At 72.4% G+C, this 52,605-nt stretch carries 59 protein-coding genes, 1 tRNA gene, 1 other RNA gene and 2 pseudogenes (1 of these 63 cut by a window edge); 27 read left to right on the forward strand and 36 right to left on the reverse strand.

Annotated elements, in window-relative coordinates; genetic code table 11:
- From ACGFQ9_RS01270 to ACGFQ9_RS01285, 4 genes are all read left to right on the forward strand, one after another.
- Positions 1-195 carry the final stretch of an ArsR family transcriptional regulator gene (locus ACGFQ9_RS01270; RefSeq protein WP_393570776.1) on the forward strand. The gene continues 765 nt to the left of window position 1, outside the view, so 195 of the gene's 960 nt are visible here — the last part of the coding sequence; its start codon lies beyond the left edge, outside the window; its stop codon occupies positions 193-195.
- 10 nt (positions 196-205) lie between these two features.
- Positions 206-1,033 carry a class I SAM-dependent methyltransferase gene (locus tag ACGFQ9_RS01275; RefSeq protein ID WP_393569932.1) on the forward strand — a complete coding sequence of 276 codons (828 nt, stop codon included), beginning with the start codon at positions 206-208 and terminating at the stop codon, positions 1,031-1,033.
- Positions 1,009-1,461 carry a hypothetical protein gene (locus ACGFQ9_RS01280; protein ID WP_393569934.1) on the forward strand — a complete coding sequence of 151 codons (453 nt, stop codon included), beginning with the start codon at positions 1,009-1,011 and terminating at the stop codon, positions 1,459-1,461. Before ACGFQ9_RS01275 ends, ACGFQ9_RS01280 begins: the two co-directional genes overlap by 25 nt.
- A gap of 97 nt (positions 1,462-1,558) precedes the next feature.
- Positions 1,559-1,687 carry a hypothetical protein gene (locus ACGFQ9_RS01285; protein WP_393570832.1) on the forward strand — a complete coding sequence of 43 codons (129 nt, stop codon included), beginning with the start codon at positions 1,559-1,561 and terminating at the stop codon, positions 1,685-1,687.
- A gap of 128 nt (positions 1,688-1,815) precedes the next feature.
- Here the strand turns inward: ACGFQ9_RS01285 and ACGFQ9_RS01290 are convergent, their stop codons facing one another.
- The 3 genes from ACGFQ9_RS01290 to ACGFQ9_RS01300 all read right to left on the reverse strand — a co-directional run bounded on the left by ACGFQ9_RS01290 (position 1,816) and on the right by ACGFQ9_RS01300 (position 4,019).
- Positions 1,816-2,556, reverse strand: coding sequence for a class I SAM-dependent DNA methyltransferase (locus ACGFQ9_RS01290; RefSeq protein ID WP_393569936.1), 741 nt, complete (start codon positions 2,554-2,556; stop codon positions 1,816-1,818).
- A 69-nt stretch (positions 2,557-2,625) separates the two neighbouring features.
- A complete protein-coding gene (locus tag ACGFQ9_RS01295) occupies positions 2,626-3,183 on the reverse strand; it encodes a DUF3291 domain-containing protein (protein ID WP_393569938.1) in 558 nt (185 codons plus the stop codon).
- A 272-nt stretch (positions 3,184-3,455) separates the two neighbouring features.
- Positions 3,456-4,019 (reverse strand): dihydrofolate reductase family protein, encoded by a 564-nt coding sequence (locus ACGFQ9_RS01300; protein ID WP_393569940.1) that lies wholly within the window; start codon positions 4,017-4,019, stop codon positions 3,456-3,458.
- A gap of 257 nt (positions 4,020-4,276) precedes the next feature.
- On the opposite strand from ACGFQ9_RS01300, the gene ACGFQ9_RS01305 reads away from it, so the two are divergent.
- On the forward strand, positions 4,277-4,774 hold the full coding sequence (locus tag ACGFQ9_RS01305) for a hypothetical protein (RefSeq protein ID WP_393570778.1): 498 nt from the start codon (positions 4,277-4,279) through the stop codon (positions 4,772-4,774).
- A 66-nt stretch (positions 4,775-4,840) separates the two neighbouring features.
- Here ACGFQ9_RS01305 and ACGFQ9_RS01310 read toward each other — a convergent pair whose 3' ends face one another.
- On the reverse strand, positions 4,841-5,632 hold the full coding sequence (locus ACGFQ9_RS01310; protein WP_393569942.1) for an alpha/beta fold hydrolase: 792 nt from the start codon (positions 5,630-5,632) through the stop codon (positions 4,841-4,843).
- A gap of 102 nt (positions 5,633-5,734) precedes the next feature.
- On the opposite strand from ACGFQ9_RS01310, the gene ACGFQ9_RS01315 reads away from it, so the two are divergent.
- The 4 genes from ACGFQ9_RS01315 to ACGFQ9_RS01330 all read left to right on the forward strand — a co-directional run bounded on the left by ACGFQ9_RS01315 (position 5,735) and on the right by ACGFQ9_RS01330 (position 9,827).
- The gene (locus ACGFQ9_RS01315; RefSeq protein WP_393569944.1) at positions 5,735-6,799 is read left to right on the forward strand and encodes a MerR family transcriptional regulator; all 1,065 of its coding nucleotides are present in this window, start codon (positions 5,735-5,737) and stop codon (positions 6,797-6,799) included.
- A gap of 678 nt (positions 6,800-7,477) precedes the next feature.
- Positions 7,478-8,149: an HPP family protein gene (locus ACGFQ9_RS01320; RefSeq protein ID WP_393569946.1), complete on the forward strand. Its 672-nt coding sequence runs from the start codon at positions 7,478-7,480 to the stop codon at positions 8,147-8,149.
- Between the two features lie 59 nt (positions 8,150-8,208).
- Positions 8,209-8,526 (forward strand): hypothetical protein, encoded by a 318-nt coding sequence (locus tag ACGFQ9_RS01325; protein ID WP_393569948.1) that lies wholly within the window; start codon positions 8,209-8,211, stop codon positions 8,524-8,526.
- A gap of 92 nt (positions 8,527-8,618) precedes the next feature.
- Positions 8,619-9,827, forward strand: a complete 1,209-nt coding sequence (locus ACGFQ9_RS01330; protein ID WP_393569950.1) for an aromatic acid exporter family protein — start codon at positions 8,619-8,621, stop codon at positions 9,825-9,827.
- A gap of 79 nt (positions 9,828-9,906) precedes the next feature.
- Here ACGFQ9_RS01330 and ACGFQ9_RS01335 read toward each other — a convergent pair whose 3' ends face one another.
- Positions 9,907-11,190: an Nramp family divalent metal transporter gene (locus tag ACGFQ9_RS01335; RefSeq protein ID WP_393569952.1), complete on the reverse strand. Its 1,284-nt coding sequence runs from the start codon at positions 11,188-11,190 to the stop codon at positions 9,907-9,909.
- Between the two features lie 87 nt (positions 11,191-11,277).
- Between ACGFQ9_RS01335 and ACGFQ9_RS01340 the strand changes: the two genes are divergently transcribed.
- A complete protein-coding gene (locus tag ACGFQ9_RS01340) occupies positions 11,278-11,871 on the forward strand; it encodes a GNAT family N-acetyltransferase (protein WP_393569953.1) in 594 nt (197 codons plus the stop codon).
- A gap of 47 nt (positions 11,872-11,918) precedes the next feature.
- On the opposite strand, the gene ACGFQ9_RS01345 is transcribed toward ACGFQ9_RS01340, so the two are convergent.
- Positions 11,919-12,422: a hypothetical protein gene (locus ACGFQ9_RS01345; RefSeq protein ID WP_393569955.1), complete on the reverse strand. Its 504-nt coding sequence runs from the start codon at positions 12,420-12,422 to the stop codon at positions 11,919-11,921.
- A 632-nt stretch (positions 12,423-13,054) separates the two neighbouring features.
- On the opposite strand from ACGFQ9_RS01345, the gene ACGFQ9_RS01350 reads away from it, so the two are divergent.
- From ACGFQ9_RS01350 to ACGFQ9_RS01365, 4 genes are all read left to right on the forward strand, one after another.
- Positions 13,055-13,921: a hypothetical protein gene (locus tag ACGFQ9_RS01350; protein WP_393569957.1), complete on the forward strand. Its 867-nt coding sequence runs from the start codon at positions 13,055-13,057 to the stop codon at positions 13,919-13,921.
- A gap of 206 nt (positions 13,922-14,127) precedes the next feature.
- Entirely contained in the window at positions 14,128-16,191 is a 2,064-nt protein-coding gene (locus tag ACGFQ9_RS01355; RefSeq protein WP_393569959.1) for a discoidin domain-containing protein, read from the forward strand.
- An 88-nt stretch (positions 16,192-16,279) separates the two neighbouring features.
- On the forward strand, positions 16,280-16,939 hold the full coding sequence (locus ACGFQ9_RS01360; RefSeq protein WP_393569961.1) for a TetR/AcrR family transcriptional regulator: 660 nt from the start codon (positions 16,280-16,282) through the stop codon (positions 16,937-16,939).
- A gap of 242 nt (positions 16,940-17,181) precedes the next feature.
- Complete coding sequence (locus ACGFQ9_RS01365; RefSeq protein ID WP_393569963.1) at positions 17,182-18,021, forward strand: DUF4436 family protein; 840 nt, start codon at positions 17,182-17,184, stop codon at positions 18,019-18,021.
- Positions 18,022-18,061: 40 nt separating this feature from the next.
- On the opposite strand, the pseudogene ACGFQ9_RS01370 reads toward ACGFQ9_RS01365, so the two are convergent.
- The 3 genes and pseudogenes from ACGFQ9_RS01370 to ACGFQ9_RS01380 form a co-directional block, all read right to left on the reverse strand.
- A pseudogene (locus ACGFQ9_RS01370) lies at positions 18,062-18,353 on the reverse strand (hypothetical protein); the annotation flags it as partial.
- A 16-nt stretch (positions 18,354-18,369) separates the two neighbouring features.
- On the reverse strand, positions 18,370-19,332 hold the full coding sequence (locus ACGFQ9_RS01375) for an STM4015 family protein (protein WP_393569964.1): 963 nt from the start codon (positions 19,330-19,332) through the stop codon (positions 18,370-18,372).
- A gap of 434 nt (positions 19,333-19,766) precedes the next feature.
- Positions 19,767-20,066, reverse strand: coding sequence for a DUF6506 family protein (locus ACGFQ9_RS01380; protein WP_033220913.1), 300 nt, complete (start codon positions 20,064-20,066; stop codon positions 19,767-19,769).
- A gap of 373 nt (positions 20,067-20,439) precedes the next feature.
- Between ACGFQ9_RS01380 and ACGFQ9_RS01385 the strand changes: the two genes are divergently transcribed.
- The 4 genes from ACGFQ9_RS01385 (at position 20,440) to ACGFQ9_RS01400 (ending at position 22,773) form a co-directional block, all read left to right on the forward strand.
- Entirely contained in the window at positions 20,440-20,943 is a 504-nt protein-coding gene (locus ACGFQ9_RS01385; RefSeq protein ID WP_393569965.1) for a hypothetical protein, read from the forward strand.
- Positions 20,944-21,447: 504 nt separating this feature from the next.
- Positions 21,448-21,879 carry a hypothetical protein gene (locus ACGFQ9_RS01390; RefSeq protein WP_393569967.1) on the forward strand — a complete coding sequence of 144 codons (432 nt, stop codon included), beginning with the start codon at positions 21,448-21,450 and terminating at the stop codon, positions 21,877-21,879.
- Between the two features lie 244 nt (positions 21,880-22,123).
- Positions 22,124-22,408, forward strand: coding sequence for a hypothetical protein (locus tag ACGFQ9_RS01395; RefSeq protein ID WP_393569969.1), 285 nt, complete (start codon positions 22,124-22,126; stop codon positions 22,406-22,408).
- 119 nt (positions 22,409-22,527) lie between these two features.
- Positions 22,528-22,773, forward strand: coding sequence for a hypothetical protein (locus tag ACGFQ9_RS01400; RefSeq protein ID WP_393569971.1), 246 nt, complete (start codon positions 22,528-22,530; stop codon positions 22,771-22,773).
- A gap of 245 nt (positions 22,774-23,018) precedes the next feature.
- Here the strand turns inward: ACGFQ9_RS01400 and ACGFQ9_RS01405 are convergent, their stop codons facing one another.
- Entirely contained in the window at positions 23,019-24,491 is a 1,473-nt protein-coding gene (locus ACGFQ9_RS01405) for a purine-cytosine permease family protein (protein WP_393569973.1), read from the reverse strand.
- A gap of 80 nt (positions 24,492-24,571) precedes the next feature.
- Between ACGFQ9_RS01405 and ACGFQ9_RS01410 the strand changes: the two genes are divergently transcribed.
- Both ACGFQ9_RS01410 and ACGFQ9_RS01415 read left to right on the forward strand, forming a co-directional pair.
- Positions 24,572-25,219: a TetR/AcrR family transcriptional regulator gene (locus tag ACGFQ9_RS01410; protein WP_393569975.1), complete on the forward strand. Its 648-nt coding sequence runs from the start codon at positions 24,572-24,574 to the stop codon at positions 25,217-25,219.
- A gap of 68 nt (positions 25,220-25,287) precedes the next feature.
- Entirely contained in the window at positions 25,288-26,913 is a 1,626-nt protein-coding gene (locus ACGFQ9_RS01415; RefSeq protein WP_393569976.1) for an amidohydrolase, read from the forward strand.
- A 4-nt stretch (positions 26,914-26,917) separates the two neighbouring features.
- Here ACGFQ9_RS01415 and ACGFQ9_RS01420 read toward each other — a convergent pair whose 3' ends face one another.
- From ACGFQ9_RS01420 to ACGFQ9_RS01440, 5 genes are all read right to left on the reverse strand, one after another.
- Complete coding sequence (locus ACGFQ9_RS01420) at positions 26,918-27,316, reverse strand: DUF1992 domain-containing protein (protein WP_393569978.1); 399 nt, start codon at positions 27,314-27,316, stop codon at positions 26,918-26,920.
- Between the two features lie 39 nt (positions 27,317-27,355).
- Positions 27,356-31,147, reverse strand: coding sequence for an H-X9-DG-CTERM domain-containing protein (locus tag ACGFQ9_RS01425; protein ID WP_393569980.1), 3,792 nt, complete (start codon positions 31,145-31,147; stop codon positions 27,356-27,358).
- 420 nt (positions 31,148-31,567) lie between these two features.
- Positions 31,568-32,821 carry an FAD-dependent monooxygenase gene (locus tag ACGFQ9_RS01430; RefSeq protein WP_393570780.1) on the reverse strand — a complete coding sequence of 418 codons (1,254 nt, stop codon included), beginning with the start codon at positions 32,819-32,821 and terminating at the stop codon, positions 31,568-31,570.
- Between the two features lie 143 nt (positions 32,822-32,964).
- A complete protein-coding gene (locus tag ACGFQ9_RS01435) occupies positions 32,965-34,443 on the reverse strand; it encodes a sensor histidine kinase (protein ID WP_393569982.1) in 1,479 nt (492 codons plus the stop codon).
- Between the two features lie 67 nt (positions 34,444-34,510).
- Positions 34,511-35,209 carry a response regulator transcription factor gene (locus ACGFQ9_RS01440; RefSeq protein WP_393569984.1) on the reverse strand — a complete coding sequence of 233 codons (699 nt, stop codon included), beginning with the start codon at positions 35,207-35,209 and terminating at the stop codon, positions 34,511-34,513.
- Positions 35,210-35,468: 259 nt separating this feature from the next.
- On the opposite strand from ACGFQ9_RS01440, the gene ACGFQ9_RS01445 reads away from it, so the two are divergent.
- On the forward strand, positions 35,469-37,790 hold the full coding sequence (locus ACGFQ9_RS01445) for an MMPL family transporter (protein ID WP_393569986.1): 2,322 nt from the start codon (positions 35,469-35,471) through the stop codon (positions 37,788-37,790).
- Positions 37,791-37,810: 20 nt separating this feature from the next.
- Positions 37,811-38,497, forward strand: a complete 687-nt coding sequence (locus ACGFQ9_RS01450) for a hypothetical protein (protein WP_393569987.1) — start codon at positions 37,811-37,813, stop codon at positions 38,495-38,497.
- 29 nt (positions 38,498-38,526) lie between these two features.
- Here the strand turns inward: ACGFQ9_RS01450 and ACGFQ9_RS01455 are convergent, their stop codons facing one another.
- The 3 genes from ACGFQ9_RS01455 to ACGFQ9_RS01465 form a co-directional block, all read right to left on the reverse strand.
- A complete protein-coding gene (locus ACGFQ9_RS01455) occupies positions 38,527-39,141 on the reverse strand; it encodes a dihydrofolate reductase family protein (protein ID WP_393569989.1) in 615 nt (204 codons plus the stop codon).
- Positions 39,142-39,225: 84 nt separating this feature from the next.
- The gene (locus ACGFQ9_RS01460) at positions 39,226-39,750 is read right to left on the reverse strand and encodes an HIT family protein (RefSeq protein WP_393569991.1); all 525 of its coding nucleotides are present in this window, start codon (positions 39,748-39,750) and stop codon (positions 39,226-39,228) included.
- Positions 39,751-39,787: 37 nt separating this feature from the next.
- Positions 39,788-41,080 carry a cytochrome P450 gene (locus tag ACGFQ9_RS01465; RefSeq protein WP_393569993.1) on the reverse strand — a complete coding sequence of 431 codons (1,293 nt, stop codon included), beginning with the start codon at positions 41,078-41,080 and terminating at the stop codon, positions 39,788-39,790.
- Between the two features lie 133 nt (positions 41,081-41,213).
- On the opposite strand from ACGFQ9_RS01465, the gene ACGFQ9_RS01470 reads away from it, so the two are divergent.
- Entirely contained in the window at positions 41,214-41,786 is a 573-nt protein-coding gene (locus ACGFQ9_RS01470; protein WP_393569995.1) for a hypothetical protein, read from the forward strand.
- 37 nt (positions 41,787-41,823) lie between these two features.
- On the opposite strand, the gene ACGFQ9_RS01475 is transcribed toward ACGFQ9_RS01470, so the two are convergent.
- The 7 genes and pseudogenes from ACGFQ9_RS01475 to ACGFQ9_RS01505 form a co-directional block, all read right to left on the reverse strand.
- The gene (locus ACGFQ9_RS01475) at positions 41,824-42,678 is read right to left on the reverse strand and encodes a hypothetical protein (RefSeq protein WP_393569997.1); all 855 of its coding nucleotides are present in this window, start codon (positions 42,676-42,678) and stop codon (positions 41,824-41,826) included.
- Positions 42,679-42,777: 99 nt separating this feature from the next.
- Entirely contained in the window at positions 42,778-43,017 is a 240-nt protein-coding gene (locus ACGFQ9_RS01480; RefSeq protein ID WP_393569999.1) for a hypothetical protein, read from the reverse strand.
- The gene (locus tag ACGFQ9_RS01485; protein WP_393570001.1) at positions 43,014-43,769 is read right to left on the reverse strand and encodes a TNT domain-containing protein; all 756 of its coding nucleotides are present in this window, start codon (positions 43,767-43,769) and stop codon (positions 43,014-43,016) included. The genes ACGFQ9_RS01480 and ACGFQ9_RS01485 overlap by 4 nt, the downstream gene beginning before the upstream one ends.
- Before the next feature lie 161 nt (positions 43,770-43,930).
- Positions 43,931-44,851: pseudogene (locus ACGFQ9_RS01490) on the reverse strand (AMP-binding protein); the annotation flags it as partial.
- Between the two features lie 92 nt (positions 44,852-44,943).
- The gene (locus ACGFQ9_RS01495; RefSeq protein WP_393570003.1) at positions 44,944-45,420 is read right to left on the reverse strand and encodes a hypothetical protein; all 477 of its coding nucleotides are present in this window, start codon (positions 45,418-45,420) and stop codon (positions 44,944-44,946) included.
- 267 nt (positions 45,421-45,687) lie between these two features.
- Positions 45,688-45,780 (reverse strand) — tRNA-OTHER (locus ACGFQ9_RS01500).
- 83 nt (positions 45,781-45,863) lie between these two features.
- Positions 45,864-46,043 (reverse strand): hypothetical protein, encoded by a 180-nt coding sequence (locus ACGFQ9_RS01505; protein WP_393570005.1) that lies wholly within the window; start codon positions 46,041-46,043, stop codon positions 45,864-45,866.
- A gap of 372 nt (positions 46,044-46,415) precedes the next feature.
- On the opposite strand from ACGFQ9_RS01505, the gene ACGFQ9_RS01510 reads away from it, so the two are divergent.
- From ACGFQ9_RS01510 to ACGFQ9_RS01525, 4 genes are all read left to right on the forward strand, one after another.
- Entirely contained in the window at positions 46,416-47,276 is an 861-nt protein-coding gene (locus ACGFQ9_RS01510) for a helix-turn-helix domain-containing protein (protein WP_393570007.1), read from the forward strand.
- A complete protein-coding gene (locus ACGFQ9_RS01515; protein ID WP_393570009.1) occupies positions 47,273-47,485 on the forward strand; it encodes a DUF397 domain-containing protein in 213 nt (70 codons plus the stop codon). Before ACGFQ9_RS01510 ends, ACGFQ9_RS01515 begins: the two co-directional genes overlap by 4 nt.
- 72 nt (positions 47,486-47,557) lie before the next feature.
- Positions 47,558-48,013 carry a hypothetical protein gene (locus ACGFQ9_RS01520; protein ID WP_393570011.1) on the forward strand — a complete coding sequence of 152 codons (456 nt, stop codon included), beginning with the start codon at positions 47,558-47,560 and terminating at the stop codon, positions 48,011-48,013.
- A gap of 17 nt (positions 48,014-48,030) precedes the next feature.
- Positions 48,031-48,513 carry a hypothetical protein gene (locus tag ACGFQ9_RS01525; RefSeq protein ID WP_393570013.1) on the forward strand — a complete coding sequence of 161 codons (483 nt, stop codon included), beginning with the start codon at positions 48,031-48,033 and terminating at the stop codon, positions 48,511-48,513.
- Here ACGFQ9_RS01525 and ACGFQ9_RS01530 read toward each other — a convergent pair.
- The 11 genes from ACGFQ9_RS01530 to ACGFQ9_RS01580 form a co-directional block, all read right to left on the reverse strand.
- Entirely contained in the window at positions 48,504-48,722 is a 219-nt protein-coding gene (locus ACGFQ9_RS01530) for a hypothetical protein (protein WP_393570015.1), read from the reverse strand. The two genes, ACGFQ9_RS01525 and ACGFQ9_RS01530, sit on opposite strands and share 10 nt — an antisense overlap.
- A gap of 113 nt (positions 48,723-48,835) precedes the next feature.
- Positions 48,836-49,141 carry a hypothetical protein gene (locus tag ACGFQ9_RS01535; protein ID WP_393570016.1) on the reverse strand — a complete coding sequence of 102 codons (306 nt, stop codon included), beginning with the start codon at positions 49,139-49,141 and terminating at the stop codon, positions 48,836-48,838.
- 78 nt (positions 49,142-49,219) lie between these two features.
- Positions 49,220-49,903 carry a DUF2637 domain-containing protein gene (locus ACGFQ9_RS01540; protein WP_393570018.1) on the reverse strand — a complete coding sequence of 228 codons (684 nt, stop codon included), beginning with the start codon at positions 49,901-49,903 and terminating at the stop codon, positions 49,220-49,222.
- A 68-nt stretch (positions 49,904-49,971) separates the two neighbouring features.
- Positions 49,972-50,316: a hypothetical protein gene (locus ACGFQ9_RS01545; protein ID WP_393570020.1), complete on the reverse strand. Its 345-nt coding sequence runs from the start codon at positions 50,314-50,316 to the stop codon at positions 49,972-49,974.
- Positions 50,313-50,762, reverse strand: a complete 450-nt coding sequence (locus tag ACGFQ9_RS01550; RefSeq protein ID WP_393570022.1) for a hypothetical protein — start codon at positions 50,760-50,762, stop codon at positions 50,313-50,315. Before ACGFQ9_RS01550 ends, ACGFQ9_RS01545 begins: the two co-directional genes overlap by 4 nt.
- Before the next feature lie 477 nt (positions 50,763-51,239).
- The gene (locus tag ACGFQ9_RS01555) at positions 51,240-51,509 is read right to left on the reverse strand and encodes a hypothetical protein (RefSeq protein ID WP_393570024.1); all 270 of its coding nucleotides are present in this window, start codon (positions 51,507-51,509) and stop codon (positions 51,240-51,242) included.
- A complete protein-coding gene (locus ACGFQ9_RS01560; protein WP_393570025.1) occupies positions 51,506-51,709 on the reverse strand; it encodes a hypothetical protein in 204 nt (67 codons plus the stop codon). The genes ACGFQ9_RS01555 and ACGFQ9_RS01560 overlap by 4 nt, the downstream gene beginning before the upstream one ends.
- Positions 51,706-51,909, reverse strand: coding sequence for a hypothetical protein (locus tag ACGFQ9_RS01565; RefSeq protein ID WP_393570027.1), 204 nt, complete (start codon positions 51,907-51,909; stop codon positions 51,706-51,708). The genes ACGFQ9_RS01560 and ACGFQ9_RS01565 overlap by 4 nt, the downstream gene beginning before the upstream one ends.
- Before the next feature lie 101 nt (positions 51,910-52,010).
- Positions 52,011-52,229, reverse strand: a complete 219-nt coding sequence (locus ACGFQ9_RS01570; protein ID WP_393570029.1) for a hypothetical protein — start codon at positions 52,227-52,229, stop codon at positions 52,011-52,013.
- A 9-nt stretch (positions 52,230-52,238) separates the two neighbouring features.
- Positions 52,239-52,304: hammerhead ribozyme type II (locus tag ACGFQ9_RS01575), an RNA gene on the reverse strand.
- On the reverse strand, positions 52,303-52,581 hold the full coding sequence (locus ACGFQ9_RS01580; RefSeq protein WP_393570031.1) for a hypothetical protein: 279 nt from the start codon (positions 52,579-52,581) through the stop codon (positions 52,303-52,305). Before ACGFQ9_RS01580 ends, ACGFQ9_RS01575 begins: the two co-directional genes overlap by 2 nt.
- Positions 52,582-52,605 lie beyond the last annotated feature (24 nt).

The following is a 52,605-nucleotide window of genomic DNA, read 5'->3' on the forward strand; positions in this document are numbered from 1 at the left end:
GCAGAGCTGGAGGTGCCGGCCTCGACGACCGAACTGGCCCGCCGTACGGGGCTGTCGGCGCCCGGGGTCTCGCAGTACCTGCGTGCGCTGCGCGGTGCCGGCCTGGTCAGCGCCCACCGGGCGGGCCGCTCCGTGCTCTACGCCCGGACGGCGGCCGCCGAAAACCTGATCGCGGCGCCGACGGGTCCCGCGTAGCGTCCGGCGCATGGCCGACGAAAGCTTCCGGGATCCACGGCTCGCCGCGATCCACGACGCCCTGGACCCGGACCGCGGTGACCTCGACGTCTACGCCGGGCTGGCGGCGGAGACCGGGGCGCGCCGGGTGCTGGACATCGGATGCGGGACGGGGGTGTTCGCGCTCCTGCTCGCCGAGCGGGGCATCGAGGTCACCGGGGTCGATCCGGCGCGGGCGTCCGTGGACGTGGCCCGGGCCAAACCGGGCGGCGAGCGGGTGCGGTGGATCTGCGCTGACGCCACGGCCCTGCCGCCGATGCACGTCGACCTGGTGACGATGACCGCGAACGTCGCCCAGGCCATCACCGGGCCGCAGGCGTGGCTCGGGACGCTGCGGGGTGCGTACGGGGCACTGCGGCCGGGCGGCCTGCTGGTGTTCGAGACCCGGGATCCGGCCGCCCGCGCCTGGGAACGGTGGCACCGCGGGGCCACGTACCGGGTGACGGCGGTCCCGGGTGTCGGCTCGGTGGAGAGCTGGGCGGAGGTGACGGAGGTGGACGGACCGCTGGTGACGTTCCGCGAGACGCGGGTGTTCGCCGCCGAGGGGCGGGTGCTGACCTCGGAGTCGACGCTCCGGTTCCGCGAACGGGAGGAGGTGGAGGCCGATCTGACGGCCTGCGGATTCGTGCTGGAGGAGGTGCGCGGCGCCCCCGACCGCCCGGGCCTGCAACTAGTCTTCCTGGCCCGCCGCCCGCCCACGGCCCACACGGCCCACACGGCGGTGAATAAAGAAACTCGTTTCCGGTCCACTGCCCGTGTAGGCAGGATGCCCGTATGTCGACCGAAGTCAGCGGGTTGATCGAATGCCGACCAGGTGCCCGCCTCTGGGGCCCCGACGATGAGGACTCCGTGTGGCACTCCGCCATCGACCTCTTCCTGCTCAACAACGGCAATGCCTACGCCGGGTTGGCATGCCTCTTCGGCATCCGCAACTACTTCGGCTTCCGTCCGTTGGCCGAGGGCCGCGGCCTTCCGGGCGACGCCTCCGAGGATCTGCGGACCGAATACGCCTCGTACGGCGGACCTCCTGACGTCCACGGCACGACATGGATCACGTGGGCCGAAGTGGCCGCCGCCGACTGGAAGGAAACCGACAGCTCGGGCTCGCGGAGCCGGGCGTCGGTCGCTGGAGACGAAACCAACTGGGGACCGGTCTGGAGCGTGATGCGGATACTCGGCGAACTCCACGGAGCCGACCACGTGCGACTTGTCGTCTGGTTCCACTGACCCGGGTTCCACGGCATTGCTCTTCCTACGTCACCACTGCGTCCCGGCTCACGCCACCAGGGAGGTCGCGCGGACCTGCGCACCGGCGTGCCCGAGGATGACCGGGTCACCGAGGGAGGGCAGTGGGGCGCTCCCCCAGCGACTGGCCTACCTACTGGTCGCCTTCGGCTGGGTGCTGACGACTGCCGTCGTCGCGGGCGTCACCCGCACCCTGCAGAAAGGCTGAGAACTTCCGACGGGAATGGGCGCGTCAAGGTGGTTGGATCGCTCCGGGACTGACGATCCGGGGGGGGTGGACGGCTCGGCCGAAGGTGCGGGAAGTCGCCGATCGCCCGTCGGGGCACCGAGCACGGCTCAGGTCGGCTTGCGCCACACGGAAATGTGCTTCGTGGAGTCCTGGGCGAACGGAGCCCCGTCCCAGTCCGCGACGCGACGTTCCAGCTCGAGCCCGGCGATCCGTGCCATCAGGTCGAGCTCTGCCGGCCAGGCGTACCGGTGCCGGGAGTTGTCGCGGCGGTAGCGGCCGTCGTCACCGTCGCGGGTGAAGTGGTGCGAGACGAGAATCTGCTCGACCAGGTCGAAGGTGTCGAAGCCGAGATGCTGCTCGGAGACGTCGAACGGCACGGCGACCTGGCCGGGCGGCAGGAACCGCAGCGGTGGCACGCCCAGCTCGATGACGAATCGGCCGCCGGGCCCCAGATGACGTGCGGCGTTGCGGAAGCACTCGACCTGCTCGTCCTGCGTGAGCAGGTTCGTGATGGTGTTGTAGACGAGGTAGACCAGGGTGAACTCTCCGGGGACGACGGTGGCGGCCATGTCCCCGATGACCACCGGGAGAGTGCTCTCGTCGACCTTGCGCCGCAGCACCGCTGCCATGTGCTCGGACAGTTCGATGCCCACCACCTGCACGCCGCGTTCCCGGAGCGGGACACCCACTCGTCCGGTACCGATGGCGAACTCCAAGGCCCGGCCGTCTCCGGCGAGCTCGGCGAGGAAGGCGAGAGCCGGTCCGAGAACGGCAGCCGAGGACGCTTCGGCCTCCTCGGCGTCGTAACGGTCGGCGGTCGCACGGGTCCACAGCTCACTGCTCGTCACGGACGGCCACTTTGCCGGGTGCCGAAGGGGCTGTCGACGCATTTTGTTCTCCTCGGCGCGGCTTCCTTGTCAGCGGACCTGGTCGCTCTTCGGCCCGATGCCGCTGATCCTGGCCGGAGTTCCGTCCTGGGCGAACGAGTGGCGGAAGGTGAAGGCGTGCGGCGCGGAGCCGTGGTCGTGGAGGTGTTCCAGCCTGGAGACCCCGTCCTGCCAGGTGGGTATCACGCCGTCGGCGACCCACCAGAACACGTGGTTCGGGTGTCCTGTCCGCTCGAACCAGTCGTAACGCCTGTTCAGCGCCTCACGGTGCAGACCGGTGTAGACGGCGTCGAAGGCGGGACGCAGGTCGGTCCAGAGCGAGAGGGTCGTGGCCAGGGCGGTGGTTTCCACCGTACGGCCCTTGCCGTACCAGGTCGGTACGGCGAACTCTCCCCATGCGCCCCAGTCCGCGTCGAAGAGCATGCCCCGGTCACCGCCCGCCACTTCAGCACGCGCGAGGTATCCGGGATGCCGGCTGATCTTCCGGTAGACGGCCTCACCCATGTCGTAGAACTCGCTCGTGAGAGGTGCGGGATCGACGAGAGGTAACTTCAGGACGCCGAACGTGTACAGCGCAAGACGGGGCATGTGTCTCTCCGTGGTCGGGGGTGCCTGGTGCGGACCCACGGGTGGCTCAGCCAGAAGGAACTCCTGTGCGGCCGTGGGCAATCGCCGAAGACCAGGTGAAGGTAGCTGCCTCTGCGACCCCTGTCGAAGTTGCGTTTTCCCTGCCCAAGTGGCCTCTTGTACCGCTCGTTGCGGGGGCTGGGGCGATGACGGGCGGGGCCGGCTGCGGAGCCCCGAACGCCGCCGGACGCGTGCGGTCGAAGATGCCGCCGCCGCCCTGTGGGTCGATACGCCTAGCGCGCCACGCGGTAGCGGAGGTAGACGACCTTTGAGCTGAAGGTGCGGGTCTCGACGAGGTCGAGGTCCACCCGGTGCTCATGCCGGGGAAAGAACGGAGTGCCACCGCCGACCAGCACCGGGTAGAGCCTGGTCCGGTACTCGTCGATCAGACCCGACGCGGCCGCCGCGGCGGCGAGGGTCGCGCCGCCGATCGCGATGTCGCCCGTTCCCGGCTCGGCTCGCAACCGCTCGATCTCCTCCGCCAGGCCACCGGAGGCCAGGCGGGCATTGCCCTGCACCGCCGACAGCGTGGTGGAGAACACCACCTTGGGGAGCGAATTCCAGATTCCGGCCCATTCGAGCCTCGAGTCGTCGAGCGATGGATCCTGGTCGGCGGTCTCCCAGTACAGCATCGTCTCGTACAGCCGTCGCCCCAGCAGGTGGACGCCGACGTGCCGGATCTCGTCGATCCAGGAACGGAAGACGTCCTCGTCGGGCTCCGTCCAGTTGAAACCGCCGTCCGGCCCGGCGATGTAGCCGTCGAGCGAGACGTTCATCGAATAGGTCACGCTGCGCATCGGGGCTCCTCCTCGGTGACGGGCACGGCGGTACGACCACCGGACGCCGCCGGACTCATCGTGACGCGCGGGACCCCTCAGTGCCCCGGGACCCTCGGGCGTTCACACGTCAGGACGAGAAAGGTGTTATTTCAGGATTCGGGGTTATGTCTGCTTTTGGTTGATATGGCATGGGCGGGTGTCCGGGTTGCGGATCCGAGAGGCGGATCCGGGAACCGGATCCGGGATCCGAGAGGCGAGGCACGGTGGGCGTGGACATGGTGAGGCGCGGACTGGCCGGTGCGGTGCTGGTGGCGATGGCGGCGCTGGGCGCGGCGGGCTGTTCCGATGTGCAGGACAAGGCGTCCGACGCCGCGTCAAAGGCGGCTTCGGCGGCGGAGTCCGCGGGCGGGGAGGTCTCGGCCGCGGCGTCCAAGGCCGCGGGCGCCGCATCGTCGGCGGCAGCGGTGGCCGGCAACAAGCTGGACGAGATCAAGAACGGGGTGGACGCGAAGGACGAGGTGGCGCTCGGCGAGCCGTCGGCCGACAGCGAGGGGTACCTGAAGGTCCCGGTGACGGTGAAGAACACCGACGCCGCGAAGAAGTCCTTCGCCGTCCAGGTGGACTTCAAGGACGAGGGCGGCAACCGGGTGGACACGGTGGTCGTGACCGTCACGGACGTGCCGGGCAACGCGACCGGGCGCGGGACCGCGCGCAGCACGCACCGCCTGCCGGGCACGGTGGTCGCGGAGACGGAGCGGGCGGTGCGGTACTGACGCGGCGTACGTTCCGCAGCGGGGCTGACCGGCGGCGGCCGCTCCGGCGCGGGCCCGTGCCGGGTGTCAGGTGCCGCCGAGGCGGCGGCCACGGCCCTCGGCCGCGTCCGCGAGGATCCCGGCCAGCTCCGCCGGCGTCGAGAGCATCGGGTAGTGGCCGGTGGCCAGCTCGAAGAGGGTGACCGGCGCGTCGGCGCGGCCGGCGAGGTCGGCGAGCCGGGGGTCGCCGGAGGCGTGGAGCGCCTCGATCATCGCGAGGTCCACCCCGTTGTCCGTGCAGAAGATCCCGCTGCTCGGCACCGGCCGGCCCGCGCCGGTCAGTCGGACCGGCTCGGTGAAACATCCGTACGGATGCGGCGCCGCCAGCCTGCGCATCCTGGCCAGCGCCCGCTCGTCCAGGCCGGACAGGCTCCCCCATTCCGCCAGCCGTGCGGCCGGGGGCAGCGGGAAGCACCACCCCTCCCCCGCCCCGGCGACCAGCTCGCGGACAGCCTCCCGTCGGGCCTCGTCCATGAAGGTCCCGGCGACCGTGTCCCCGTCCCGCGGTACGCCCGTGTCCAGGTAGACGACCCGGCCGACGGCACCGGGCCGCCGGTCCGCCGCTCCCACGACCGGGAAGATCCCGTAGCTGTGGCCGACGAGGACGGCCCCGGCGAGCTCCTCGTGGTCCAGGACCTGCACCAGGTCGTCCACATGGGTCGACAGGCCGGTCGCCGGTGTGGCGAGGTGGCGCCGGTCCCCGAGACCGGTGAGGGTGACCGGTACGGCCCGGTGTCCCCTCGCGCCGAGCTCCCGTACGACGTCACGCCAGGCCCAGCCGCCCAGCCAGCCGCCCGCCACCAGTACGAACTCCGCCATCTGACCTTCCTTCCGCCGGTCCCGGCCGCCCTGATCCGTGCGGCCACGGACGTACCGTAGAAACTGACGCAGGGGCAGATTCAACGGCGGCGGGGGCCGGGCATGGACGGACACGCGGGCGGCGGCCCCTGGAGCATCGGCGAGACGGCCGCGCGGGCCGGGGTCACGGTGCGCACCGTGCGCTACTACACCGAGCGGGGGCTGCTCCCCGGGGTCACCCGGAGCAGCGGCGGCCACCGGCGCTACGGCGAGGCGGCCCTGGAGCGGCTGCGGACCCTTCGGGCGCTGCGCGCACTGGGCCTGTCGCTGCCCGTGGCGGGCGAGGCCGCCGCGGGGACGCTGCCGCTGGCGGACGCGGTCCACGGGCGGCTCGCGGCGCTGGAGTCCGATCTGCTGAGGATGCGGTGGCGGCGGGCCGCACTGCTGGCCGTGCGGGAGAGCGGGCCGGACGAGATCGCGGTGCGGCTGGTGGCGGCGGTGCCGGAGCCGCCCCGGCAGGCGGAGGCGATCGAGCGGTTCTGGCGGCGGGTGCTGCCGGCCCGGCTGCCCGCCCCGGTGGCGGAGGCCGTCGCACGGGCCGCGACACCCGTGGCCCCCGCCGATCCGACGCCCCGGCAGGTGCTGCTCTACGCCCGGCTGCACGCGCTGGTCGACGACCGGGCCTTCGCGGCCGGGGTCCGCCGCCGCGAGCGCGAGGCGGCGCGGGCGGCCGGCCTCGACGCGGACTGCCCGGACCCCTCGGCCCTGTACGAGCTGCTGGGCGAGGCGTACGGGCTGGCCGCCCAGGAGATCTCCCTCGGCCGGCAGCCCGGGGCCGGCGCCGCGCTGGACGCGTTCGTGACCGCCTACGCCCGTTCCCACCGGACGGACGACTCCCCCGCCTTCCGCGGCGCACTGCTGCGCCGGCTGGCCACGGCGAGCGACCCCCGAATGGGTGACTACTGGACCTGGGTGGCGGAGCTGGCCGCTGCCGCGACGCCTGCGCACGGAACCGCACCCGGTCCCGACCTCGGGTCCGGTCCCGGCCTCGCATCCGGTCCCGGCCTCGCATCCGGGCCCGCTCCCGGACCGGTCCCCGACCGGCTCCCGGGGCCCACGCTCGGCGCCGCGCACGTCTGGCTGCTCGCCGCGCTCGGCGGCCAGGACGGCCGCGACCGGCCCCGCTGATCCACGGCGAGCGCCGCCAAACCGCCCCGGGGCAGGAACCACGGCAGGAAACGCGGCAGGCGCGGGGATCCCGCAGCACCCCCGCGTCACCGCCCACCCGGACCACGGCAGACGGCCGCAGCCGGTCCCGTTGATCCATGTCGAGCCGCCAAACCGCCCGGGGCAGGAACCACGGCAGGAGGGGCAGGGGCAGGAACCACGGCAGGGCGGGGATCCCGCGTCACCGCCCACGCGGACCACGGCGGGCGGCCGCGTCCGTATTCGGGCGGAGGCCGGCCGGGCGCTGCCCGCCGTTGCCGGTCTGCCGTGAGGCGGCCTTCCCCGGGCGGGCCGGGGGGTGACCGTACGGTACGGCTGTGGCCGGGAGCGATGCAGTACGTCCTGCGGCCTGGCCCGTCCCGGCCCGCCCATGCGCGCTCCGCCCTGTCCTCTCGGGCCTCTCCGCTCCGCCCCGTCCGCTCCTGCGTGTCCGCTCGGGCCGACGAGGGCGACCCGGGTGCGGGGCGAATCGGGTCATTCCATATCATCGGTGGAACGCTCTGTCCGCCCCGACCGGGTCCGGAGGGCGATACCGGCGTCCCCGCCGACCACCCGCGTCGGCCTGCGTCGCCGGCCCCCGACGCTCCCGCCCGCGTACGCCGCCCACCGGCCGGCCCCGCCCGAACAGAACGACGCCCCGTGCCCTCCGAAGACACCCTGACCGAATCCTCCGCCGCCCGTTCCGCCGTCCCAACGGCGACGGCGACGGCGACGGCGACCGCGACGGCGACGGCGCCCCAGGCTGCGACAGCGACCGCGACCGCGGCCGGCGATGGCCGCCGCGTCCGTCTCCGCCCGGGGCGGGCCGCCCGGCTGCTGCGTCCGCTCGCCGGGCGGGCGCCCGCTCCCCCGACGCCGGCCGCCGCCCTGCACAACGTGAGTGCCGCCACGGCCGTCCTCCTGACCCTCGTCGGCATCGGCACGCTGATCCACGAGCCCGTGCTGATACCCCCGCTCGCCGCCAGCGCCGCGCTCGTGCACAGCGTCCCCGGCCTGCCGCTCGCCCAGCCCCGCAGCCTCGTCGCCGGACACCTGCTGTGCGCGGGCCTCGGGTACGCGGCCCTGCACCTGCTGGGGAGCTCCCCGTGGACGGCCGCCCTCGCCGCCGGCGTGTCGCTGGCCGTCATGGCCCTGGCCCGCACCCCGCACTCCCCGGCCGCCGCCACCACCGTGGTCGTCGTCCTGCAGTCCCCCGACCCCGCCCGGTTCCTCCCGCTGCTGGGCGGCTCGACCGTGCTGCTGGTGCTGGCCGGCTGGGCCGCCTCGCGGGCACGCCGTACGGCCCCCCGGTACCCCGTCTACTGGTGGTGACACCAGCCGGGGAGCGTGGAACGGGCCCGATCCGGAGCAAATGGCTCTAGCCTCGGCACATGACCGAGAACGAGATCAAGCTCAAGGCCATCGCAGCGCTGACCGCCCTGCGCGCCGGAGTCGACGAGCGACTCGTCTCGGACCTGCTGGGCGAGGTGATCCCCACCGAGTTCACGGTGCCCGTCAACGCCGGCCCCGAGCAGGCCGGTCTGGCAGTGCTGGACCAGTTGTCGGACCCGCTGAGCGCGCTGGTCGACGGATTCATCCTCGCCTTCCAGGCCGTCGCGGACGCGCACGACGACGGCGGCGCCGAACCGCCGGTCGAGTCGATCCTGCAGGACCTGGCGCTGCAGCTGGCCCGGGACAACTTCGAGTGAGGCCGTACCCCTCACTGCGGGCGTACCGGCATCCGGAGGAGTGAACTCCGCGCGGTGGTGTCACCTGCGCCACCGCGGGCAGACGATCACTCATGGCAAGAGTGATCGACATCCTCGTCCGATGGGGCCGCCGCCGGCGCGAGCCCGCGGTCGTCCAGGCCCTCCGCTCCACTACCGCGGCGGTCCTCTCCTACGTCGTCGCGCTCCGCCTCAGCAGCGAGCCGGTGCCGCTCACCGCCCCGCTGACGGCGCTGCTCGTCGTCCAGGTCACCCTCTACTCGACGCTGACCACCGGCATCCGGAGGATGAACTCGGTGGTCGCGGGGGTGCTGATCGCCATCGGCTTCAGCGCGCTCGTCGGGCTGAGCTGGTGGAGCCTGGGCTTGCTGATCCTGGCCTCGCTCGTGGTGGGGCACCTGGTCCGGGTCGACGAGTTCGTGCCCGAGGTGGCCATCAGCGCCATGCTGGTCCTCGGCGTCACACAGGTCGCCGACACCGCCTGGGACCGGATCCTGGAGACCCTCATCGGCGCCGCCGTGGGTCTGCTCGTCAACCTGGTCGTCGCTCCCCCGGTGTGGGTCGGTCCGGCGGGTGCCGCCATCACCGGTCTCGCCGACCGGATGAGCCGGCTGCTGACCCACCTCGGCGAGGCTCCCCTGGGGCACACCGACGTGGCCCGGGCCGCGGAGCGCCTGCACGAGGCTCGCCGCCTCGACAACGACATCGCGCACGTCGACGCGGCGCTCCGGCAGGCCGAGGACAGCCTCCGGCTCAATCCGCGGGTCAAGGAAGCGGTGCTGTTCCGCCTGGTGCTGCGCACCGGTCTGGACACCCTCGAGATCTGCGCCGTGGTGCTCCGGGTCGCCTGCCGGACCACCACCGACCTGGCCAAGGCGTGGGCCGACGGCCCGGAGCCAGCCGCCCCGGACCCCGGCATCACGGCGGCCCTCCGGCAGGTACTGGACCACACGGCACTGGCGGTCGAGAGCTTCGCCCAGCTGATCACGGCGCAGGTGAGCGCCAACGCCGAGGAGGCCGAGGCCCGGCTGGCCGGCGAACTGGCCGTCGCGGGGAGCAGCCGCGACCGGTTCGCCGACCTGCTGCTCGCCCGGATCCGCCGGACCCCGGCCCAGTGGCAGCTCTACGGCGCCCTGCTGGCGGAGATCGACCGGGTACTGGACGAACTGAGCGTGGACAAGCGGACCGAGCGACTCATGGAGGAACTCGACCGGCACGCCCGTACCCGCCGCCCGCGCTCCCTGCGCGGCATGCTGCGGCCCCGGACGGCCTCACCGGGGTGACGGCGGCCCCGGCCCGGGCGGCCTCGGGTCCCTTCCGTCCGGGCGGCCGAAGGGTGGTCGAAGAGCGGCCGGAAGGTGGTCACCAGGGCAGCTCCCGCAGCTGCTGGACGCAGAGCACCACGAACAGCAGGCCCGCGGCGCCGAGCATCACGTTGCTGAGCAGCCCGTTGCGCCACTCGGCCGGTGTGCGCGCCGAGTTGAGCAGCCACAGCAGGGTGAGGGCCAGGAACGGCATGAAGAGCGCGCCGATCACCCCGTACCCGACCACGAGCCCGAAGGGCTGGTCCAGGAAGAGCAGACTCATCGGCGGGAAGGTGAGCCAGAGCAGGTAGGCCCGGAAGGGCCGGGACCGCTCGGGGCGGGGCGCCCCGGCGGTGAGGGACGGCCGGAACTTGCCCACGAAGTCGGCGAACATCAGGCTCACCCCGTGCCAGACCCCGATCAGCGAGGTGTACGAGGTGGCGAAGAAGCCGATCAGGAAGAGCTTGGCCGTCGCCGCTCCGTAGCGTTCCTCCAGGACGGTGCTCAGGTCGAGCAGCCCCTTGTCGCCCTTCGTCAGTGCCACCCCGGAGGAGTGCAGCAGTTCGGCCCCGACGGCGAGCATGGCCACCACGAAGATGCCGGTGGTGATGTAGGCGACGCGGTTGTCGAGCCGCATCACCTTCATCCAGCCGGTGTCCGTCCACCCCTTGGCGTTGACCCAGTAGCCGTAGGCGGCGAGGGTGATCGTGCCGCCCACGCCGCCGATCAGGCCGAGGGTGTAGAGGAGCGAGCCGTCCGGCAGGACGGGCGCCAGCCCGGCGAGGGCGGAGCCGAGGTTGGGCGTGACCCGGACCGCGAGGTAGACGGTGACCACGAACATCACGCCGACCAGTACGGTCATGACCTTCTCGAAGACGGCGTACTGGTTGAACCAGACGAAGACCAGGCCGACGAGGCCGCACAGCACGGCCCACACCTTCAGGTCCAGCGTGTCCGGGAAGAGCGCGGCGAGCGGCAGCGCGCTGGAGGACATCGCGGCGGCGCCGTACACGAAGCCCCAGACGACGACGTACCCGGCGAAGTAGGCGCTGGTCCAGGATCCGAGGCTGCGCCAGCCGTCGAAGAGGGTGCGGCCGGTGGCGAGGTGCCAGCGGCCGGCGGCCTCGGCGAGCGAGATCTTCACCAGGCAGCCGAGCACGGCGGCCCAGAGCAGGGTGTAACCGAACTTGCTGCCCGCGATCAGGGTGGCGACCAGGTCACCGGCGCCGACGCCGGTCGCCGCGACGACGATCCCCGGGCCGATGGACCGCCAACTCGCCCTGCGGGGTGCGGGGGTGTCCTGTCCGCTCCCCGCGGTTCCGGTCTGGGTGCTGTCCGCCATCGGTGGCCGCCTTCCCGTTCGCCCCTGAGGTGACGTGATCACCAAAACGGCTCGGCAGGCGTGGCGCAAGAGCGCAAGAATGGTCGAATGACCACCCCTGCCACTGATGCCACCCATACCGGCCACGCCACCCGTGCCGATCTGACGTTCCGCCGACCCGCCGAGGCCGACCACGCCCGGGTCCTGGCCGTACTGGACAGCTGGTGGGGCGGGTTCAAGGGCGCGGAGGGGGCGCGGGAGCGGGCCCTGCTGCTGCCCCGGCTGTACTTCCAGCACTTCACCTCCACCAGCACCCTGGCGGAGTACGGCGACGGCCGGCTCGCCGCCTTCCTGATCGGTTTCGTCTCCCAGACCGACCCCCGGACGGCGTACGTCCATTTCGTCGGGGTGGATCCCGCCCTGCAGGGGCAGGGGGTGGGGCGGCTGCTGTACCAGGGGTTCTTCTCGCACGTGCGCACGCTCGGCGTGCGGCGCGCCGGCTGCATCACCAGCCCCGGCAACGCCGGGTCCCGCGCCTTCCACACCCGGCTCGGGTTCACGGCCTCGGAGCCCCTGCCCGACTACGACGGGCCGGGTCTCGACCGGGTCGCCTTCCACATCGACCTGGCCGCGGAGACCACCGGGGCCGGCAGGACTGCGGAGGCAGCGGAGACCGGGGAGGCAGCCGGGGCGGCCGGCTGAGCCGGCCCGCGGGTGGGGGGTGCCCGCGGACCGGCCGTACGGCCGGGTCAGCGGAAGAGCATGCTCGCGCCGCCCGCGGGAGTGGTGACCGAGCCCGGGCAGAGGAAGCTGCCCGAGGTCTTGGCCGCGGTGAAGGCCTGGTTGACGTACTTGCGGGTGGTTCCCTCACGGTTCCAGGTGATGTTCACGGCCTTGTAGCGGCAGGAGATGAAGCTCTGCCGGCCGGTGATGTCGATGGCGTCCGTACGGGCCGTGCCCGCCGCGTCGTCGAAGGTGAAAGCCGGGTCGTTGTTGAGGGAGGCGGTGATGCCGCCGGTACAGGCCAGGTTGCCGCCGGGCGCGTTGATGCTGGTGCGGTCGACGGTCAGCGCGGCGGGCGGGTTGGCGCTGGTGCGGGCGTTGGTCCAGGTACAGGTCTGGCCCGCGACCACGATGCTGCCGTCGAGCCGCTGCTCGGCGGCCGGCCCGGCGTGCGCCGCGGTGGCGGTCCCGCCGGCGAACAGCACGGCCACCAGCGCGGTGACTCCGGACATCCGGGAGATGCGGTTCATGGTGCTCCTCCTTGCCACGTCCTTGTGGGGTGACGCGGAGCTCCTGCGGGCTCCGCGGGAGTGCGCCCGGCCCGCACCGCGACGGGTTCGCGCCGCGCCGGCCGGGGGGAGAGAGCGTGCGTGCCCGGGCCTTCGACCGCCGCCGCCTGACGGAGCGGCCGGCATGGGGATCCGGACGAGAGGGAGGGTCGCACAGCCCGCGTGAATTGTCAGGTGCAGGACAATCGATTGGCCGGTTCCGCACGTCCCGCGTGGGGTCCGCGGGGTCTCGCACCCCGTTCGGCCGCCGGGTGGGGGCCCGGCCGCAATGCGTTTGATAGACCGTCAGCCCGTCTCCTAGCCTCGGGAGACGGCGGATTGCCGGGCCGGGGACGGGGTGTGGCGTGAGTGAGGCGAGTACGGACGCGACGGCGTTCGAGGGCGAGTTCCTGCGTGCCGTGGAGGCGTACGGGAACGGACGACGCCGGGGCACGGCCGGAAGTACGGGCGCGGCCGGAAGCGGGAGTGCGGCGGACGGCGCGGGCGTCGCGGCTCGCGCGGCCGGCCCCCTGCTGTGGCAGTCGCTGCTGGAGTGCGAGATCGTCCGGTGCCTGGAGACGCGCACCGAACGCGAACGCGAACAGGCCGGCCCGGTGGACCTCGGGGGCCGGGAGGTCTACGGGCACCTGGGCCGGCACCGGCTGCCGCCGCCCGCCGATCCGGGACAGCGGGAGCGGTTCGAGCTCGTCCGCCGCGGTTCGCTGCGCGAGCGGGCCTGCGCGTGCGGGAACGGCCGGTGGACCTGTGAGTCCTGCGGGGGCGGCGGACAGCTCTCCTGCCCCACCAGCGCGAGCTGCCCGAGCTGCGCGGGGACCTGTCACGCCGAGGCGTATCCGGAGCGGCCGCCGCACCTGCGGCCGCGTACGCCGGGCTGCCCCCGGTGCGGCCGGTCCGGCACGGCGTGCGGGCGGTGCAAGGGCCGCGGCACGGTGCGGTGCGACTCCTGCGGGGGCACGGGCTCGACACGCTGCCGGAGCTGCGGTGGCGGGGGCACCGTGGCGCACTCCGCCTGCGCCGGGACCGGCCGGTTCAGCAGCTGGAAGGAGGCGGTGGTCAAGCGGAAGCCGGCCAAGGCCGCGGTCCGGCTGCCCGACCCCCCGCCGCCCTACCTCGTACGCCGCAGGGCGCGGGGGGCGGGCCTGTGGTGGTCGGCGGTGGTGGACGGGTACGGGCCACTGCCCGCCGGGCTGCAACCCGAGCACGCCCAGGCGATCACCCCGCACCTGGACCGCCGGGAGACGGAGATCGCCCGCCGGGTGACGGTGCGTCATCTGCCCCTGGCCAGGGTCGTGGTGGCGGACGAACCGCACCGGCACTACTACGCGTTCCCCGGCCGGGCCGGAGTGGAGGTGGTCCGCGTCCCGTCCCCTCGGCAGATGAATCGTTTCGCCTGGATCGGCGCGGCATCGATGGGGCTCGCTGCGGCCGCGGCGCTGCTCGTCCTCGCACTCGCGCGCTGACGCGCCGCGCCCCGCGACCCGACCCCGCGAACCCCACCCACCCCACCCACCCCACCCATCAGGAATCCGACGGGTCATCAGGTCAGTTGTCCCGGACTCTTGACTCCGTCGGCGGAAGGCCGGATTCTCGACACAACTTTTGCGCCGAGCATGACAAAAATGCGCTGCGCGCCGCCGTTCGCAGACCGAAGACGTGGGTGATGTCCATGAGCCGATCCAGGCACCACCGGCGGCGCAGGCCCTTGGCCCTGCTCGCCCTGTTCCTCGCCGCGCTGATCGCGCTGCTCGGGCCGGCCCCCGGCTCGGTCGCCGATCAGGACTGGTGGAACCCCGTCAACAGGCCCTCCCCCGACTCCGGGGTCAACGTCGCGGGCGAGCCGTTCAAGGGCACCGACGCCAAGGGCGAGGTACGCGGCTTCGTCGACGCGCACAACCACCTGATGTCCAACGAGGCCTTCGGCGGCCGGCTCATCTGCGGCAAGCCGTTCTCCGAGCTGGGTGTCGCCGACGCGCTCAAGGACTGCCCCGAGCACTACCCCGACGGCACGCTCGCCGTCTTCGACTTCATCACCAAGGGCGGCGACGGCAAGCACGACCCGAACGGCTGGCCCACCTTCAAGGACTGGCCCGCCCACGACTCGCTGACCCACCAGCAGAACTACTACGCCTGGGTGGAGCGGGCCTGGCGCGGCGGCCAGCGCGTCCTGGTCAACGACCTGGTCACCAACGGCGTGATCTGCTCGGTGTACTTCTTCAAGGACCGCGGCTGTGACGAGATGACCTCGATCCGCCTGCAGGCCCAGAAGACCTACGAGATGCAGGACTACATCGACAAGATGTACGGGGGCCCGGGCAAGGGCTGGTTCCGGATCGTCACCGACAGCGCGCAGGCCCGGGAGGTGGTCGAGCAGGGCAAACTGGCCGTCGTCCTCGGCGTGGAGACCTCCGAGCCCTTCGGCTGCAAGATGATCCTCGACGTGGCGCAGTGCAGCCGGGCCGACATCGACCGGGGCCTGGACGAACTCCACCGGCTGGGCGTGCGCAGCATGTTCCTCTGCCACAAGTTCGACAACGCCCTGTGCGGGGTCCGGTTCGACTCGGGCGCCCTCGGCACCGCGATCAACGTGGGGCAGTTCCTGTCGACCGGCACCTTCTGGAAGACCGAGCAGTGCGCCGGCCCGCAGCAGGACAACCCGATCGGTCTCGCCGCCGCGCCGAACGCGGTGAAGGAGCTCCCGGCCGGCGTGGCCGTCCCGTCGTACAACTCCGGAGCACGGTGCAACAGCCGGGGACTGACCGAACTCGGGGAGTACGCCGTACGCGGGATGATGCAGCGCAAGATGATGCTGGAGATCGACCACATGAGCGTGAAGGCCGCGGGCCGCTCGCTGGACATCCTGGAGTCGCAGGACTACCCGGGTGTGCTCTCCTCGCACAGCTGGATGGACCTGGCCTGGTCCGAGCGGGTCTACAAGCTCGGCGGGTTCATCGCCCAGTACATGAACGGCGCGGAGGGGTACAGCGCGGAGGCCAAGCGCACCGACGCGCTGCGTGAGAAGTACGACGTGGGCTACGGCTACGGCACCGACATGAACGGCGTGGGCGGCTGGCCCGGCCCGCGCGGGGCGGACACCCCCAATCCGGTCCGCTACCCGTTCACCAGCACCGACGGCGGTTCGGTCATCGACCGGCAGACCACCGGCCAGCGGACCTGGGACCTCAACACCGACGGCGCCGCGCACAACGGAATGGTCCCGGACTGGATCGAGGACATCCGGATCGTCGGCGGCCAGGGCGTGGTGGACGACATGTTCCGCGGCGCCGAGTCCTATCTGAAGACCTGGGGCCGCTCCGAGGCGCACCGGGCCGGGGTGAACCTGGCCTCGGGCAGGCCCGCGTCGGCCTCGACCACCCAGTGGTGGAACCCGTTCACCTCGTACGCTTCCGGGCGGTCGGTCGACGGTGACCGGAGCACCCGGTGGGCCAGCGAGTGGAGCGACGACCAGTGGCTCCGGATCGACCTCGGCTCGGCGCAGCGGGTCGGGAAGGTCACCCTGGACTGGGAGCGGGCGTACGGCAGGGCGTACCGCATCGAGGTGTCCGACGACGGCTCCACGTGGCGGACCGCCTGGTCCACCACGACGGGCGACGGCGGCCTGGACACCGTCACCTTCCCCGGCACCACGGCGCGGTACGTGCGCGTCCACGGCGTGGTCCGCGGCACGGGGTGGGGCTACTCACTGCACGAGGTCGGGGTGTACAGCGCCTGACCGCACGGCCGTGCGTCCGCCCCGGCGGTCCTGTGGGACCGCCGGGGCGGACGCGGTGTTTCCGCGCACGGAGGGAACGACCCACGCGATGTCCACCCGCAAGCCGCTCGCCGAACGGCGCCGCCAGCTCACCGAGGCGGCGATCCGGGCCATGACCCGGGACGGCGTCTCGAGGACGACGACGAGGTCGATCGCCGCAGAGGCGGGCGTGTCGCTCAGCGTCTTCCACTACTGCTTCGACTCCAAGCAGGCCCTGATCGAGTCGGTGATGACGACGATCACCGACCACTACACGGTGCGGGTCAAGGAGGCGCTGCGGCCGCGCGGCACGTTCCGGGAGACGGTCCGGGCCGGTTTCGGCGCCTACTGGGAGCACGTGTACGCGCATCCCGGCGAGCACATGCTGACGTACGAGCTGACCCAGTACGCCCTGCGCACGCCCGGGTTCGAGCCGCTGGCCCGCCGCCAGTACGAGCGGTACGCCGAGATCTACGAGGAGCTGATCGACCAGCTCGGTGAGACGGTGGGGGTCGAACTGCGGGTGCCGGCGCCCGTGCTGGCCCGCTACCTGGCCGCCGTGACGGACGGCCTGACCCTGAACTTCCTGGTGCTGGGCCACGATCCGGCCGCCGCGGCGGCCATCCTCGACATGGTCACGGACCAGGTCGCCGCGCTCGCCGGGGGCGAGGCGGCCACCGTTCCGCTGTTCGCCCTGGCCCACGGGGCCCACCCGCCCGAGCCCGTCTAGGTCGGCCGGGTCCGCCGGGTCGGCGTCGACACGCCCGCCGGGATGCGGTGGTTCATCGGTCCGGTCGAGGACGATGTTCCCCCGGCCCGGCCGTGAGGCGGGGTATCCGGGAGACCGCGCCGCGTGGGCGAGGTCCGCTCCGGCTTCGCGCCGGACGAGCCCGTCGCCCTGCCCACCTCGCCGGAGGCAGCATGGCCGCACCTTCGCACCCGCCTCGCCCACGCCGTTCCGGGACGTCGATCGTGCCGGTCCTGCTCCCGATCGCGGTCCTCATCTTCGTGGCGGTCGCCGTGGGGTCGTGGCTGCAGTTCAGCGAGCGGCAGGCGATCGACACGGTCCACACGGTGGGATCGGGAGCGGCCGACCGGGTGGACGTGGCAGCCACCGTCCAACGCGTGGACGCCGCGGCCAGAGAGCTGATCCTGCGGGTCCGCGTCACCCCGCGCGGGGCCTACGGCGAGGAGGGCGGCACCGCTCCGGCGGCCGATCTCACCCTCCAGACCTCCGCGGCGACCATCGGCGACCTGGCGTTCAAGGCGCACGAGCGGCTCCCGATCAAGGACGTGAAGGTCGCGATCACGGGCGGATCGATCAGCGACTACCCGTTCGACACCTTCGAGACCGAGATCGGGTTCTGGGCGTTCCTGGACGGCAAGGAGGTGCCGGTGCGCATGCTGTTCGCCAACAACGACACGCTCTTCTCGGTCTCCGCGACACCCGAGCCCGCCGGGCTGGGCGCGGCCGTGGGCGTGTGGGTGGCCCGTTCGGGCAGTCTGCTCGTCTTCGCGGTCTTCATGATGGTCTTGATGTGGGCGCTGGCGGCGGCGGTGCTCCTCGGTGCCTGGTACCTGACGAGCCGTCGCGAAGGCCTGGTCTGGCCCGCCCTCGGCTGGATGGCCGCCACCCTGTTCGCCCTCTCGGCGTTCCGCAACACCGCTCCCGGTTCGCCCCCGATCGGCTGCGTGCTGGACTGGTTCGCCTTCCTGTGGGCCGAGACCGTCATCGCCCTCTGTCTGATCGCCGTGGTCATCACCGGCGTCCGTTCCGCTCTGCGACCGGACGGCACCCACCCCACCCGGTGAGACGCCGGACCGGCCGCAGTCAGCCGAGAGAAGGGACTGCAGGAGGTGCCGACGGGGAAGGAGGGGACTGCGGCACGGGTACCCCGGCCCGGTCGAGGGTGCGGTGGCAGTGGCACGTGCCGAAGAGGACGGCCGGCCCGTCGGGGTCGTCGAGGCGGATGCCGCCCCGGAGCGTGCCGACGGCGGCGGTGAACCTCGCGTGGCAGCGGGCCCCGCCCTCCACCCGGGTCGGGTCGTCCAGGCCCCGCAGGACGGTCGACCCCGGCGTTCTCGCCAGGTGAGTCGAGCCGTACGAGCTCGTCCGGGGCGAACCCGGCGCCGCCGTCGCGCAGGGCGCCGCCGTCCCGCCTACGCTCCGACGGCGACGTAACGCGAGATCTCACCGTCGCCCCACACGTGCTCGCCGGCACCGTCCGGGTCGGCGTCGAGGTCGGCTCCGGCGGCGGACAGGACCTCCCGGAGGCGCTCCCGCAGCGGCTCACCGAGGTGATTGTGGTGGATGTCGAGCCTCTTGAGGTGGGTGAGCGGCTGGCCGGTGAGCAACGCGTTCCCGCCCACGTCGGTGAGAACACCGAGGGACAGGTCGAGGGTCTCCAGCCGGGCGACCACGGGCGCCGAGGCGATGCCGACGGCGATGTCGTCCTGGATGTCACTGTTGCGCAGGCCCAGGTGACGCAGGCGCGGCAGACGGGAACCGTCGAGGATCGGTGCCAGGTCGGCGATGACCGCGTCCCCGCCGTACTCATCCGTGCCGAGCCACAGGTCGAGGTGCTCCAGGGCCGGCAGATCGCTGCCGGCGACGCCGCGGACGGCCGCAGCGGGCATGCCGCCGGTCTCGATGACCAGGGAGCGCAGGTTCTGGTGGGCGATCTCGGGGAAGACCAGGGCACTACCGCCACGGACACCGAACTCCTCCAGTTCGGGGAAGCCTTCGAGCAGCGGGCCGACGTCGTCCTGGTAGATGGACGAGATCTCGCACTCCTGGGCCTCCATGTCGCCGAGGAACAGCGCGCGGAGGGCGGGCAGGCGGTCGCGCGCGCCGAGCAGGGTGGCGATGATGTGTTCGGGGCCGCACTCGAAGGTCTGACGCCAGACGCCGACGATGACGGAGCGGACACGGGTGATGTCGACGGCTTCGGTGAAACGGGCGAACGCCTGCGGCCAGTACTCCGGGTGGTGGTGGGTGTCGGCCGAGATCCGCCAGGCGACGGCGTCCGGCTCGGGCAGCGGGGTCCTGGCCTCTTCCCCCAGCTGGGGGAAGTCGAAGACGGGCAGACCGTACGACTCTGTCAGGTGCTCCGGGTAGCTCATGGGTTCCGCCGTTCCTCGCCTGTCGCGTCCGATGTGCCTGCAATTTGTAGCAAGCGGCACTGACAGCGCCCGTGGACGGGTTGAGGCTCTCCATTCAGGGAACGGAGCCGGGGTGTGCGGTGGTGCCGAAGCGGAGGCCGCTGCCGCCGCGGACCCCGAACTCCTCCGGCTCGGGAAGCCGTCGAGGAGCGGCCCGACACCCCCTTGGCTGATCCGGGAGATCTCGCAGGAAGCAGTCCTGCCTGGCCCTCTCATCAGCCCAAAACCCTTGCGGGGCAAACCCCGTTGGAAAGCAACCGGGCGATGGTCTGGGAAGGCCTTCCGGCAAGCCGGTCCTGCAGTCTCTCCCAACGCTCCTGCGTCGCCTTCATGATGGCCTGCGCACCAGCCGGCTCTGGCTCCGGTCCCTATCGGAGTGAAGGAGCCGGCACCCGTCACGAGAAGATCGCGTGCACCTGATCGACCGCTTCGGGTCCGTAGCCAACCGCGCCCACGGGGACTGCGCCGTTGATCGCCTCGATCACACGCCCGGCCCATACCGGCCCGAATCCCCCGCACAGTTCAATCAGCTGCACGCCCTCGCCCACCAGGCGGCGCGCGGCCTCGATGCCCTCCTCGGGCTTCTCCACCCCGACGAACACACTGCGGCACGTACCCGTGTCCACGACGCTGACATCGCCGCCTGCCGCGCTGCCGTCCGCCGTGTAGATGAACCCCCAGTGCGTGAGCGCCATACGTATCGACCTCCTGTGATCGTCAGAGCCACCAGCCAAGCAGAGCCAGGGCGGGAATGGCGTGGAACGGAGACAAACCGTGAGTGATCTACGCCGCACTCCGGATGCCCGCACCGTCCGAGTACAGCAACACGGCCCGCCAGCGCATGATCCGCCGGACAGCTCCCAGTTTTTGAGTCGCGGCACCCGGCAGCGCGGCCCTGGTGCGCTGTCGGGCGGGCTGTCTCTCGTCCCGGGTTGGTCTGACTGGTCGGATCTGTCGGTGGGTCGCGCCGGGGAGTTCCGGACGGCTGGAAAGCCGAGGTTATGAAGGACATCGCATGACGGTTTTGTCATGTGATCCTCCATAAGCATCAACCTCAGGAGCCACACGATGCGTCCCATCAGAGCAGCCTGTCTCGGCACGGCCACTGCACTGGTTGCCCTTCTCTCCTGGGCCCCTGCCGCGGCCGCAGACGCGACGGACTCCCATTCCGCCCAGGCCAAGCCCAAAAAGCACCGGGTCATCACACTCGCCGGCCGGCTCGCGCAGCAGACGCGCTTCCCCGTCGACTCCAGCGGCCCCTCACAGGGTGATCGGACCGTCTTCCGCTCGACCCTCCACGACGCGGCCGGCAACCAGGTCGGCGAAACCGGCGGCACCTGCACCACCACCCGGGTCGCCGACGGCGGAGCGGAGGCGTGCTTCGTGACCTACGTCCTCCCGGGCGGCCAGCTCTCCGTGCAGGGGATGGTCTTCGGCATCGTCCCGGGCCCTCCCGCTTCGTTCGACAACGCGATCACCGGCGGCACCGGGGAATTCGACCGGGCTCGTGGCTCGGTCCACGTCGGGCCGATCGTCAATGGCTCGAGGACATTCACGATCTACCTGAAGTGACTGACCCTCCCCGCCCGGTGAGAAGGCCGGCCTGTCCACGGCACGGCCCACCGACTCGATTGGTCCCACTGGCGACGCCGCCACCAGGACCTGGCCCGGCAGCCGGGATCCGATCCGGAGCCGCAGCCCGCCGGCCGCCTCCCGCGCCTCCGCCGCCTGGCCGTCCTCGTACAACACCCCGGGCAACAGCATCGGCGCACGCCTTGCCCTCCGCCGGCAGCGGGAGGCGAGGCGCGGGCGTGTCTCCGCCGACGAGGAGCGAGTCCAGGAGGTACGTGTCCTTGCCGGGCTCAACCGTGGCCGCGGACAGCAGGCCACGCGGCCGACCGGCCTCGGGCGCGGGAGTCGGGTCAAGCAAGCCGCCGACGCGCCGCTTACCAAGGGCGGCGCGGGGCGTCAAGCCACGCATTCGGGTGGCATGACGGAAGCCCGGCGGTGGGGTTCATTGGGAGTGGGCCCGTCGGCCCAAGCGTCCCCACCAGCAATACCGTGCGGAGAACTCCGATGACCAAGATTTCCTGGAACCGTCGCGTCGTGCTGGCCGCCGCGTCCGCGGCCCTGATCGGTGGCGGCGTGGCGCTTCCGGCAGCGGCGATGGCCGTGCCGGCGGCTCCGCAGAACGGCATCGCCCTGGCACCGCAGACCGACCCGGAGGACATCCTTGACTGGATCGACCAAAGCGTGAGCGACCCCACCGGAGGACTCGGCCCTCCTGAGCTCATACCCGAGCCCTTGGACCATGAGGGCTGGGGCGACGGCGAGGGCGGACACGGCCGCCTCCTCGACCTGCCGGGGTTCTCAGAGGACGGCCACAGCAACGATGACGGCGACGACAGGCCACTGGGCGGGGGCCAGTGGATCGACCAGAGCGTCTCGCTCGACGGTCCGACGATCTCTGACGGCGAGGACGGCGAGGACGGCGGCATGGGCCACTAGCCGGTTCCGCCCGCACGGGCCGTGCGCTTCACGCAAGCGGGCGGCCCGCCGTCATGCTCACGGCCTTACGCCGCTGACCACACATCGCGCCCGCCACCCCGTCTTCGGCTCGCCGCGCCCGAAGACGTCCACCACGACGGCAAGCCGAGCGCGGACCGCGGTGACCCGAACGTAAGCGGGCCAACGTTCAGGGCCCGTGCGCTACGGTGATGTCACCAGTCGTGGATGCCCTGTGGAGGCGGTCGTGAGCGAGACCCCGTGGACCATCGAGCGGATCTGCAACACGCTCGGCCACCCCGCTCTCGCCCAGCGCTTCCTCGGCGAAATCAACCGGGCGCCGGCACACGAGCTGCTGACCGTCTTCGCGAAGTGGGAACGCATCGCCAAGGACACCGTCGCCGCAGTTGAGCGCGGGCGCGACCTGGCCGTCCACGATGCCCGCCGCGAAGAACTGCCCGGGGAATGGATCGACGCCACAGACAAGATCCGCGCAGAGGCTGACCGGATCCGCGCGCACGACGCAGCCTGATTCAGAGATCGGTTCTTCCGACAGTCGCCCACCCGCTACGCTGCGTCCTGAAGGATCACTGCCCGCCGTCCAGTGGTTTCGTCGCACCCCTCACGGTGCCCGAAAACTGGAGACGACCGTTGACGCACAGGCTGAAGTACGACCCCTCCGCCGAGGCCGTCCACGACTCCATGCCACCCGGCCCCAGCGAAGCCCTCACGCTCGCACTCGACGCGGCCTGCCGGGATCCCCTGGGCGCTACCACGCCATACGGCGAAGAAAACGACGTCATGCGCATGGCCGTCACACCACACGCCTTCGCAGTGCTGCTCATCGGACACACCCTCAAGACGATCACCGTGCTGCAGATCAGCTACATCGGCTGAGTGGACGTCTGCCGGTTGGCGGCGCCTCGCAGGAGTCGAGGTTGTGCCGACCCTGTCCGATCCTTCCGGCCCGGCCGGCGGCGGGGAGGGCGCGGGCCGAAGGCTGCTGACCTCCTGGCTGTCCCGGCACGCCGACGCGTACGGGGAGCGCCTCGGACGGCTCCGCGCGCGGTGCGGCTTCCCGCCCCGACCGGGTCCTCACCCGGATACCCGCGGCGACGCGGGCCGGGCTCCCGCCGGGCCGGTCAGGCGGCCGCCGCGTCCGGACCCGCGGCCCGGGCGCGGCGCGAGAGGAGCGCGTAGACGGCCGAGGAGACGAGGAGGCCGGCGGGGAGGGAGAGGTCGATGCCGCCGACGGCGTCGGCGACCGGGCCGGTGTACAGGGTGTTGACGCACAGGGCCGCCGCCGCGGCACCGGCCAGGAGTGCCACGGCGCCGGCCGGGTTGACGCCCGCGGTGTACCAGAAGGGGCTGCCGGGGCTCTCGTCGGTGAGCTGCTCTCCGTCGTAGCGGCAGCGGCGCAGCAGTATGTCGGTGGCGTAGACGGCCGTGGCGGGGCCGAGCAGGACGACGGTCAGCTGGAGGACGTCGCTGACGGTGTCGAGGAAGTCGGAGACGAGCAGGGCGTACAGGGTGAGGGACACCGCGACGACCCCGTCGATGATCACGCTGAGGGAGCGGCGGACGCGGAGGCCGACGGCCTGCAGGGCGAGACCGGCACTATAGGCGGTCATGGCGTTGACCGCGATGGTGCCGAGGACCAGGGCGAGCAGGAAGAGGGGGCCGAACCAGGACGGCAGGATCCCTTCCAGCGCGCTCTGCGGGTCGCTCATGTCGAGGGCGGTGGCGGCGCACGCGCCCAGGAAGCAGACGGCGGTGCCGGGCAGGAAGCCTCCGAGGGCGGTCCAGCCCGCGGTCGCGCGCGGGGGCGTGGTACGGGGCAGGTAGCGGGAGAAGTCGGCGCTGGTGGTGTAGGAGAGCGGGCCGGAGGCGATGAGGGTGACGCCCGCCATCAGGGTGGCCCACAGCTCGGTGCCGGTGAGCGGCTCTGCAGGGCCGTGGGAGAAGTCGGTACGGGCGAGCACGGCGAACGCGACCACGGCGAACGCGGCCGTGAGCACCAGGGTGATCGGCAGGTAGAGCCGCACGATCGTGGCGTGGCCGTAGACGCTGATGGCCAGGGTGAAGACGGCGATGACCACCACCACGGCGGCCTCGGTCCCGGTCCCGGCCACGATGCCGGTCTTCTCGATCAGCGCGACGGCGGCGGTCGCGGCGGCCGCCAGGTTGAGCGCGAAATAGCAGACGGAGATCGTCCAGCCGGTCACCGCGTTGTTCACACGATTGCCGCGGATCCCGTACATCGCCCGGGTGATCACTTCGCTGGGGGTGCCGGATGCCGGGCCGGAGACCGCGAGGAAGCCGGTGAGCAGCCAGAACAGGTTGCCGATCACGATCACCGCGAGGGCCTGCCACAGGCTCAGGCCCATCAGGACGAGGACGCCGCCGATCACCAGACTGAGGTAGTTGACGTTTGCAGCCGCCCAGACGGCGAAGAGCTCGCGGGGGCGGCCGTGCCGTTCGGCGTCGGTGATGTGGTCGATGCCGTGGGCCTCGATGCGGCCGGGGGTGTCCAGGGCGGGGCCTGACGCCGCCGCCCCGGCCGGGTGCGGGCCCGGTCGCGGATGGGGCTGCGGCTGGGGGTTCGTGGACGCCATGAGGCCCTCCGGGTGCTGGTCGGTACTGGTCCGTACCCGCCTGCTTGCTTATTGGTCGCACACTCAATAACATCGTCGGCATGTCGTCAAGCGTTGAGCGCAAACGAGTTCGCAAATCTCCTGAGGCCCGCCGGGCGGAGATCGTCGAAACGGCCACCTCGGTCGCCCTCACCGAGGGGCTGGAGTGCGTCACCCTGCGGAGGATCGCCGAAGAGCTCACCGTCCGCCCGGGTCTGATCAGCCATTACTTCCCCGTGGTGGAGGATCTTGTCGCCGAGGCGTTCGGCAGTGCGGCGATCGCCGAACTCGAAGCGCTCCTGCCGGCCGACCGCGCCCAGGGCACGGCCGATGACTGGCTGGCCCGGTTCTTCGCGCGTGCGACGGGTCCGGCGTACGACGACATCAGCCGGCTGTGGATCAACGCGCGGCACCTCAGCCGCTACCGCCCGACGCTCCGCGACCGGGTCGGCGAGCAGGAGGCCGCATGGCGCGGACGGCTGGAGGAGCTGATCCGCGAGGGCGTGGCGGAGGGCCGGTTCCGTACGCCGGACCCGTACGTGACCGCCATTCAGATCCTGGTCGTGCTGGACGGTCTCGGCGCCCACGCCAACACCGACACCTCCGGCCGGCCCGGTGCCGTCACCCTGATGGCCGTGACCACGGCGGAACGGGAACTCGGCCTGACGCCCGGCGCCCTGGTGGCCGCCGTGGCACGAGCAGCCGACTGACCACGCCGCCGCCACCCCCGGCCCCGCCCGCCCCCTCCCCGTACCGCCGCCTCTCTGGAGGAATCCCCGTGCGCAACCAGCTCGTCCTGCTCTCCGCCCGGCTGCTCGATCCCGTCACCGGTGGCCTTCTGCCGCAGACCGCCCTCGCGGCCGGCGGAGGCCGCATCCTCGCGCTGGGCGACGACCGGGAGATGCGCGCCCTCGCGGACGCCGGGACCACCGTGATCGACCTCAAGGGGGCCGTGGTGACCCCGGGGCTGACCGACGGGCACCTGCACCCCGTCTCCGGCGCCGAGCTGACCCACGGCCTGGACCTGTCGGGCTGCACGGACCTCGCGTCCCTGCGCGAGGCCCTGGCGCGGGAGGTCCGGGGCCTGCGGCCCGGCGCCTGGCTGCACGGCTGGGGCCTGGACCCGAACGTGTTCGGCGACCGCCCGGTCGAGGCCGCCGCCCTCTCCCCCGTCCTGGACGGCGTACCGGCCATGCTGCTGCTGTTCGACGCCCATTCCCTGCTGGCCAGCGAGCGGGCCCTGGAACTGGCGGGCGTCGACGGACCGCGCCGCTTCGGGCAGGCCAGTGCCGAGGTGGTCTGCGACGCCGCGGGACGGCCCACCGGACTGCTGCTGGAGGACGCCGCCTGCGAACTCGTGGAGCGGGTCGCCCCGCAGCCCACGCGCGCCGCCCGGCGGTTCCTGCTCGCCGAGGCCCTGCGGGCCATGGCCGCAGCCGGGCTCACCGGCGGCCACGTCATGGACGCGAACGGTGACAGCCTCGCCTTCTACTCCGAGCTCGACCTGGACGGCCGGCTGCCGCTGCGCCTGCGGGTGGCGCCCTGGTGCCAGCCCGGCGCCGACGCCGCGGACGTACGGGCGCTGATCGAGCTGCAGGGCACCGGCGGCCGGCTGTGGCGGACCGACGGCGTCAAGCTGTTCATGGACGGCACGATCGACAACGGGACGGCCTGGCTGGAGCGTCCGGACCGGGACGGCCAGTCCGCCCACGCCTTCTGGCCGGACCCCGACGCGTACACGCGGATCATCGGCGAGCTCCACGGGGCGGGCGTGCCCACCGCCACCCACGCGATCGGTGACGCGGCCGTACGGCACGCCCTCGACGCCGTCGAGCGGGCCCAGGCGGGCGTGCGGAACGGGGTGCGGCACCGGATCGAGCACATCGAGACCGTGCCGGACGACACCCTGCGCCGGTTCGCCGGGCTCGGTGTCGCCGCGTCCATGCAGCCCACGCACTGCTGCGACTTCACCCGGGCCGACCACACCGACAACTGGTCGCAACGCCTCGGCGAGGAGCGTGCCGGTCGTGCCTGGCGCTGCCGCGACCTGCTGGATTCGGGTGCCACGGTGGTCCTCGGCTCCGACTGGCCCATCGCGCCCTACCCACCGCTGGGCGTCATGGCCGGAGCCCGGCACCGCCGCCCCAGCCGCGACCTGACCCAGCCCCCGCACGGCCCGGACCAGGCCCTCGGCGCGCTCGACGCGCTGCGCGGGATGACCGTCAACGCCGCCTGGGCGGCGGGCGAGGAGCAGGAGGCCGGACGGATCGCCGTCGGGTACCGCTGCGACCTCACGGTGCTCGCCGAGAACCTCCTGGACGTCTCCGCGGCCGACCTGCCGGGGCTGCCGGTCCTGCTCACCGTGGTGGACGGGCAGCCCACGCACCGGGATCCGGGCCTCTAGGCACTCAGGTGTGCGCGGCGCGCCACTCCTCGACCATCGCCTCCACGTCGAACGGTTTGATCCTGAGCGGTGGTCCCGGCGGCGGCAGGCGGATCGCCGCGGCGATCTTCTCGTTGACGGCGGCGAGGACCTCCCGCACCCTGGCCTCGGTCCGGGCTTCCGCCACCGCCTCCACGGCGTCCTCGGCCTCCTTGCGCAGGGCCAGCGCGGGCGGGAGCACGGAGACGCCCTCACGGTGCAGCTTCCCCTTGACCCACCACAGTTCGTCGTAGGGGGCGGTGTCGTCGGCGAGCGGCTTGCCGAAGCCGGGCAGCTGCCGGAAGTCGCCGCGCTCCTCCGCCTCGCGGATCTGCTTCTCGACGAATGACTCGAAGCTGACGCCGGGTGGTTTGCGCTCGGTCATGTGTCCAGCGTACCGAAGGGCCGAAGGTGTGCGGCAGGCTCAGCGCCGGTCCCGTCCGGCCGCGGCGCCGCAGGTCGAGCGGTACGGAACGTCGGGTATGCGGTCCTTCCACTGGTCGCGCGAGAGCGGGCCTCCGGCGCGTGCGCACAGGGCCGCGACGATCGACTCGGGCCGCAGGTCGTACGCCCGGACCGGGGTGTGCTCGCCCAGCCGCCAGAGGGTCAGGCCGTCCTCGCCGAAAGCGAGGGCGCGCAGCGCATCGCCGGAGGCCGGCAGGGTTCCGCCCAGGGGTTTCAGGGTCTCGACGTCCCACAGCCGTACGTGGCCGAGGACGTCTCCGGTGGCCAGGGTGCGGCCGTCGGCCGAGAAGGCCATGGTCCCCACCGTCGCGGACCTGCCCGACGGGTCCGCGGCCGATTCCGGCGAGAGGACGCCGAGAACGCGGTCGCCCCGGCCGTTCCGCACCGTCACCCGTCCGGTGCCGTCGGCAACCGCGAGGAAACGGCCGTCCCGGCTGAACTCCAGAGCCCTGATGCCGTGTTCGTTCAGCCTGCGGACCGGCTCGAAGGAGGGCAGGCTCCGTACGGAGCCGTCGCCGAGCACGGCCAGGGCACCGCCGGGATGGATCTCGACCAGCTCGGCTTCCGTCCCGGGCAGGCGGTTCGTGCCCGAGGCCAGATCCCACAGACCCCCGGGGACCGCACCCGTGTTGGCGTAGACGCTCAGCCGTCCCGCCCGTCGGTGCGGCACGATGTCCATCACCCGCCAGATCTGTCCGGGCAGGGTGAGTTCGGCGACGGGACGGCGCTCGATCACGTCCCAGACGTGGGCAGTACGACGGTCCCCGTCGGCGTGGGTGAGCGCGTAGGCGAAGAGCCGGCCGTCAGGGCTGAATCCGCCCGTCACGAGAGCGGCCGCCCGCCGGTCCAGGCCCAGGGCGGGCAACGGAGCCAGGCGTGTCCCGGTCCCGAGGTCGTACAGGCCGAATTCGACACTGTCCCCCACCTGCTTCCCACGGATCGCCTGCCGGCCGCCCGGCACGATGTGGAACGCGTCGTCCATGCCCCGGTCCCAGGTCGGCTCGAGGACGGGACCGAGGTCGATGGAGGACACGGTGACGCCGTCGGCACCCAGGTAGCGGAGCGAGCGGCCGGCCTCGTCGAGGGCCAGGCCGGTGGGGTTCTCGTTCGGGAGTACCCCCACGTACACCGGCAGGTCCGACGGGACCGATCCCCCGGTGGGAGAGCCTTCGGTGCGCCACACCGCCACCGCACCCTTGCGCACCGCGGCGATGAACGCCGAGCCGGTACTGAACACCACCCCGGTGACTCCCTGTTCGGTGGGCATCAGGCCGGCACCCCCGGTGACCACGTCGATGAGCATGATGCCCGAGTCGAGCCGGCCCGCGAGCTTCCTGCCGTCGGGGCTGAAGACCAATCGGTCCTCCCCGCACGCCTGCCGCTCGGGGTCCCACCGGTCGTGCGGTTCACCCCAGGGGAGCTTCCTCCGCTCGGCCACGGACCATATCTCGATCCGGCCGTCCCGTCCGCACAGCGCGATCCGGCTCCCGTCCGGGCTGACGGCCGCGGCGCGCGCCCCGGGATACCCCTCCGCCGCGAACACCCGCTGCCCGCCGGAGGTGTCCCACAACTCGGCGGTGCCGTCCAGGTTCCACACCAGTGACCGGCTGTCGGCCGCCCAGCCGACGCTGTTGAAGTTCGAACTCCGCGGGCCGGGGCGCAGCGTGCGCCGCTCGCCCGTGCTCACGTCCCACACGTGCGCCTCGCCCGGCACCGGCGATGCGTCATGGCGGAGCTCGCCATCCTCGGTGGCGACGGCACTCCGCCCGTCCGGACTGACCCGCAGCCCTACCGGCATGAAGTCGAACCGTCCGTCCGTGACCCGGGGCGTGACGGCGGGCGCCCCCGGCAGTTCGCGGGAGGCCGTTCGGCGGCCGGTGCCGACGTCCCACCGCTCCAGACGGCTCCCCTTCTGCAGGGTCAGCGTCCGGCCGTCCTGGCCGAGCGTGGCCCGATAGCCCCGGGTGTCGCCTTCGACGGGGTCGAACAGCACCCGGGGCCGGGGCTCCAGCGAACCGAGCAGGGCGGCCCGGGTCTCCGTCGTCTCCGCCAGCCCCCACGCGGCGACGCTCAGCCGGTCGGCCGTGGCGGGATCGGTGCGGCGCAGGCCGTCGGCGAGGGCCGCGGTGCGCAGGGCGGCGCCGACCAGTCGCCGCCGGTCCTCGGAGCGGCTCTGCTGCCAGGCCAGCGATCCGGCGAGGACGGCCAGTACGGCGAGCAGCGACATCACCGCACGTACGGTCCGGCGGCCGCGCCGCGTCCGGTTCCGCGCGGCCGTGCTCGCGTCGAGGAACTCTGCCTCCAGGGAGGTGAGTTCGGATCGCCGGGTGCCCGTGGCGAACGCACGCAGCATGGCCAGGCGGGTCGCCGGGGCGAGCACGCCGGGTTCGCGGCCCAGGGAGTCCCAGGCGCCCGCGGCCTCGGTCAGCCAGCGGTGCAGGCGGAGCTGCTCCCGGTCCTCCTCGATCCACGCCCGCAGCCGCGGCCATGCGGTGATCAGGGCCTCGTGGGCCAGCTCCACGGTGTCGCCGTCGAGGCTGATCAGCCGGGCTCGGGCGAGGAGTTCCAGAACCGCGGCGGGGGCACCGTCCGTGCCGATGCCCTCCAGTTCCCCGCGCCGGGCCGGGCGGCGGGTGTCGGGCGATCCGTCGCCCGGGGCGATCAGCCTCATCATGATCCGGCGGGCGGTCGCGGCCTGGTCCGGGTCCAGTTGCCCGTACGCGGCCTCGGCGGTCTGGGCGATGGCTCCGCGGACCCCGCCGGCCCGCTCGTACGCCTCCAGGGTGAGGGCCCGGCCCCGGCGCCGGCGCCAGGTCTCCAGCAGCACGTGGGAGAGCAGGGGCAGACCGCTGGTCTGGGCCGATACCTCCTCCAGGAGGCGGGTGGTGAGCGCCCGTTCGACGGTGAGCCCCTGGGCGGCCGCCGGCTTGGTGATCGCCTGGCGGAGTTCGGCGGGCGTCATGCGGGCGACGGGCAGGCTCGCGTTCCGGACTGCGGCGGCGAGGCCGGGGTGTTCCAGGCAGCGGGCGTAGAAGTCGGCCCGGATGCCGAGCACCACGCGCAGGCGGCTGCCCGGATCGTTGGCCGCGAGGAGCGCGCCGATGAATCCGGCGCGGTCGTCCGCGTCGTGGCAGAGGGTGAAGACCTCCTCGAACTGGTCGACGACGAGCCAGGTTTCGCCGTCCCCGTCCGCCGGACGCAGGATTCCGGCACGACCGGTCGGCAGCCGGTGGCCGGGGGTGAGCAGGCGGATCGCCGCCGGGGGGTCGGGGAGCTCCCGGAGACGGGGAACGAGACCGGCGCGCAGCAATGAGGACTTGCCGCTTCCGGAGGGGCCGAAGACGGTGACGATCCGGTGTGCGGCGACGAGCGACGCGAGGTCGTCGACAAGCCGGTCCCGGCCGAAGAACAGCTGCCGGTCGGCGGGTTCGAAACGGGCCAGCCCCCGGTACGGTGCGGCTTCGCCTTCGTCCGCGTCGTGGAGGGCGAGTCGCTCGGCGGCATCGCGCCGGCGGCCTTCCCATTCGGCGGGATCGCCGCCGCACGCGGCGACGTAGGCCAGGACCACGGGGAGGGTGGGGAGCTGGTCACCGGCCGCCGCCCGGGACAGGGTGGCGACCGAGTAGGGACCGCGGCGGGCCATGGCGGCGTACGTCGGTCCGCCCGCCTCCTGGCGCAGCTTGCGCAGCGCCACGGCGAACTCCGCTACCGGACCCGCCAGCGGGTCCAGCGGCTTTTCCTGACGCCCCACCCATGCCCCCGTGCGGTCGGTACGGATCATGATCAAGCCGAACCCAACCGCTCCGGGCGGGAGGTGACAAGGGGGTTTCACGCCGATCCGGCAGGCGGGTGGTGCGTTCCCGGCGGATTGTTTCGTGCCCTGACCTGGGCTGCGCAACAACGGGCCGGTGCCGGAGGCTGGTGTTGCGCCGGACAGCTGCCGGGGCGGGCCGTCGACAACGGGGGTACGGCCCGCCCCGGCAGCGCCGGCCCTGTGGGGGGCGCGGCGACGGGTGGCCGGGGGCGGGCGGCCACGGACCGGCGGCCACAGCCTCTGCGGCACTGCACTGCACGGCACGGCTCGCGGCCACGGCTCGCGCTGACCGCCCGGCGGTGTCACCGCCCGGCCGTCACGGCCTCAGGGGCACCGCTCGCGGTCACGGCCTGGCGGTCACGGCCTGGCGGTCATGGCCTGGCCGCCGATGCCGGGGGCTCCGTCGAGCTGGCCCCGCCACCAGGCCTCGGCGGCGTGCCGGTCCATCGCGGTCCAGTCCGGGGTCTGCTCCACCTGGGCCCGGCCGAGGCGGCGGGCCAGGGCGACCAGGTCCCGGCCCACCGGCCCACGCGCGGCCTGGTAGGCGTCCGTCAGGTGCTCCCAGGAGGCGGCGTCCCGCCAGGCGGCCTCGAAGGCGGTCGCGTCCTGCATGGCCTTGGCCGCCCCGCTGGTGTTGTGCGGGCGCACCACGGTGGCGGCGTCCCCGGCCAGCAGGAGGCGGCCGACGCCGCTACGCGTCACCTCCAGGTCGTAGATGGGCTGGACGAAGGTGTCCTCGGGGGCGGTCAGTGCGAGCACCGCCGCCCAGTACGGCGGGAACTCCCGGGCGAGCAGCCCGGCGAGGTGGTCGGCGAGCTCGGCCGTGAGCGCGCCCGGCGGGAAGCTCGTGGGGTCGTCGAAGCGCAAGGACCCGTCCTGCGGGGGCACGGCGTAGAGGACCCAGTTGACCCGGGTGCCCTCCGGGCCCGGGATCCGGTAGATGACGCAACTGCCGCCGGGCCAGCAGACCGTCATGCCCGCGTCGGAAGGCCAGGGGTCCTCGCCGACGCCGTCCAGCCTGCGGGCGTCGAAGTTGCCGCGCCAGCAGACGTAGCCGGCGTAGTGCGGGCGGGAACCGGGACTGAGGGCCTCACGGACCACCGAGCGGTAGCCGTCGGCGCCGACGACCAGGTCGTGGCGCTCGACGGATTCGTCGGCCAGTGTGACCGCCACCTGACCGTCCGGGCCGGCGGCCGGGGCGGCGGCCGGGTCCGGCACCTGCCAGGAGACACCCGTGACCGCCGTGCCCTGCCGGTAGACCACGGAGGCCGGGGTGGCTTCGCGCAGCCCCTGCCAGAGCAGGCCCCAGTGGTACGAGTGGAAGGGGAACGGCTGCTCCCAGAACAGCCGCCCGGCCGGGTCACCACCGTCGCGGACCACCCACCGGCGGCGGGTCAGGCGGTGTGCGGCGATACCGGGCGGCAGGGTGCCGACGGCGGACAGCTCGGCGGCCCGGTCGTTGTGGATGCACAGCCCCACCCCGCGGTCCGCCAGCCGCCCGCCGGTGCGTTCGATGACCACCACCTCGTCCGCGCCGGCGCGCGCCGCGGCCGAGGCGAACGCGCAGCCCGCGATGCTCCCGCCGACCACCGCGACCGTTCCGCCTCGCATCGCCACGTCGTGTCTCCTCCGGAAGTGCGGGTCCCGCTGTGCCGGGACCATTGTCGGGAGCGGCGTGGGGGGAATGCGCGGGGCGGGCGGAAGATGACGCCCGAATGGGCCGGATGAGGCCGGGAATTGACGGTGGTTGCGCCCTACGGGTGAGTGGCGGGGAGGTCCAGGGTGAACGCGGCACCGCCCTCCGGCCCGTGTCCGAGCACGGTGAGGGTGCCGCCGAGCCGGGTCGCGAGACGGTGGGCGATGGCGAGGCCGAGTCCGCTGCCGACCGGGCGCTCGCCCCGGTAGCGGTCGTGCAGCGCACCGCGTTCGAAGGCGACCTCGACGTCCTGCTCGGTGAGCCCGGGGCCGCCGTCGCGGACCTGGAGCCGGGCGCCGCCGTCCCCGGACGGTGCGGCCAGGGCCAGGACCACGGGCCGGCCCTCCGGGGTGACCCGCAGCGCGTTCTCCAGCAGGCAGTCGACCAGCTGGCGCACCCGGAAGCCGTCGGTGCGGACCGTGACGGGAGCACCGGGTTCCGGCTCCTCCAGGCGGAACGCGACCCCGTGGCGGGCACAGCGTTCGCGCCAGGACGCGGCCGCCCGGGTGACGAGGGCCGACAGGTCGGTCTCGGTGGGGTCGATGCGGAAGTCCCCGGCGTCCGCCTCCAGCCGGGCCAGGTCCAGGAGGTCGCGGAGGAAGCGGTCCAGGCGCTGCGCCTCGGCGCCCAGGACGCCGCCGATCTCGGGGACGCGTTCGGCGGGGATCACGCCGTCGGCCAGGGCCTCGGCGTAGCCGCGCAGGGTGGTCAGCGGGGTACGGATCTCGTGCGAGACCGAGAGCAGGAACTCCTGGCGGCGTCGTTCGCTGCGGGTGAGTTCCCGGTCCAGGACGGCGAGGGCCCGGGTCACCTCGGCCACTTCCAGCGGCCCGGAGTCCGGGATCGGGCCGAGGTCGGGGCCGGGGCCGGGGCCGGGGCCACGGTCGTGGTCGTGGTCGTGGTCCGTGTCCGCACGGGCGGGCGGGGCGGAACCCGGGCCGCCGGATTCCGTGATCCCCCGCTCTCCGGCGGCGAGGCGGCCCGCCAGGCCGGCCGCGCGGGTCAGCGGGCGGGCGATGCGGCGCGCGAGGAGCAGCCCGGCGAGGCCCGCCCCGAGCAGCCCGGCGCACAACGGCAGGACCAGGTTGCGGCGGATCCGTGCGGCGGCCGCGTCCACCTCGGCGGTGGACTTGGTGAGGACGACCCCGCCCGTGCGGTGGGCCCGGCCCTCGATGATGACCTCCCGTCCGTTCAGCGTCCCGGTCGCGGACAGGGGTTTACGGGCGAGCAGCAGGTCACGCTGGGCGTTCGAGACCGCAGGGGCCCCCGGCCCGCGGAGGGTTCCGGTGGGTTCGAGCACCGCCGGCTCGACCCCGTTGGCGCCGGCGATCAGCTGCTCGCCCTCGACGAGCACCGCGGAGAGTCTGGGGATCCGGCTGAGCACGGTGGCCTGGCGGGCCAGTTTGTCGCGCTCCTGGGCCTCCGCGTTCCCCCGGGCCGTGTACCAGGCGGTGACCCCGCTGAGCAGGACGGCGACCAGGGCGACGAAGGCGGCGAACAGGACGAGCTCGCGCGCGAGCGTGCGTCGGCGGCTCATCGCCTCATCCTCCTCATCCTCCTCGTCGTCCTCGTCGTCCTCGTACTCCTGATGCCCGTGATCCCCCTCATTCGCCGTTCTCGGTCGCGCTGTAGCCCACACCGCGGACCGTGCGGATCGGACTGGCACTGCCGAGCTTGCCGCGGATCTGGGAGACGAACACGTCCACCACCCGAGGGTCGCGGTGCGCCGAGTCGCCCCACACCTGGTCCAGCAGCTGCAGGCGGGTGAACACCTGGCCGCGGTGTTCGAGCAGATGGCTGAGCAGATCGAGTTCCAGCGCGGTGAACTCCACCGGCACGCCGTCCACATGGACCGTGCGGCGCCCGGGGTCGACCCGCAGCGGGCCCCGGGTGTGGACGACCGGGGTGCTCCGGGCTGGGCCCGCCGCGCGCCGCAGCACCGCGTTGACGCGGGCGACCAGCTCACCCGGTGAGAACGGCTTGGTCAGGTAGTCGTCCGCGCCCAGCTCCAGCCCCAGGATCCGGTCGGCCTCGTCACCCCGGGCGGTCACCAGCAGCACCGGCGTCCAGTCGCCCCGTTCGCGCAGCCGCCTGCAGAAGGTCACCCCGTCCATGCCGGGCAGCCCGATGTCCAGGACGACCGCCGCCGGGGCGAGCCGGCGCACCGCGTCGAAGCCGGCCGGGCCGTCCCCGGCCACCTCGGTGCGGTAGCCGTCCCGCTCCAGGTACAACTGCTGGAGCGCGGCGATGTTCGGGTCGTCCTCCACGATCAGGACGAGTCCCTTGTGGGGGTCGGGGTTCACGACGGCTGGTTCATGACGGCTCCGGGGGACGTGCGCGCGGTACGGAGCCGCGGGTCGGGGCTGGGTGCCGTCCCATGCTAGTCAGCACGGGCGGACGTACGGCGGACCGCGGTGCGGTGCCGGTGAAGCCTTACCGAGCCCTAACAATCCGCTCATGATCCGCTGGTGTTCACCGCGGAGGATCGGGGCGAGCGTGAGCAGGTCACCGCCTGCCGCGCACGGCGTCCCCATCTCCTTCTCCTTCCGAGGATCTCCGCTGATGACACGTACTGACCAGGCCGGACGGCAGGAGGCCGGGCCGGGCCCCGGCCACCCCGCCCCGCGCCCCGCACCGCGCCCCCGCCCAGGGCTGCTGTTCCGCACCGGGCGCGGCTGTGCCCGGCGCCCGTGGCTGGTGATCGGCGTCTGGCTGCTCGTCCTGCTGGCCGCCGTCGGCGCCGACCGGGCCTGGGGCGGGACGTACGAGGACGACTTCACCCTGCCCGGCACCTCCGTACAGACCGGCGCCGACCTGCTCGACGCCCACGGGGGCCCGGCGGCCCGGGGCGTCCCCGCGCAGATCGTCCTCGCGACCGGCCGCGAGACCCCCGGCGGGCCGGGCGCGCGGGACGGTCTCGACGCGCACCGGGACGCGATCGAGGCGACCCGGGCGAAGCTCACGGCGCTCCCCGGGGTGATCTCGGTCGCCGATCCGGCGGCCACGCCCGGTGCCGTGACCCGGGACGGCGGCACCGGCTACTTCACCGTCCGGTTCGAGACGAGTCCCGCCCGGTTCGAGAAGTCGTACGTCGGCCTGGTCGACGAGGCGGTCGCCCCGCTGCGCGCGGACGGGGTCACCGTCGAGTACGGCGGCCCGCTGGGGCAGCTGGCGCGGTCCGGCGGCGCCGACCGGGCCTCAGAGGCCATCGGCATCGCCACCGCCGTGCTGGTCCTGCTGATCGGTTTCGGCAGTGTGGCCGCGGCCGCGTTCCCCCTGCTCAGTGCGGTGATCGGGCTGCTGGCGGGACTCGCGGCCCTCGGGCTGGTCGCGGCGCAGGTGAGTCTGGCCGCCGTCTCCCCCACCCTGGCCGTGATGATGGGCCTGGGCGTGGGTCTGGACTACTCGCTGTTCCTGGTGACACGGCACCGCCGGCTGCTCCGGGACGGTGCCCCTCCGGCGGACGCGGCCGGCCGGGCCGTGGCCACCAGCGGCCGGGCGGTGCTGGTCGCGGCGCTGACCGTGACGGTCGCGCTGGCCGGGCTGTTCGCGTCCGGGGTGGGCTTCATCGGCATGCTGGGGGTCGCCGCCGCCACCACCGTGCTGACCGGCGCCCTGGCCGCGCTCACCCTGACGCCCGCGCTGCTGGGCCTGGCGGGCCGGCGCGTCGACCGGTTCCGGGTCCGCCGGCCGGCCGACGAACCCGACGGGGACGCCGACGTCTGGCACCGCTGGGCGGCGGCGGTGGGGCGCCGTCCGTGGACCGCGCTGCTCGCCGGTGCGCTGCTGCTCGGGGTGCTCGCCGTACCGGCCGCGTCGATGCGCCTCGGCCATGTCGACGCGGGCGCGGCACCCGCCGACTCCACCGAGCGCCGGGCCTACGACCTGGTCTCCGAGGGGTTCGGGCCGGGCGCGAACGGCCCGATCACGGTCGTCGTCACCCTCGACAAGGACGGGACGACCGCGCAGCGGCGGACGGAGATCGCGCAGGGCCTGCAGGGTGCGCTCGCGCGCACACCCGGGGTGGCTTCGGCGACCCTGCCCGCGCCGACCGCCGACGGGGCGCTGCTGGTGGCGACGGTCGTGCCGGCAGGCGCCCCGCAGGACCGGTCAACGGCAGACCTGGTGCACCGGCTGGCGGACCGTACGCTGCCCGACACCCTCGGCCCGTACGGTGCCACCGGGTACCTGACCGGGCAGGTCGCGGCGCAGCAGACCTTCCGGGACGTGCTCGCGGACCGGCTGCCGCTGGTCGTGGGCCTGGTGGTGGCGGCCGCGTTCGCGCTGCTGCTGATCGTGTTCCGCAGTCCGCTGGTCGCGCTGAAGGCAGGCCTGCTGAACCTGCTGTCGATCGGCGCCTCGTTCGGTGTGGTGGTGGCGGTGTTCCAGTGGGGCTGGGGCGGTCCGCTGCTCGGTGTGGACGGGCCGGTGCCGGTGGAGTCGTACGTGCCGATGATGATGTTCGCGATCGTCTTCGGCCTCTCCATGGACTACGAGGTGTTCCTGCTCTCGCGGATCCGGGAGCACTGGCTCGCCGGGCACGGGGACCAGGAGAGCGTCGCGGCCGGGCTGGCCTCGACCGCCCGGGTCATCACCTGCGCCGCGCTGATCATGACCAGCGTGTTCCTGGCGTTCCTGCTGTCGGAGGACCCGGTGGTGAAGATGCTGGCGCTGGGCCTCGGGGTGAGCGTGGTGCTGGACGCCACGGTGGTCCGGCTGCTGCTGGTGCCCGCGACGATGCACCTGATGGGCCGGGCCAACTGGTGGATCCCTGCCTGGCTGGACCGGCTGCTGCCGCGCCTCGACCCGGAGGGCGGAGGCGGTACGGCCGCTGCGGCCGCTCCGGAACGCCCGCTCCGCGTGGGGGAGGTGGAGGAGGCGTGAGGCGCCGCGGGAGGCTCGTCATGGCCGTCTCCGGCACGGCGGTGGGGGCGGTGCTGCTCACCGGCTGTGCGGAATACGGCGCGGACCTGATGGTCGAGCGCCGGATCGCGGACGCGCTGCGTCCGCGGCTGGGGGCGAACGAGGTGGACCTGGCCGGCTCGGGGCTGGTCGCGGTGGCCCGGGGGCGGGTCGGATCGGCGGAAGTCAGCGCCGACGAGGCCTCGTTCGGCCTGGTCACCGGGGCCTCGGTGCGGCTGACCCTCGACGGCGTCACCATGGGCGAGGACGGCCGGGGCACCGTCGGATCGGTGGAGGGCCGCGTCACGGTCCCGACCGGCGCCGTACGGGACTCGCTGGCGGCGGGCGACCGCGCGCTGCCGGTGAGCTCCGTGTCCACGGACCCGGCCTCGGGCACGCTCCGTCTCGGCATCGGCCCGGGCGGTGCGGCGACCGTGCTGCTGCGGCCCGGACTGACCGGCGGGCGGCTGTCGTTCACCGTCGCCGGGGCCACGCTGCTGGGCCGCCCGGCCCCCGAGCGCATGGTCTCGGCGGTCCGGGACGGACTGGCTGCCCGGCAGGCGGACTCGGCGGCGGACCCGGACACGGCGGCGCTTCCCGGCCTGGCGCCGGAGTCCGTCCGGGTCACGGAGCAGGGCCTGGAAGTCACGCTCCGAGGCGAGGACGTCCGCCTCGGCGCACAGCCCTGACGGGGCTGCCCCTACCCCTGCCCGGCGGTTCACCCCTCCCGCTGGGGCAGGTGGGTCCTGGCATCCTCGTAGGTGCCTTGGCCGGGGGCGGCGGCCGGGGCGTAGGAGAGGTTCAGCACGCCGGTCTCGAAGGTGTCGGAGGAGAGCAGCTCCAGCGGGATGGGCGCCGTGTCCGGCTCGAACAGGCGCATGCCCTTGCGGACGGCGATGGGGTGGACGAGGAGGTTCAGTTCGTCCAGGAGTCCGGCGGAGAGGAGTTGGCGGACCACGGAGACCGAGCCGCTGATCCAGACGGGCGAACCCTGCTCGTTCTTGAGGGCGTTGACCGTCTCGGTGAGGTCTCCGTCCGGCTGCTCCGAGTTCCGCCAGGTGAAGGCCGGCCTGCTGCGGGAGACGACGATCTTGCGGGCGTCGCCGAGCACCTTGGCGAACGGCGCGTCCTCCCCGCCGGCCGCCTCCCTTCCGGGCCAGGCGCCGGCGAAGCTGTCGTAGGTCCGGCGGCCCAGCAGCAGGGTGTCGGCGCGTCCCAGGGTGGCGTCGACGGCCGCCCCCATCTCGTCGTTGAAGTACGGGAAATGCCACTGGTCGGGCGCCTCGACGACGCCGTCGAGGGAGATGAACAGCTGCGACTTGATCTTCCTCATGCCGGCTCCCGGGGATGCGGTCTCCGCACCGTCCGTACGGTCGGTGCGGACGGATACCGCCGTACGGACCGTACGGCTCGGGGTTCATCCAAGGGGACGGGGCGCCGGGGAGTCGAGCGCGGCGCGCAGGCGGTCGCAGACCGCCGCCACCTCCGCTTCGGCCGGCCGCCGGCCGGCACGGAACATGGCCATCTGCAGGGCCGGGCCGTACGCGTCGTGTTCGGCGAGGTCCCGCGCGCGGGCGGGCTGCACCACGAAGTGGATGTGGCCGGGCACCGCACCGGCGTGCGACCGGAGGCAGACGTAGACCTGTTGGGGAGCGGTCACCTCGGTCACGGCGTCGCTGACCCGTTGCAGCAGCGGGCCGAGTTCGGCGGACTCCTCCGGGGTCAGCCGGGCGACGTGCAGGACGTGGCGGACGGGCTTGACCACGACCGTGCCGAGGCCCAGCGGACCGACACAGTGCTCCACGACCCAGTGCGGGGTGCGCAGGAGGGTGCCGCCCGGCAGGGGCGCGGTTCCGGCCGTCAGGGCGCAGGCGAGACAGCTGCTCTCGCCGGGGCCGGTGCCGGTGCCGGCGCTGGTGCCGGCGCTCGGGTCGGCGGACATGGACACCCCCCGTGTGCGTACGGTCGTCGGACCGCCATCATGCCGCGATCGGGCCCGCGTGGCTGCGGGACGGGTGGGGGTCGTCCATCAGGAAGCCGCTGCGCGGGCGGGTGGGGATGCGGTGCAGCGGGATCGCCAGATCCTGTTCGGGGACGCCGAAGTCCAGGTGGGCCAAGGCCCGCGCGATCACGGTGAGCAGAGCGAGGGCGATGTCCTCTCCCGGGCAGCGGTGTCCGGTGCGGGCGTCGCCGCCGCCCTGGGGGATGAGCGCGGCCGGGTCCGGCTCGTGGCCGAGGAAGCGCCCCGGGTCGAAGCGGTTCGGCCGCTCCCACAGGGCCGGGTCGTGGTGGTGCCCGTACACGTCGAGCAGCACCAGGCTGCCCGCCGGGATCGCGACCTCGCCGAACCTCAGGTCACGGGCGGCGAGTCCGCCGACGAACGGCACGAACGGGTAGAACCGGCGCACCTCGTGGGCGAAGGCCCGCGCGTACCCGAACCCTTCGGAGCGGAGGCGGTCACGCTGGGCGGGGTCCCGGTGGAGGGCGTGGGCCGCGAAGGCGGCGTACCAGGCGAGGGCGACCGTGGGCCGGATGAGGTTGAGGAGTTCGACGGCCGCGGTGTGCGGGGGCAGGAGCGTGCCGTCCGCCTCGCGATGGAGGGCGACCGCCGTCAGGGCCGACCGCTCGACGCCGTGGTGGTGGGAGGGCGCGAAGGGGCCGTCGGCGTGCGTTCCCGATCCACGGATGTCCAGGACGGCGCGGGCGAGGGCCTGCTCCTGACGCCGCCGGGCGTGGCGGGCCCGCCAGTGGCGGGATCCGGCGGTGGCGAAGCCGTCGACCATGGCCACGCAGTCCTCGGCGATCTCCCGTGCAGCGTCGGCGGGTACGGGCAGGCCGACCCAGTCGCAGACGGCTTGCGCGAGGACGGTGCCGGCCTCGTCGAAGAGGACCACCCGGCGTCCGGCCCAGCCCGGTACGGCAGCGGCCCAGGCCGCCTCGAAGCGGTCGGTGAGCGCCGCGACGTTCCCGGCGGGCATCAGCAGGGAGACGAAGAGCTGCTTGCGGACCCGGTGCTCGGAGCCGTCCAGGGTGTGGACCGCGCCACGGCCGAACAGCGTGTCGAGGACGGGGCCCGGCAGTGCGCCCTCGCGCAGGACGTGGTGCTCGTCGTAGAAGAAGCGCACCGCCTCACGGCCGTGGAGCAGGACCGCGGGCCGTCCCGTCAGGCGGGTGCGGACCGCGTCGGCACCCGCGCGCCGGAGCAGACGGGGAGCCCAGGTGTAGCCCTCGGCCAGCAGGAGGACGGTGCTGTCGGCCTTGGTCGGGTGCATGGGCTGCGCCTACCCGCCGGCCGGCCGCGCACACGCGGGGCGCGGTGTCAGCATCCGGCCGCCCGGTCACCCTGGGTGGTGATCGGAACGCGCCGGGCGCCCGGCGGACGGCCCGGTGGGGCAGAGTGTGCGCATGCGTCGCCCTGCTCTCCTCCTGCTGCTCTCCGCCCTGTTGGCCGCTTCGGGGTGTGTTTCCGTGTCCGGCACCGGGGACGGCAGACCGCCGGCGGCGCGGCCCGCACCGGGTGCGGGCCCGGCCTCGAAGGAATCCCTGCCGCTGACGCCGCTGCCGGGGCCGGAAGGGGGAGCCGGTGCCGGTGTCGGCGCTGGTCCCGGTCCCGAAGCGCAGGGCGAGCGGGATCGCCCCAGGCCCGGGAAGGACTCCTTCCGCCCTGCCGCGTCGGCTCACCGGGCCGGGCAGGAGCACCGGCACGAGCACGGGCCCCGGTCAAAGCCGGGATCGGCGCCGAAAGCCGGCGGAAAGAGCCGGGGCCAGGGCAGGGGGTCCGGCACGGTCAAGGCCAAGGCCAAGGTCAAAGGCAAGGTCAAGGGAAAGGTCGAGGGCAAGGCCAAGGTCGGGTCCCGGCCGAAGCAGCACGTGCCCTCGCCCGGTCGCGTCGACATGGCCCAGCTGTGCCGCTCCTCCGAAGGGGTCACCGACCCGGCGATCACCCGGCTGTGCCACGGCACGTTCGGCGGCCGGTAGGCGGGCGGGGCGCCGGACGGCGGGCCGGGCGGCGGGGTCAGTCCTCCTCGCCTCCGGGTCCCGCGGCCTTCCGGGCCGCGGCCCGCGCGCGCGTACGGGCCCGTGCGGCCGTGCGGGACGCCTCTTCGTGGCGGGCGCCGGCTTCGGCGTGCGCGGCGCGGGCCGCGTCCAGCCGGTCGGCCGCGGCGCGCAGCTCCCGCTCGGCGGCGGAGACCGCCTCCCGGGTGCTCCGTAGCCGCTCCTCGTGGGCGGCCAGGTCGGATTCCAGTCTCTCTGCCTCTGCCTCTGCCTCAGCCTCTGCCCGGGCCCGGGCCTGCTCCTCCTCTGCCGCCCGCAGCGCCCTCTCCCGCCGGGCGGGCCGTGGAGGCGGGGACGGGGGCGGGGACGGGGCGGCTCCGGGGGCCGGTTCCAGGCCCGTGAAGCCCATGGCCGTCTCGGGGCGCTTCGCCAGCCTGCCGGCCGCCCATTCCGCGGCGACGGCCTCGTCGGCGAGGACCGCGTGCAGGATCTGCTCCACCTCCTGCAGCACGGTCCCGCTCACCTCCTGGCCCGCGGCCGCGGCCAGCCCGCCGGCCGTCCGCGCCAGCGCGCCGATCACCCGGTGCCGGTCGTGCGACAGCTGCCGCAGCTGTACGCCGTCCAGGGTGCGGTGGGCCTCCCGGAGCGCCGCGCCCAGGCTGAGCAGCCGCTGCGTTTCGGCGGGCCGCTGCCGGGGCAGCAGTCCCGCCGCCCATGCCGCGGTCGAGGGCTTCCGCAGTCCCGCGATGCGTGCGGCGAGCTCCCGGTCGCCGGCCGTCCGGGCGCGGGCGGCGAGGGTGTTGCGCGCCGCCGTGAACTCCGCGGGCCGCAGCCCGTACAGCTCCTCCGTCACCGCGTCGAGATCCATGTCCACGCCCGCTACTGTCCCCCGTCCCCGGGCCGGGACCGGGGAACGGCCCACCGCGGCGCGGCGCGTCCCCGGCCCGGCCCTCGGCCGGCCCGCCCGGCCGGGTCAGACGCCGAGCAGGGTGCGGAGGTGGGCGCAGGCGCCGGCCTCCGAGTCGTGCACGGCGGTCGTCTCGTACGCGCCGCGCTCGAACACGCCGGTCTCCCAGCGGCCGTCGGGCCGCCCGCGCAGGTACACGAAATCGGTCGGGGGCGGACCGGGTTCGTGGACGCCCTCGATCCGGTAGTGCCCGGCCGGCACCCCTGCCGCCCGCAGTGCCCGCACGAGGTCCTGCCGGTGGCTCATCCGCGGTCCGGATCGGAGTCCGGAGCGGCGACCCGGGCCAGGTAGCCGTTGTCCAGGAGCCACTTGACGTTCAGGCGCTGCCCCGCGCCCGGGTCGAGGAAGGCCGGGTCCAGCTTGATCTGGCGGCCGCCGCCGGGCTGCTCGAACCAGGCCGCGATCGAGCCCTCCCAGACGGTGAACGGCTTGACCACCTCGTAGAGGTGGTAGTCGCAGGGGAAGGCCGCCTCCCGGGTGTTGAGGTTCTGCGGCGGCAGCGCCCGCTCGGCGTACGCGGCACCGGCGGGGGCGAGGAAGGAGCCGTACTCGGAGCCGAACCGGTCCAGCCTCTCGCCCGGGGCGAGGAGGTCGGGGGCCTTGTCCACGGTTCCGTTGACCTCGGCGAAGCCGTCGTTCGGCGGGTACTTCCAGGTGCCGGTGCCGGCCGGGCCCTCCCAGTACTTCTTCAGGAACGCGGCGGAGGACAGGGCGCCGGTGCGGTGGTAGCCCCTGAGCAGCGGGCCGACCGGCTGCCGGTTCTTCCGCGGCAGGTACTGGGGGCCGAGCCGCTTGTCGTCCTTGAACTCTCCGGTGCAGGCCGCCGGGGCCGTGGCATCGGCCGGGGACGCGGCCGGGGATATCGCCACGACCGGGGCGGCCGGGGCGGCAGGTGCCGCTTGTGCGGAGGGTGCGGCCACGAGGGTGGCGGCCGTGACGCCCAGGGCGGCGAGGACCGCTCGTAATCTCAGATCCGTACGGGTGCTGCGACGCTCCACGCGGAGGTCTCCTTCGGTGTGAGGACATGTCAGACCGGCGCGCATCGCCGCAGGTTACGGCGATGCGCGCGTCCAGCACACCGTAATGAATCAACGCCGGACCGTGACCCGGCCCGGACGTGAACCGGCCACCCCGCCGCCGTCCCGGAGCCGGCGCCCGGTCAGGACCCGTCGGCGAGCAGCCGGACCGCCATCTCGCGCATCTCCACCTTGCGGATCTTGCCGGTGACGGTCATCGGGAAGGCATCGACCACATGGACGTAGCGGGGGATCTTGAAGTGGGCGAGGCGGCCGCTGCAGTAGGCACGGACGGAGTCCGCGGTGAGGGGCTCCGCCCCGTCCCGCATGCGGAGCCAGGCCATCAGTTCCTCCCCGTACCTGGCGTCGGGGACGCCGATGACCTGGACGTCCAGGACGTCGGGGTGGCTGTGGAGGAACTCCTCGATCTCGCGCGGGTAGAGGTTCTCGCCGCCGCGGATCACCATGTCCTTGATGCGCCCGGTGATGCTGACGTAGCCGTCCTCGTCCATCACGGCGAGGTCGCCGGTGTGCATCCAGCGCTCCGCGTCGACCGCTTCCGCCGTGCGTTCCGGTTCCTGCCAGTAGCCGAGCATGACCGAGTAGCCGCGGGTGCAGAGTTCGCCGGGCTCGCCGCGGGGCACCGTGCGCCCGGTGGCGGGGTCGATCACCTTGACCTCCAGGTGCGGGCCGACCCGGCCGACCGTGGAGACACGGCGTTCGAGGGAGTCGTCGGCGCGGGTCTGGGTGGACACCGGCGACGTCTCGGTCATGCCGTAGCAGATGGCCACTTCGGCCATGCCCATGCGGTCGATGACCTGGCGCATCACCTCGGCCGGGCACGGCGAACCGGCCATGATGCCGGTGCGGAGGCTGCTCAGGTCGTAACGGTCGAAGCCGGGCTCGGCGAGTTCCGCGATGAACATCGTGGGGACGCCGTAGAGCGAGGTGCAGGATTCCGCCTCCACGGCGGCCAGGGTGGCGGCCGGGTCGAAGGACGGCGCGGGGATCACCATCGCGGCGCCGTGGCTGGTGCAGGCGAGGTTTCCCATGACCATGCCGAAAGGTAGAGGAACACTCGGGCAATGTCCAGTCACCTGCGGAAACAACGAAGCCCCGGCCATCACAGCGGATGACCGGGGCTTCTGATCGCACCTCAGGCGCGCGCGACCTCCGGGAGCAGCTCGCGCGCTTGCTTCATCAGCACCTCATGGGGACGAGGCCGGCCGTTGTCGTCGACGCCGTCCGTCAGCATGAATCGACCCACGTACAGCTCTGAGTGCCCGTACATGTTGCCTCCGTTTCCGCGGGGCTCAGCACGCGCGTCGACCTCCAGGGCCCACGCGACGCCGGGAAGCTCCACAGAGCCCGGCTTGGGGACCGTACGACTGCTCCAGGCCGTACAGAGAACCCAGTCCGCGCGCCCAGCCGGGTCGGCATTTGGCGGCAGGTGCCGCGCAGCGACGTCCATCCAACTCATGTCCGGAACCTCCGGGACAGGGATGTACCCCACAATCGCCGTCGTACCGAAGTGGCCGGCCGACGCGTACGCCCCGACGCCGTAGACGTCCGGCCACATGTGCAGCAAGGGGAAGAGCGTTACGCGCCCCTGCCCCGTCATCTCTCTCGCCATTTGCGCCTCTCCTCACCCATGGGTCAGCCCCGCCCTGATCCTGCCAGGGCGGGGCCGTTTACGCGCTCAGTTCACTAGCCGGGGCGTCAGCCAACCTCGGGGGTCTGCGGCGGGTTGGAGCCGCCCCCATCGCCGTCCTCGATGTCCTTGTTCCCCTGGTCGTTGCCCTGGAGAACCGTCCAGCGCTGCATGTCGATCATGTGCCTTGCCCTTTCTCTCGAATGGGTGGTGCATGAAGTGGTGCAGTTCCGCCGACGAGCGGCGGAGTTCCCTCGCCCGGATTCGAACCGGAGCCTCTGCTGTTCACCGTGGGGGACACGTTGACGGGTGCAGCGCTCTACCTGACTGAGCTACGAGGAATCGGCTGGATGAGGCCGAGGAAAAGCCTGTTAGGAGCGGGCGGGGCCGTTGGTGCCGACCTCAGTACCCCGCCGCCCCTCCGCTCACCGATGACCAATCGGGGGCGGAGTCAGGTTGCCGGCGGCCGTCACTCCGTCGGCAACTGCTTCGACGACTTTCAGAGCGGTTGCGGTCCACACGGTCTGTTCCGCCCCCTGCTCGACCGCCTCGCGGAGTTCCCGGATGAACGTCTCGTCGTACCGGTAGCCCCGTGCGTCAGTCATTGCCGCACCCCTGCGGGTGATTTCTCAGTTCGGCGCGGAGTGCGTCCGCCCTGGACCGGTCCGAATCGGCCCGCGAGTGCTCAGCCAGTTCGGCCGCTACGGCCTCACACACGCCACAGCGTCCGCCCGGAGTACGCACCGGGAAGATCGAATGCACTGTCACGTCGTCGGATGTGTCTAAGAACGCCATGAGCCACCTGCCGCAATCGCCTCGTTACCGGCTGTGCTTGCAAATCCAGAGTGGCACTGAGTGGTCATCAGTTGCAAGCGCCAGGGCAGAATTTACAAAATTGCATATTCGCGGAGCGGGTTGCCTCGTAGGTGTGGAACGATGCAACTCCGGGCAGCCACCGCAGAACGGAGGGAGGGCGCATGAGCGCACCGTCAGTACGGCGACGAAGGTTGGGCGCCGAGTTGCGACGGCTCCGCGAGGGACGCGGAGTGAAGGGGGTCGACGCCGCACGCCACATCGGCGAGGGCTGGGACGGGCCCCGCGTGTCGCGACTAGAAGGCGGGAAGCTGGGCATCAAGCCGGCCGAGTTGGTCTCTCTGCTCGACTTCTACGAGGTCACCGACGCCGCCCGCCGTGACATCCTGCTTGCCCTCGCCCGCGACGGTGCGCGCCGTGGGTGGTGGCAGACGTACCGCGAAGTCATCTCGCCGGCGTACGCGGAACTGATCGCCCTGGAGGCGGACGCGTCGAGTCTGCGCTCCTATCAGACGCTTCTCGTCCCCGGCCTCCTTCAGACCGCCGCCTACGCGCGTGCCTCCATTGCGGCAATCAACATGAACAGCACTGCGGAGGCAGTAAACGCACTCGTCGAGGTGCGCATGGCGCGTCAATCGGTGCTCGCGCGGCCCAACCCCCTGGAGGTGTGGGCAATCATCCACGAGGCAGCGCTTCGGCCGACGTTCGCGTCACCACAGATCATGAACGATCAGCTTCAGCGGCTACTCGATCTCGTCGAGCTCCCCCACGTCTCAATACAGATCATCCCCCTGGACGCCCCGCCGCACCCTGGTATGGCTGGGCCGTACACCGTGCTTGGCATGCCGGAGTCAGCTGATCTAGACGTCGTGCTCGTGGAGCACGTGGCCAGTGCGCTGTACGTTGAGGACCCCGTGGATGTGGCGGTCTACAACGCGGTGTTCGGACACCTCCGTGCCCATGCGTTGCCCCTTGCCACGTCAGCCGACCTCATTGCGAGAATGAAAAAGGAACACAGACCATGACCAACATCCCCAACGCGGCAGCCTTCGGGCTGACGTGGATGAAGAGCTCGTACAGCGACGGCGGACACAACTGCGTCGAGGTTGCCGCCGGCCAGCTGTCTGGCGCCACCCCCGTCCGCGACTCCAAGGCACCCACGGGCCCCGCCCTCGTGTTCGGTGACACGCAGTGGGGCGTCTTCGTCGACGCCGTCAAGGGCGGACAGCTCTAACAACAGCACCCCGGCGCCCGTCCTCGTGACCAGGGGGCGGGCGCCGCTGTGTTCAATCAAGGGAAGGATCCCGTGGACGAGCAACACGTCCCAGACGTCGCCTTAGCGATGGTGTGGGTGTCGGTCGGATGGGACAGGTGGGACGGGTCCAAAGGTCCATGGCCCGACCCTGAGCGCACAGCCAGTTGGTACAGCCTCGGAGGCCGGGCGCTTGCACGCAGGGACGACGTGACCGCCCTGATGTGGCTCACGAGGTCCGTGCGTAACCGGCATCCTGGCGCATGCTTCCGCTTAGCACTCGTCAAGCTTCGAGCTGACGACGACCAGACAGCTCACCAGTGGCTCATCAGAGCTAAGGCATTCGGGCACGGAGACGCCCTGCGGATCCTCACAGAGGCGCGTGCGTGCCTCGTGGACGGAACCTTTGGGTCGGCCGCGGAAGAGCGGCTACTCGATGCGTTGGGCGACGTGCCGGAGGACCCTGCCTTCGCCGCCGAGGTGGCGCTGTTGTTCGCCCGAACCCTATGACCCCGGAGGGACCCTCCATGCTGGACCTACTGCCGTTCGAGCGCGCGGAACGCATGCTCGATGCCCTGGCCGTCGACGTCGTCACGGCACCCGGTGCGTCAGACCGTCTCCATCACCTCGTCACACACGGCCCTACTGACCCGGAGGCCGTGCGGGTATTCGCGTGCGTGCTGTATCTCGGCAGGGAGGACGAGGGCGCCACGTGGTGGTGGCAGTTAGCGGCCGGCGCTGACGACAATGAGTCCGCGTATTGCCTCCGGCTTGACCATATGCGGCGCGGAGAGTTCAACGACGCGGCCCTCTGGGAGGAGTGGCTCTGCGACCACTTCGTCCCGCGCTCCGTAGCGGCTCCGTCCGTGGAGCGCGCTTACATGACGCGCAAAGGGCTCAGGTTCGCCGTGATGCTGCTGCCCAGGGTGAACGGTGATCCTGAGTTCGGACGGCTCCCCTGCCCTACGCCACGGCTCGCCGACATCGTGGCGTCCCTGCGTCAGCTCTGAGCCGGCCACACCTCCGGCCCTCCCCCGCGCCACTCAATGAGATCCGTCAGCGGAATGTCGTCCTCGTCGAGCGGGATCTCAGCGCGCCGGAAGAACTCCGCCACGTCCCCGACCCCATAGGCCACTCCTAGCCCTGCCCCGTCCGCGGTAACCCGGCGCCCGCCCTCGTTGTCGGGCCGGTGGACGACGATGACGGGGAAATGGGCCATACGACGAGGCTGCATGAGCGGCACAGTCGGCGCGCGGCGTGTGCGCCAGGCGGGTGAACGCAAAGAACCCCCTGCCTCGTGTGAGACAGGGGGTTCCGTGGAATCGTTGCGGGTCAGTCTTCGCCGTCCCTAGCATGCTCAAACAGCGCTGCAAGATCCCGCACTCCCCGAACGCCCAGGGGGTAGTCAATGCCGGCTTCTCGGAGGGCCTTATTGATCTCGTCGAGCTCATGCCGGAGTCGCGCCACCTCCGACGTACCTGACTCTGCTTTGTCGGCCTCGCGGGTCAGCGCGTTTGCCAAGAGTCGAGCATCCTCCGGTGCCAGCAACAGCGAACCTTGCGCGGTCAGCACGACGTCACCGGAGCGGCGAGTTACCGTGGCTTCCTGGCCCTGTTTGTCCTTGAAGATCTCAGGCATACCTTCTCTTCTGCTTCCTCGATCGGCTGTTACACAGCCTCGCACAGCGCACTGACAGGTTGTCGTGCACGCCGCTGGTCACACCCCGGTTGAGACGAGGCCCTTACCCCAGAGCTCGTGGCACTCCGCCAGGTCGACGAGCGGGCGCCCCGGCTCGCCATGCTTCGTCAGTCGGCCGCTCCAGGCAGCGCCGCGGACGGTCGAGTCGTTCACGCCGACCCGCTTCGCAGCCTCAGCGTAGGTCACCAGAATGGGCGCCTGAGGGACGTTCACGAGTTCCTCGACCTCGTCCTCCACGGGCTCCGCCGGAGGCTCCACATCGGCCATCTGCGGCCCCTCGTCGACTGTCTCGACGACGTCCTTCCGCCGGGTGTGGAACAGCAGCGCTCCCCCGCACAGCGCGATGGCCGGCCACCCGGCAACGAGGAGTCGCACCTCCGCCGGAGGGTCCGACAGGTCGAGCAGTCCAGCCGTGGCGACGTTGGCCCCGACGGACGCCGCCAGGGCGACGGCGAACCAAAACCATGCGCCCGCACGGCCCGACTCCCCCGCCCTCGTCCGGCGCCACGCGGCCATCATGAGCAGATCGACGCTGATCGGGTACGCCCATGCCTTCCACCCCGTCTGGCCCGCGGCCGACGCCACGTCGTGGATGTGCGCGAAGGAGAGGGCGGCGGCAATGACCGCTTGCAGGAGTACGGGGTCGAGCTGCGCCCGGAGGCGGGCGAGGCGGTATCTCATGTGCTCCTCGTTCGTGTGCATGGTGCGTGTGTGTTGGCCGTACATGGCGAAGCCCCCGCCACCGTCATTGGCAGGGGCTCCGCTTGGGGTTAGCGCCAGGACCGTTCCCCGACGGCCGCCCAGGCTTCGTCGAGCGTCGGACGTCCACACTCGTCGAGCCGGGTTCCTGCCGCGTCGTGGGTTGCGTCCGGGCAGTGATTGAACAGTCGACCGGAGATCTTCTGAGCGGTGGCAGCATCGCACTCCTGGCAGAGGTGCGACGGAGCGCGGCGCCCCAGGGGCTTCGTCGTCAGCACCGCAGGGCGGGTGCAGTAGACGAGGCCGGTGACGTTGTATCCCTTGAGTATGTGGTGCCCGTCGTTGAACACCACGCGGTCCGGATCCTCGTAGGTGATCTGCGCGTTCTCGCAGAGAGTTCCGCGGGACGTCCTCATGCCAGCCCCTTGGAGACGAGCGCCGCCCAGACGGCCGCCCCGACCGTGCCCGCCTTGTTGTCCTCGGAGGCGATCCGGGACGGGCCGAACCACTCGCCGTTGCGGTAGCCGTGGTAGGTCGTGTGGTCGGCGGTGCACGTCATGCCGTGCTCGTTCTTCGGGTGCTTCCGCTTGATGTGCGGCCACACGGCGAACAGACGGCCCTGGACCTCCAGGACGACGTACCCGAGCGGGGTGCGCTCCAGCTCCTCCGGCGCGTCCACCAGGACGAGGCGGACGTCACGACCGTCGCGGTACTCGATGGCGTAGTCGGTGCGGCTGATGCTGGACATCTCGCGGACCGCCTTCCGCGTCTTGCCCATCATGGCCGCGTTGATCTCGTCGAGGCCGGCTTTGCGGTCGACGGTGGTGACGGTGCCGTTCTCGGTGCGCTCGTATACCTTCATCGCTTACCTCCGTGTGTCCCTTGCGTGGCTCCACTCTCGCATAGTTGTGGATGCATCCACAACATCTATCGCGAAGGAATCTCACGCACCAACCCGAATCAAGGCCAGCAACGCCCCCGACGGGAGCGTCACGACGACGCTCTTCGGCACCCGCGTGCACTCCCAACCCCGTTCGCCGGCCTGGCGGACGAAGCGGAGGTACGTCTCGCGGGTCACATGGCTGTAGGCGCCGCACTCCGTCGTCACCCGGTACGTCATCGGCCGGTCCGGAACTCTCGGATGACGATAATCTGAGCGCCCTCGTCGAAGTCGACCAATCCCCCGCCGCGGACTGGCACACGCACCACCCCGCTCGGGCTGACGCGGGGTTGACCGGCCACCAGCCACTCACGGGCGTGAAGGTGGAATGCGTCTCCGGGGCGTACGTCTGCGACGTCCACGCGCACCGTTCGCCAGTTCCTTCCCATCGTCGCCCCCTCAGACCAGGACTACGAGGGCGGCGGTGATGAGCACGGCGAGCGCCAGGAGCAACGCGGCGTGGACGCCGGGTGCGTCGGGGTACTGGATCCGCGAGCGCTGTACGGAGGACGCCCAGACGGCGCGGCTGTCGCCCGTGCTGACGTGGAACGGCTCCAGATAGTCCGACTGCATGTCGACGGCCGTCAGTCGGCCGCGCGTACCGACGTCCCGACCACACGGGGTGGACGTGATACGGACCCGGTCGCCGACGCGGAGAGGGCTGGTCATGATGCCTCCTGGGTTTCAGGCCAACGGTGCTCGTCGGCGCATTCGATGTGCGCGAACAGGACGCGCCCCCTGAGCCGGCCGACGACGCACATAGAGCCGTCTCCGTCCCCCGGGCAGTACGCGCAGTCGAAGCCGTCCCACTGTGCGGGCGTCAGCTCGTCGACGGGCGGGAGATCGTAGGGGGAGATGTGGAGGGTCACACCGCCTCCAACTCGTGGGGCTCGTACGACGCCGGCAGTTGGTCGGGGTCGTCGTCCAGGAGTACGCCATAGCTGGCGAACTGCCCGCGCGCGTGCTTGATGGTGCCGAAACTGCCTGCGGGAATGCTCGTCCCGCCCTCCCACATCGACGGCGCGTCGACGGTGGTCCGGACGCGTTGGCCGACAGTGAACTTCTCCATGGGTCCTCCACGGTGACGGGTTGCTTCGAGTGCCCCGCCGCGGGTTCGAACCGCGCGCCCGCCGGGGAGGTGGAGGGCGAAGCCGCTGCGGGGCGGGTTGGTCAGACGTAGTGCAGGAACCGGGGGCGAGCGCCGACGATGTTCAGACCCGAAAAGGCGTAGTGTCCGTGCGATCGGTTGTAGGCCACTACGCGCCGGAACGCGGCTATCGCGGCAGCCTTCGCGGACTCCCACCCGGCTGCCTCCACCCGAATCGGGTAGGTACGGGTACCGTTCTCGTCCCCGTAGTGGACGGTTACCGCGTACACCTTGCGCTCCATGTCTCCTCCTTCGGCCTGCCTCATCAGGGGCGGGGCGGCCAGTCCCCGCGCTACGCCCCGGAGGGCGTTTCGGCTAGTCGGTGATGCGTTCCATCTGTGTGCCGCCCCCGACCGTCCCCCGACCGCGCCGGGTGGCGACGAGGTGGTCCGCCTGTATGCGGGTCGAGTAGCGACCGGGGCCGAAGGTGACCGTCACGCCGATGGACTCGTACGAGCCGAACGGGCCGTCACACCGGGTCGGGCGCGACGCTATGAACATCTCGTTCGTCCGGCCGTCGCGGGTGACCTTGACGCGGTCGCCGATCTTCAGGGACTCGATGAAGCTGATCGCCTGCACCATTTCGGGGGTCATGATCTCTCTTCTCGGTTGTGGTGT

This window comes from Streptomyces sp. NPDC048603, assembly GCF_043199475.1.
Taxonomy (GTDB): Bacteria; Actinomycetota; Actinomycetes; order Streptomycetales; family Streptomycetaceae; genus Streptomyces.

Coding starts and splice junctions, on each gene's coding strand:
- ACGFQ9_RS01275 (WP_393569932.1), top strand. CDS start 206: ATGGCCGACGAAAGCTTCCGGGATCCACGGCTCGCCGCGATCCACGAC.
- ACGFQ9_RS01280 (WP_393569934.1), top strand. CDS start 1,009: ATGTCGACCGAAGTCAGCGGGTTGATCGAATGCCGACCAGGTGCCCGC.
- ACGFQ9_RS01285 (WP_393570832.1), top strand. CDS start 1,559: ATGACCGGGTCACCGAGGGAGGGCAGTGGGGCGCTCCCCCAGCGACTG.
- ACGFQ9_RS01295 (WP_393569938.1), bottom strand. CDS start 3,183: ATGCCCCGTCTTGCGCTGTACACGTTCGGCGTCCTGAAGTTACCTCTC.
- ACGFQ9_RS01300 (WP_393569940.1), bottom strand. CDS start 4,019: ATGCGCAGCGTGACCTATTCGATGAACGTCTCGCTCGACGGCTACATC.
- ACGFQ9_RS01305 (WP_393570778.1), top strand. CDS start 4,277: ATGGTGAGGCGCGGACTGGCCGGTGCGGTGCTGGTGGCGATGGCGGCG.
- ACGFQ9_RS01310 (WP_393569942.1), bottom strand. CDS start 5,632: ATGGCGGAGTTCGTACTGGTGGCGGGCGGCTGGCTGGGCGGCTGGGCC.
- ACGFQ9_RS01315 (WP_393569944.1), top strand. CDS start 5,735: ATGGACGGACACGCGGGCGGCGGCCCCTGGAGCATCGGCGAGACGGCC.
- ACGFQ9_RS01325 (WP_393569948.1), top strand. CDS start 8,209: ATGACCGAGAACGAGATCAAGCTCAAGGCCATCGCAGCGCTGACCGCC.
- ACGFQ9_RS01330 (WP_393569950.1), top strand. CDS start 8,619: ATGGCAAGAGTGATCGACATCCTCGTCCGATGGGGCCGCCGCCGGCGC.
- ACGFQ9_RS01335 (WP_393569952.1), bottom strand. CDS start 11,190: ATGGCGGACAGCACCCAGACCGGAACCGCGGGGAGCGGACAGGACACC.
- ACGFQ9_RS01340 (WP_393569953.1), top strand. CDS start 11,278: ATGACCACCCCTGCCACTGATGCCACCCATACCGGCCACGCCACCCGT.
- ACGFQ9_RS01345 (WP_393569955.1), bottom strand. CDS start 12,422: ATGAACCGCATCTCCCGGATGTCCGGAGTCACCGCGCTGGTGGCCGTG.
- ACGFQ9_RS01355 (WP_393569959.1), top strand. CDS start 14,128: ATGAGCCGATCCAGGCACCACCGGCGGCGCAGGCCCTTGGCCCTGCTC.
- ACGFQ9_RS01360 (WP_393569961.1), top strand. CDS start 16,280: ATGTCCACCCGCAAGCCGCTCGCCGAACGGCGCCGCCAGCTCACCGAG.
- ACGFQ9_RS01375 (WP_393569964.1), bottom strand. CDS start 19,332: ATGAGCTACCCGGAGCACCTGACAGAGTCGTACGGTCTGCCCGTCTTC.
- ACGFQ9_RS01380 (WP_033220913.1), bottom strand. CDS start 20,066: ATGGCGCTCACGCACTGGGGGTTCATCTACACGGCGGACGGCAGCGCG.
- ACGFQ9_RS01385 (WP_393569965.1), top strand. CDS start 20,440: ATGCGTCCCATCAGAGCAGCCTGTCTCGGCACGGCCACTGCACTGGTT.
- ACGFQ9_RS01390 (WP_393569967.1), top strand. CDS start 21,448: ATGACCAAGATTTCCTGGAACCGTCGCGTCGTGCTGGCCGCCGCGTCC.
- ACGFQ9_RS01405 (WP_393569973.1), bottom strand. CDS start 24,491: ATGGCGTCCACGAACCCCCAGCCGCAGCCCCATCCGCGACCGGGCCCG.
- ACGFQ9_RS01410 (WP_393569975.1), top strand. CDS start 24,572: ATGTCGTCAAGCGTTGAGCGCAAACGAGTTCGCAAATCTCCTGAGGCC.
- ACGFQ9_RS01420 (WP_393569978.1), bottom strand. CDS start 27,316: ATGACCGAGCGCAAACCACCCGGCGTCAGCTTCGAGTCATTCGTCGAG.
- ACGFQ9_RS01430 (WP_393570780.1), bottom strand. CDS start 32,821: ATGCGAGGCGGAACGGTCGCGGTGGTCGGCGGGAGCATCGCGGGCTGC.
- ACGFQ9_RS01435 (WP_393569982.1), bottom strand. CDS start 34,443: ATGAGCCGCCGACGCACGCTCGCGCGCGAGCTCGTCCTGTTCGCCGCC.
- ACGFQ9_RS01445 (WP_393569986.1), top strand. CDS start 35,469: ATGACACGTACTGACCAGGCCGGACGGCAGGAGGCCGGGCCGGGCCCC.
- ACGFQ9_RS01450 (WP_393569987.1), top strand. CDS start 37,811: ATGGCCGTCTCCGGCACGGCGGTGGGGGCGGTGCTGCTCACCGGCTGT.
- ACGFQ9_RS01455 (WP_393569989.1), bottom strand. CDS start 39,141: ATGAGGAAGATCAAGTCGCAGCTGTTCATCTCCCTCGACGGCGTCGTC.
- ACGFQ9_RS01460 (WP_393569991.1), bottom strand. CDS start 39,750: ATGTCCGCCGACCCGAGCGCCGGCACCAGCGCCGGCACCGGCACCGGC.
- ACGFQ9_RS01465 (WP_393569993.1), bottom strand. CDS start 41,080: ATGCACCCGACCAAGGCCGACAGCACCGTCCTCCTGCTGGCCGAGGGC.
- ACGFQ9_RS01470 (WP_393569995.1), top strand. CDS start 41,214: ATGCGTCGCCCTGCTCTCCTCCTGCTGCTCTCCGCCCTGTTGGCCGCT.
- ACGFQ9_RS01480 (WP_393569999.1), bottom strand. CDS start 43,017: ATGAGCCACCGGCAGGACCTCGTGCGGGCACTGCGGGCGGCAGGGGTG.
- ACGFQ9_RS01495 (WP_393570003.1), bottom strand. CDS start 45,420: ATGGCGAGAGAGATGACGGGGCAGGGGCGCGTAACGCTCTTCCCCTTG.
- ACGFQ9_RS01505 (WP_393570005.1), bottom strand. CDS start 46,043: ATGACTGACGCACGGGGCTACCGGTACGACGAGACGTTCATCCGGGAA.
- ACGFQ9_RS01510 (WP_393570007.1), top strand. CDS start 46,416: ATGAGCGCACCGTCAGTACGGCGACGAAGGTTGGGCGCCGAGTTGCGA.
- ACGFQ9_RS01515 (WP_393570009.1), top strand. CDS start 47,273: ATGACCAACATCCCCAACGCGGCAGCCTTCGGGCTGACGTGGATGAAG.
- ACGFQ9_RS01525 (WP_393570013.1), top strand. CDS start 48,031: ATGCTGGACCTACTGCCGTTCGAGCGCGCGGAACGCATGCTCGATGCC.
- ACGFQ9_RS01530 (WP_393570015.1), bottom strand. CDS start 48,722: ATGGCCCATTTCCCCGTCATCGTCGTCCACCGGCCCGACAACGAGGGC.
- ACGFQ9_RS01535 (WP_393570016.1), bottom strand. CDS start 49,141: ATGCCTGAGATCTTCAAGGACAAACAGGGCCAGGAAGCCACGGTAACT.
- ACGFQ9_RS01540 (WP_393570018.1), bottom strand. CDS start 49,903: ATGCACACGAACGAGGAGCACATGAGATACCGCCTCGCCCGCCTCCGG.
- ACGFQ9_RS01545 (WP_393570020.1), bottom strand. CDS start 50,316: ATGAGGACGTCCCGCGGAACTCTCTGCGAGAACGCGCAGATCACCTAC.
- ACGFQ9_RS01550 (WP_393570022.1), bottom strand. CDS start 50,762: ATGAAGGTATACGAGCGCACCGAGAACGGCACCGTCACCACCGTCGAC.
- ACGFQ9_RS01555 (WP_393570024.1), bottom strand. CDS start 51,509: ATGACCAGCCCTCTCCGCGTCGGCGACCGGGTCCGTATCACGTCCACC.
- ACGFQ9_RS01565 (WP_393570027.1), bottom strand. CDS start 51,909: ATGGAGAAGTTCACTGTCGGCCAACGCGTCCGGACCACCGTCGACGCG.
- ACGFQ9_RS01570 (WP_393570029.1), bottom strand. CDS start 52,229: ATGGAGCGCAAGGTGTACGCGGTAACCGTCCACTACGGGGACGAGAAC.
- ACGFQ9_RS01580 (WP_393570031.1), bottom strand. CDS start 52,581: ATGACCCCCGAAATGGTGCAGGCGATCAGCTTCATCGAGTCCCTGAAG.